The organism is Brachybacterium sp. AG952, from assembly GCF_004362645.1.
Taxonomy (GTDB): domain Bacteria; phylum Actinomycetota; class Actinomycetes; order Actinomycetales; family Dermabacteraceae; genus Brachybacterium; species Brachybacterium conglomeratum.
Window position 1 is genome coordinate 626,544 of record NZ_SNXV01000001.1, and the last position, 56,620, is coordinate 683,163.

The 56,620-nt window shown below is 72.5% G+C and carries 51 protein-coding genes and 2 tRNA genes (2 of these 53 only partly in view); 27 read left to right on the plus strand and 26 right to left on the minus strand.

All coding sequences use genetic code 11. The features are described 5' to 3' along the window. Positions 1–967, plus strand: the 3' portion of a protein-coding gene (locus DEU31_RS02715; RefSeq protein WP_133675615.1) for an amino acid ABC transporter permease. 14 nt of this gene lie to the left of the window's left edge; the window shows 967 of its 981 coding nt (coding positions 15–981); its start codon lies beyond the left edge, outside the window; its stop codon occupies positions 965–967. Further along, positions 967–1,755: an amino acid ABC transporter ATP-binding protein gene (locus DEU31_RS02720; RefSeq protein ID WP_133675617.1), complete on the plus strand. Its 789-nt coding sequence runs from the start codon at positions 967–969 to the stop codon at positions 1,753–1,755. The genes DEU31_RS02715 and DEU31_RS02720 overlap by 1 nt, the downstream gene beginning before the upstream one ends. A 235-nt stretch (positions 1,756–1,990) precedes the next feature. Here DEU31_RS02720 and DEU31_RS02725 read toward each other — a convergent pair whose 3' ends face one another. After that, a complete protein-coding gene (locus DEU31_RS02725; RefSeq protein ID WP_243733693.1) occupies positions 1,991–2,638 on the minus strand; it encodes an endonuclease domain-containing protein in 648 nt (215 codons plus the stop codon). 677 nt (positions 2,639–3,315) lie between these two features. After that, entirely contained in the window at positions 3,316–5,607 is a 2,292-nt protein-coding gene (locus DEU31_RS02730; protein WP_133675619.1) for an HAD-IB family hydrolase, read from the minus strand. 153 nt (positions 5,608–5,760) lie between these two features. Here DEU31_RS02730 and DEU31_RS02735 point away from each other — a divergent pair, with 153 nt between their 5' ends. From DEU31_RS02735 to DEU31_RS02765, 7 genes are all read left to right on the plus strand, one after another. Continuing rightward, positions 5,761–6,537 carry an SDR family NAD(P)-dependent oxidoreductase gene (locus tag DEU31_RS02735; protein WP_133675621.1) on the plus strand — a complete coding sequence of 259 codons (777 nt, stop codon included), beginning with the start codon at positions 5,761–5,763 and terminating at the stop codon, positions 6,535–6,537. A gap of 4 nt (positions 6,538–6,541) precedes the next feature. Further along, positions 6,542–7,444, plus strand: a complete 903-nt coding sequence (locus DEU31_RS02740; protein WP_126987026.1) for a lysophospholipid acyltransferase family protein — start codon at positions 6,542–6,544, stop codon at positions 7,442–7,444. After that, entirely contained in the window at positions 7,441–9,147 is a 1,707-nt protein-coding gene (locus DEU31_RS02745) for an FAD-binding oxidoreductase (protein ID WP_133675623.1), read from the plus strand. Before DEU31_RS02740 ends, DEU31_RS02745 begins: the two co-directional genes overlap by 4 nt. Before the next feature lie 14 nt (positions 9,148–9,161). Beyond that, complete coding sequence (locus DEU31_RS02750; protein ID WP_133675625.1) at positions 9,162–9,770, plus strand: histidine phosphatase family protein; 609 nt, start codon at positions 9,162–9,164, stop codon at positions 9,768–9,770. Then, positions 9,764–10,159 carry a hypothetical protein gene (locus DEU31_RS02755; protein ID WP_133675627.1) on the plus strand — a complete coding sequence of 132 codons (396 nt, stop codon included), beginning with the start codon at positions 9,764–9,766 and terminating at the stop codon, positions 10,157–10,159. The genes DEU31_RS02750 and DEU31_RS02755 overlap by 7 nt, the downstream gene beginning before the upstream one ends. Positions 10,160–10,429: 270 nt before the next feature. Then, positions 10,430–11,203 carry a ThuA domain-containing protein gene (locus tag DEU31_RS02760; RefSeq protein ID WP_053916943.1) on the plus strand — a complete coding sequence of 258 codons (774 nt, stop codon included), beginning with the start codon at positions 10,430–10,432 and terminating at the stop codon, positions 11,201–11,203. Next, complete coding sequence (locus tag DEU31_RS02765) at positions 11,193–12,404, plus strand: Gfo/Idh/MocA family oxidoreductase (RefSeq protein ID WP_166649358.1); 1,212 nt, start codon at positions 11,193–11,195, stop codon at positions 12,402–12,404. Before DEU31_RS02760 ends, DEU31_RS02765 begins: the two co-directional genes overlap by 11 nt. Before the next feature lie 24 nt (positions 12,405–12,428). On the opposite strand, the gene DEU31_RS02770 is transcribed toward DEU31_RS02765, so the two are convergent. Further along, a complete protein-coding gene (locus DEU31_RS02770) occupies positions 12,429–13,478 on the minus strand; it encodes a cation diffusion facilitator family transporter (protein WP_133675629.1) in 1,050 nt (349 codons plus the stop codon). Positions 13,479–13,534: 56 nt separating this feature from the next. Between DEU31_RS02770 and DEU31_RS02775 the strand changes: the two genes are divergently transcribed. Next, the gene (locus DEU31_RS02775; protein ID WP_010549441.1) at positions 13,535–13,897 is read left to right on the plus strand and encodes a metalloregulator ArsR/SmtB family transcription factor; all 363 of its coding nucleotides are present in this window, start codon (positions 13,535–13,537) and stop codon (positions 13,895–13,897) included. A 116-nt stretch (positions 13,898–14,013) separates the two neighbouring features. Here DEU31_RS02775 and DEU31_RS02780 read toward each other — a convergent pair. The 3 genes from DEU31_RS02780 to DEU31_RS02790 all read right to left on the minus strand — a co-directional run bounded on the left by DEU31_RS02780 (position 14,014) and on the right by DEU31_RS02790 (position 16,025). Then, positions 14,014–14,086, minus strand: a tRNA-Arg gene (locus DEU31_RS02780). A 104-nt stretch (positions 14,087–14,190) separates the two neighbouring features. Further along, complete coding sequence (locus DEU31_RS02785) at positions 14,191–15,243, minus strand: hypothetical protein (protein WP_133675631.1); 1,053 nt, start codon at positions 15,241–15,243, stop codon at positions 14,191–14,193. 179 nt (positions 15,244–15,422) lie between these two features. Then, positions 15,423–16,025 (minus strand): cell division protein CrgA, encoded by a 603-nt coding sequence (locus DEU31_RS02790; RefSeq protein ID WP_243733695.1) that lies wholly within the window; start codon positions 16,023–16,025, stop codon positions 15,423–15,425. Positions 16,026–16,139: 114 nt separating this feature from the next. Between DEU31_RS02790 and DEU31_RS02795 the strand changes: the two genes are divergently transcribed. Genes DEU31_RS02795 through DEU31_RS02805 form a run of 3 tightly spaced genes read left to right on the plus strand, consistent with a single transcriptional unit; the run spans position 16,140 to position 17,817 of the window. Beyond that, entirely contained in the window at positions 16,140–16,877 is a 738-nt protein-coding gene (locus DEU31_RS02795; RefSeq protein WP_010549444.1) for a DUF881 domain-containing protein, read from the plus strand. After that, positions 16,874–17,644 (plus strand): class E sortase, encoded by a 771-nt coding sequence (locus DEU31_RS02800; protein WP_133675633.1) that lies wholly within the window; start codon positions 16,874–16,876, stop codon positions 17,642–17,644. The genes DEU31_RS02795 and DEU31_RS02800 overlap by 4 nt, the downstream gene beginning before the upstream one ends. Next, entirely contained in the window at positions 17,644–17,817 is a 174-nt protein-coding gene (locus DEU31_RS02805; RefSeq protein WP_126987050.1) for a hypothetical protein, read from the plus strand. Before DEU31_RS02800 ends, DEU31_RS02805 begins: the two co-directional genes overlap by 1 nt. Positions 17,818–17,839: 22 nt before the next feature. On the opposite strand, the gene DEU31_RS02810 is transcribed toward DEU31_RS02805, so the two are convergent. From DEU31_RS02810 to DEU31_RS02850, 9 genes are all read right to left on the minus strand, one after another. Continuing rightward, entirely contained in the window at positions 17,840–18,496 is a 657-nt protein-coding gene (locus DEU31_RS02810) for a gamma-glutamyl-gamma-aminobutyrate hydrolase family protein (protein ID WP_133675635.1), read from the minus strand. Further along, a complete protein-coding gene (pknB, locus tag DEU31_RS02815; RefSeq protein WP_133675637.1) occupies positions 18,489–20,717 on the minus strand; it encodes a Stk1 family PASTA domain-containing Ser/Thr kinase in 2,229 nt (742 codons plus the stop codon). The genes DEU31_RS02810 and pknB overlap by 8 nt, the downstream gene beginning before the upstream one ends. Beyond that, on the minus strand, positions 20,714–22,228 hold the full coding sequence (locus DEU31_RS02820; protein ID WP_133675638.1) for a serine/threonine-protein kinase: 1,515 nt from the start codon (positions 22,226–22,228) through the stop codon (positions 20,714–20,716). Before DEU31_RS02820 ends, pknB begins: the two co-directional genes overlap by 4 nt. After that, entirely contained in the window at positions 22,225–23,670 is a 1,446-nt protein-coding gene (locus DEU31_RS02825; RefSeq protein ID WP_010549450.1) for a penicillin-binding transpeptidase domain-containing protein, read from the minus strand. The genes DEU31_RS02820 and DEU31_RS02825 overlap by 4 nt, the downstream gene beginning before the upstream one ends. Next, entirely contained in the window at positions 23,667–25,058 is a 1,392-nt protein-coding gene (locus DEU31_RS02830) for an FtsW/RodA/SpoVE family cell cycle protein (protein ID WP_133675640.1), read from the minus strand. Before DEU31_RS02830 ends, DEU31_RS02825 begins: the two co-directional genes overlap by 4 nt. Then, entirely contained in the window at positions 25,058–26,407 is a 1,350-nt protein-coding gene (locus DEU31_RS02835; RefSeq protein WP_126987067.1) for a PP2C family serine/threonine-protein phosphatase, read from the minus strand. Before DEU31_RS02835 ends, DEU31_RS02830 begins: the two co-directional genes overlap by 1 nt. Next, complete coding sequence (locus tag DEU31_RS02840) at positions 26,404–26,931, minus strand: FHA domain-containing protein (RefSeq protein ID WP_053916043.1); 528 nt, start codon at positions 26,929–26,931, stop codon at positions 26,404–26,406. Before DEU31_RS02840 ends, DEU31_RS02835 begins: the two co-directional genes overlap by 4 nt. Before the next feature lie 7 nt (positions 26,932–26,938). Then, a complete protein-coding gene (locus DEU31_RS02845; RefSeq protein WP_053916044.1) occupies positions 26,939–27,652 on the minus strand; it encodes a DUF3662 and FHA domain-containing protein in 714 nt (237 codons plus the stop codon). A gap of 232 nt (positions 27,653–27,884) precedes the next feature. Further along, the gene (locus tag DEU31_RS02850; RefSeq protein ID WP_133675642.1) at positions 27,885–28,643 is read right to left on the minus strand and encodes a L,D-transpeptidase family protein; all 759 of its coding nucleotides are present in this window, start codon (positions 28,641–28,643) and stop codon (positions 27,885–27,887) included. Between the two features lie 316 nt (positions 28,644–28,959). On the opposite strand from DEU31_RS02850, the gene DEU31_RS02855 reads away from it, so the two are divergent. The 3 genes from DEU31_RS02855 to DEU31_RS02865 all read left to right on the plus strand — a co-directional run bounded on the left by DEU31_RS02855 (position 28,960) and on the right by DEU31_RS02865 (position 33,827). Beyond that, positions 28,960–29,793, plus strand: a complete 834-nt coding sequence (locus DEU31_RS02855) for a serine hydrolase domain-containing protein (RefSeq protein ID WP_166649359.1) — start codon at positions 28,960–28,962, stop codon at positions 29,791–29,793. Next, positions 29,790–30,596 (plus strand): serine hydrolase domain-containing protein, encoded by an 807-nt coding sequence (locus DEU31_RS02860; RefSeq protein WP_133675644.1) that lies wholly within the window; start codon positions 29,790–29,792, stop codon positions 30,594–30,596. Before DEU31_RS02855 ends, DEU31_RS02860 begins: the two co-directional genes overlap by 4 nt. An 84-nt stretch (positions 30,597–30,680) precedes the next feature. Continuing rightward, positions 30,681–33,827 carry an alpha-mannosidase gene (locus tag DEU31_RS02865; RefSeq protein WP_133675646.1) on the plus strand — a complete coding sequence of 1,049 codons (3,147 nt, stop codon included), beginning with the start codon at positions 30,681–30,683 and terminating at the stop codon, positions 33,825–33,827. 105 nt (positions 33,828–33,932) lie between these two features. Here DEU31_RS02865 and folP read toward each other — a convergent pair whose 3' ends face one another. Next, the gene (gene folP, locus DEU31_RS02870) at positions 33,933–34,880 is read right to left on the minus strand and encodes a dihydropteroate synthase (protein WP_133675648.1); all 948 of its coding nucleotides are present in this window, start codon (positions 34,878–34,880) and stop codon (positions 33,933–33,935) included. Between the two features lie 147 nt (positions 34,881–35,027). Here folP and DEU31_RS02875 point away from each other — a divergent pair, with 147 nt between their 5' ends. Genes DEU31_RS02875 through DEU31_RS02885 form a run of 3 tightly spaced genes read left to right on the plus strand, consistent with a single transcriptional unit; the run spans position 35,028 to position 37,981 of the window. Further along, positions 35,028–36,176, plus strand: a complete 1,149-nt coding sequence (locus tag DEU31_RS02875) for an NAD-dependent epimerase/dehydratase family protein (RefSeq protein WP_133675650.1) — start codon at positions 35,028–35,030, stop codon at positions 36,174–36,176. Positions 36,177–36,186: 10 nt separating this feature from the next. Then, a complete protein-coding gene (locus DEU31_RS02880; RefSeq protein ID WP_133675652.1) occupies positions 36,187–37,317 on the plus strand; it encodes a glycosyltransferase family 1 protein in 1,131 nt (376 codons plus the stop codon). Then, positions 37,310–37,981 (plus strand): GNAT family protein, encoded by a 672-nt coding sequence (locus DEU31_RS02885; protein ID WP_083305912.1) that lies wholly within the window; start codon positions 37,310–37,312, stop codon positions 37,979–37,981. The genes DEU31_RS02880 and DEU31_RS02885 overlap by 8 nt, the downstream gene beginning before the upstream one ends. A 30-nt stretch (positions 37,982–38,011) precedes the next feature. On the opposite strand, the gene DEU31_RS02890 is transcribed toward DEU31_RS02885, so the two are convergent. The 3 genes from DEU31_RS02890 to DEU31_RS02900 form a co-directional block, all read right to left on the minus strand. Then, positions 38,012–38,512, minus strand: a complete 501-nt coding sequence (locus tag DEU31_RS02890; protein WP_070500985.1) for a hypothetical protein — start codon at positions 38,510–38,512, stop codon at positions 38,012–38,014. Between the two features lie 30 nt (positions 38,513–38,542). Beyond that, a complete protein-coding gene (locus DEU31_RS02895; RefSeq protein ID WP_166649360.1) occupies positions 38,543–39,613 on the minus strand; it encodes a PD40 domain-containing protein in 1,071 nt (356 codons plus the stop codon). A gap of 131 nt (positions 39,614–39,744) precedes the next feature. Then, the gene (locus DEU31_RS02900) at positions 39,745–40,677 is read right to left on the minus strand and encodes a hypothetical protein (protein ID WP_133675656.1); all 933 of its coding nucleotides are present in this window, start codon (positions 40,675–40,677) and stop codon (positions 39,745–39,747) included. A gap of 206 nt (positions 40,678–40,883) precedes the next feature. Here DEU31_RS02900 and DEU31_RS02905 point away from each other — a divergent pair, with 206 nt between their 5' ends. The 7 genes from DEU31_RS02905 to DEU31_RS02935 are packed head-to-tail and all read left to right on the plus strand — an operon-like array spanning position 40,884 to position 48,989. Then, positions 40,884–41,786: an ABC transporter ATP-binding protein gene (locus DEU31_RS02905; RefSeq protein ID WP_208109951.1), complete on the plus strand. Its 903-nt coding sequence runs from the start codon at positions 40,884–40,886 to the stop codon at positions 41,784–41,786. Further along, entirely contained in the window at positions 41,786–42,841 is a 1,056-nt protein-coding gene (locus tag DEU31_RS02910; protein WP_133675658.1) for an aliphatic sulfonate ABC transporter substrate-binding protein, read from the plus strand. Before DEU31_RS02905 ends, DEU31_RS02910 begins: the two co-directional genes overlap by 1 nt. Beyond that, complete coding sequence (locus DEU31_RS02915) at positions 42,838–43,722, plus strand: ABC transporter permease (RefSeq protein ID WP_133675660.1); 885 nt, start codon at positions 42,838–42,840, stop codon at positions 43,720–43,722. The genes DEU31_RS02910 and DEU31_RS02915 overlap by 4 nt, the downstream gene beginning before the upstream one ends. Beyond that, a complete protein-coding gene (acs, locus tag DEU31_RS02920) occupies positions 43,719–45,791 on the plus strand; it encodes an acetate--CoA ligase (protein WP_133675662.1) in 2,073 nt (690 codons plus the stop codon). Before DEU31_RS02915 ends, acs begins: the two co-directional genes overlap by 4 nt. A gap of 53 nt (positions 45,792–45,844) precedes the next feature. Continuing rightward, positions 45,845–47,083, plus strand: a complete 1,239-nt coding sequence (gene sfnG / locus DEU31_RS02925; RefSeq protein ID WP_133675664.1) for a dimethylsulfone monooxygenase SfnG — start codon at positions 45,845–45,847, stop codon at positions 47,081–47,083. 8 nt (positions 47,084–47,091) lie between these two features. After that, on the plus strand, positions 47,092–48,480 hold the full coding sequence (locus DEU31_RS02930; protein ID WP_133676310.1) for an O-acetylhomoserine aminocarboxypropyltransferase/cysteine synthase family protein: 1,389 nt from the start codon (positions 47,092–47,094) through the stop codon (positions 48,478–48,480). Then, entirely contained in the window at positions 48,477–48,989 is a 513-nt protein-coding gene (locus DEU31_RS02935) for a CoA-binding protein (RefSeq protein WP_133675666.1), read from the plus strand. Before DEU31_RS02930 ends, DEU31_RS02935 begins: the two co-directional genes overlap by 4 nt. Before the next feature lie 136 nt (positions 48,990–49,125). Here DEU31_RS02935 and DEU31_RS02940 read toward each other — a convergent pair whose 3' ends face one another. Beyond that, entirely contained in the window at positions 49,126–49,788 is a 663-nt protein-coding gene (locus DEU31_RS02940) for a pentapeptide repeat-containing protein (RefSeq protein WP_133675668.1), read from the minus strand. A gap of 54 nt (positions 49,789–49,842) precedes the next feature. Beyond that, positions 49,843–49,916 (minus strand) — tRNA-Met (locus DEU31_RS02945). Between the two features lie 336 nt (positions 49,917–50,252). Between DEU31_RS02945 and DEU31_RS02950 the strand changes: the two genes are divergently transcribed. Beyond that, the gene (locus tag DEU31_RS02950; protein WP_133675670.1) at positions 50,253–51,881 is read left to right on the plus strand and encodes an HNH endonuclease; all 1,629 of its coding nucleotides are present in this window, start codon (positions 50,253–50,255) and stop codon (positions 51,879–51,881) included. Between the two features lie 45 nt (positions 51,882–51,926). On the opposite strand, the gene DEU31_RS02955 is transcribed toward DEU31_RS02950, so the two are convergent. From DEU31_RS02955 to hemB, 5 genes are all read right to left on the minus strand, one after another. Continuing rightward, positions 51,927–53,063 carry a WD40 repeat domain-containing protein gene (locus tag DEU31_RS02955; protein ID WP_133675672.1) on the minus strand — a complete coding sequence of 379 codons (1,137 nt, stop codon included), beginning with the start codon at positions 53,061–53,063 and terminating at the stop codon, positions 51,927–51,929. Positions 53,064–53,076: 13 nt separating this feature from the next. Then, on the minus strand, positions 53,077–53,592 hold the full coding sequence (locus tag DEU31_RS02960; RefSeq protein WP_010549477.1) for a hypothetical protein: 516 nt from the start codon (positions 53,590–53,592) through the stop codon (positions 53,077–53,079). Positions 53,593–53,777: 185 nt separating this feature from the next. After that, complete coding sequence (locus tag DEU31_RS02965) at positions 53,778–54,755, minus strand: hypothetical protein (RefSeq protein WP_133675674.1); 978 nt, start codon at positions 54,753–54,755, stop codon at positions 53,778–53,780. A gap of 155 nt (positions 54,756–54,910) precedes the next feature. After that, on the minus strand, positions 54,911–56,239 hold the full coding sequence (gene hemL / locus DEU31_RS02970; protein WP_133675676.1) for a glutamate-1-semialdehyde 2,1-aminomutase: 1,329 nt from the start codon (positions 56,237–56,239) through the stop codon (positions 54,911–54,913). An 88-nt stretch (positions 56,240–56,327) separates the two neighbouring features. Next, positions 56,328–56,620 carry the final stretch of a porphobilinogen synthase gene (hemB, locus tag DEU31_RS02975; protein WP_133675679.1) on the minus strand. It continues 730 nt past the right edge of the window, so only the last 293 of its 1,023 coding nucleotides appear in the window; its start codon lies off the right edge, out of view; it ends in the stop codon at positions 56,328–56,330.

Genomic DNA, 56,620 nt, shown 5'->3' on the forward strand with positions numbered 1-56,620 from the left:
GACCCCCAGCCCCGCCGGTCCCGCGACCGAGGGCGGCTTCACCCCGATCCGCGCGAAGGCCGCGCCGCGCCCCGGCACCTGGATCTCCGCCGTGATCGTGGCCCTGCTCGCCGCGGGCCTCGTCGGCTTCCTCGTGACCAACCCCGTGCTCGAATGGGGCACCGTCGCGACCTATCTCCTCGACGTGAAGGTGGTCCAGGGCGTCGGCTGGACGCTGCTGCTGACCCTGCTGTCGATGATCCTCGGCACCGTCGTCGCGCTCACCGCCGCGATCATGCGCCGCTCCGAGAACCCCGTGCTGCGCGGCGTGAGCTGGGCGTACATCTTCGTCTTCCGCGGCATCCCGGTGTACACGCAGCTCGTGTTCTGGGGCCTGTTCACCGTGATCGTCCCCAAGATCGTGGTCGGGGTGCCGTTCGGGCCCGAGCTGTGGAGCTTCTCCACCCGCGACCTGCTCACCGCCTTCTGGGCGGCCGTGATCGGGCTGGGCCTGAACGAGGGCGCCTATCTCGCCGAGATCATCCGCTCCGGCCTGAACTCCGTGGACAAGGGCCAGACCGAGGCGTCCAAGGCGCTCGGCATGGGGAACGGGACGATTCTGCGCCGCATCATCGTGCCGCAGGCCATGCGCGTGATCGTGCCGCCGCTCGGGAACGAGACCATCGGCATGCTGAAGACCACCTCGCTGGTGCTCGCGGTGCCCTTCACCCTCGACCTCACCTTCGCCACCAACGGCATCGCCAACAAGCTGTTCACCCCGATCCCGCTGCTGATCGTCGCGGCGCTGTGGTACCTCGCGATCACCTCGGTGCTGATGGTGGGCCAGCACTACCTCGAGCGGTACTTCGGCCGCGGCTTCGACGCCCGCACCCCCGCCCGCCCCGGCCGCGGCGGACGCTCCCGCCAGGCCGCCGTGAACAGCGCCGGCACGACCCCGCAGGACCCGCTCCCGGAGGTGGAGCTGTGATGAGCCAGAACGACGAGAACCCTGTCGTGATCCAGGTCGAGGGCGTCCACAAGACCTTCGGCGACCTCCACGTCCTCAAGGGCTGCGACCTCACCGTCCGCTCCGGCGAGGTGGCCGTGCTGGTGGGCCCCTCCGGCTCCGGCAAGTCCACCCTGCTGCGCTGCATCAACCAGCTCGAGGAGCCCACCGCGGGCCGCGTCCTGATCGACGGGGTGGTGCAGGGCTACCGCGCCGAGCCCCTGCCCGACGGGCGCTGGCAGAAGCTCCGTCCCGCCGAGATCGCCGCGCAGCGCTCCCGCATCGGCATGGTCTTCCAGCGCTTCCACCTCTTCCCGCATCTCACCGCGCTCGCCAACGTGATGGAGGCGCCCGTGCAGGTGCGCGGACTGCCGAAGGCCGCCGCGGAGAAGAAGGCCCGCCAGCTGCTGGAGCGGGTGGGGCTCGGCGACCGCGCCGACCACTACCCCTCCGAGCTCTCCGGCGGGCAGCAGCAGCGCGTCGCGATCGCCCGGGCGCTGGCCATGGACCCCGAGCTGATGCTCTTCGACGAGCCGACCAGTGCCCTGGACCCCGAGCTGGTCTCCGAGGTGCTCACCGTGCTCAAGGACCTCGCCGCCGAGGGCATGACCATGGTCGTGGTCACCCACGAGATGGGCTTCGCCCGTGAGGTCGCCGACCAGGTCGTGTTCATGGACGAGGGCCGGATCCTCGAGTCCGGCACGGCCGAGCAGGTCATCGACCACCCCGAGTCCGAGCGCCTGAAGGGCTTCCTCGCCTCGGTGCTGTGAGCAGCTCTGCCCCTCCCCGGCCTGTCCGACCCCGTCGACGCCCGCTGCCTGCCCGCCATCCCCGCGCATAATTCTGCGTCGCGTGCGTGACCTGAGGTGCATATGGCTCCTGAGGTCATGCACAGGGCGCAGTTGTGTGCGGGCAGGGGGGGGCGAGAACGGCGGTGACGGTCAGGGCTGTGACGTGGCAACCTCCGACGTGGCAGAGGGCAGGCCACGCAGGGGAGCCGACGGTTCAGCTCGCCAGCAGCCGCTCCATCTTCCGCCGGCCGAAGGCGCCGACCTCGGCGATGGTCTCGAGTACCGCGTCCTGGGTGTCCTCCCAGGTCAGCCAGACCTGCTCATAGCTCAGCCGCAGGATCTGCAGTCCGTGCCGGCCCGTGCGCAGGTCCCGCCGGCGGTCCTTCGCGAAGGCGTCGGGGCCGGAGTGCCCGTCGCGCCCGTCGATCTCCATCAGGACCCCGCCGACGTAGAGGTCCACGTAGCCCGCACCGTCGACGAACACCTGCTGCTCGACCTGGAAGCCCCGTCGGCGCAGCCACCGGACCACACGCGTCTCCGATCCCGAATCGCTCGCCGTGGACAGCGAGCCGATGCGTGAGCGCACTGCCGCGGGAGCGTCATCGAGCAGCCTCTGCACCTCTGCCGGCACCATCAGTCGACGCGCCATCGCCGACTCGAGCAGGATCGCTGCCCGCTCCCCGCTCAGGCAACGCATCGCATGCTCGAGAGCGAGCGGCAGGGAGGCGACGGCATCCGGCTCGGTCCACGACCGGCCGCGTGAGGAATGGGTCAGCATCCTCCCCGGCGCGGCCGTGGAACCGTTCGGACGGTAGACGTGCAGCGTGTGGCGCTCCTCCTCGTCGCGGTACGGGGTCCACACGCCATGCAGCTCAGCGGCATCGATGCACGTGAGGCGGTATCCGTGGCGCAGGGCGCGTCGGGCCCGCGGGACTGCGACCGCGTTCCCGTACCAGCCGCGTGCCACGCGTCGGAGCCGACCCGAGCGCACGGATCGGATCAGCCGGGAGTCCGGTGTATCCCATCGCCAGCAGCTCCCGGCGCGAGGCGAGGCCGAGCTCCTCCTGGGTGAGGTGCCGGGTGCCCTGCGGCGGGCCGACGGGGCGGGGCCAGGGCCAGGCTGACGCGGGAAGCACGAGATCGCTGGCGTGGTGCATGGCCCCGAGCGTGCCGTGCCCGGCGACCGGCTGCAGCAAGCTGGGCTCGGGTGTGGACAGGGCCGGCCTGGGGAGGAGAGGCGCGGCCGCGGAGAGCGCCCTGCCGGGTTGCCACGAGACGGGGTAGCGGACCTGGTGGGCGTGCGCGGGGCGGTCGGCAGAGGGGGCGCACACAAATGCGTCCTGTGCGTGACCTCACGTGCCATAGGTGGCTGAGGTCACGCACAGGACGCAGAATTATGTGGGCGTGGGCGTGGGCGTGGGCGTGGGCGTGGGCGTGGGCGTGGGCGTGGGCGTGGGCGTGGGCGTGGTGCGAACCTGTCCGATGCCGGGCAGGGCTGAACTGGCCGGGCCGGGACGCCGTCGCCGGCTCAGCCCCGGCTCACCACTCCAGGATCTGCCAGCGCTTCTTCTTCGCCACGGCGTACAGCCCCAGGTCCGGCGCGACCGCGGCGGGGGTGCCGACGAGCGCGAGCCAGGCGGCGTCCGCATGGGAGTCGCCGTAGCCGTAGGAGGTCGACAGGTCCGCGCCGTGCAGGTCCGCGTACTTGCGCAGCCAGTTCGCCCGGGCCTCGTCGACCAGCGGGGGAGTGGCGAGATAGCCGGTCATGACCCCGCTGCTGTCCTCGTCCATGTGGGTGGCGACGACCTCGTCGAAGAGGTCCGCAAGCGGCTCGACCAGCACGTCCAGCGCGCCGGAGACGAGCACGGTGCGGTGCCCGGCGGCGCGGTGGCGCTCGATGGTCTCCAGCGCCTCCGGACGGATCGAGGCGCGGATGCGGCGCCCGGCCTCGCCCTTCATGAGGGCGCGCAGCTCCTCGGCGCGGTATCCCTTGTAGCGGCGGTTGACCAGGCGGATCAGCTCGGAGCGGTCGCGCTGGTCGGCGCGCAGGTAGCCCGGCACCGCGGCGAGCAGGCCGCCGATCTCGGCCGGCCAGGTGCGGCGGGGGCGGGTCGCGCGGACCACGGCGAAGTACTGCTGGACGATGTTCGTGGCCAGCACGGTGCCGTCGAGGTCGAAGATCGCGAGCGAGTCCGTGGACTGGTTCAGCTCGGGCGTCGGGCGGGAGGCGCGGCGCTTCTGGGCGGACTTCGCCCGGGAGTACGCCTTGGTGAGCTCCGTCACGGCGGGCAGGTGCTGCTGCTGGAAGTAGTCCTTCCACACGATCCCGGTGACGTCGAAGTCGTGGGTGGCCAGGAACTCCTCCGGCAGCTCGGCCCGCAGCGCCCGCGTGTTCGCGTCGTCGAAGACCATCTCGGTCTTCGTGTAGTGGCGGTACAGCTCGATGTACTTGCGCAGCATCGTCAGTCCCGAGGTGGCCTTCTGCAGGTTCGAGGTCCACTCGCGGGTGCGCTTGGTGGCCGGGAGATAGGCGACCGCGGTCGAGCCGATCTTCGCGGTGAGCTCCTTGGCGCGGAAGCGCTGCTCGACCATCTCCACCGCCGGGAAGGACCACTCGGGCACCTCGATCGGACGGCCCTTCTCATCCTCGAGCGGGTGCTTCGTGAAGTACTCGCGCACCGCGGTGACCATCTCGTGGAAGGGCATCGGGTTCGAGGCGCCGGAGACGACCTGGTAGTAGGCGTCGTCGCCGCGACGGGAGACGTCCTGGGTCGCGAGCGCCACGATGACGTTCACGACGTGGTCGACGGGGATCACGTCGAGGATGGAGTCCGCGAGGCCCGGGAACTCCGGCAGCATGCCGCGGCCGTAGGCCATGATCAGCGGGTCGGCGACCTTGTATCCGTCGATCCAGCCGGGGTAGGGCTTCTTCATGGCGGACTCGATGATGGAGGGGCGCACGAAGGAGACGCGATGGCCGTTCCCTGCCCACAGCTCCTCGGCGACCTGCTCGGCCATCGCCTTGGTGAACGTGTAGATGTCGGTCCAGCCGACGGACTGGGCGCGGGTGCGGCCGAAGTCGACCAGGCGCTGCTGGACCCAGTCGCGCCGCGCCTCCTCGGAGACGTTCGCGACGGACTTCGGGCCCATGCGGCCCACCTGCAGCTTCGCAGTGCGGATCTGGGAGCGGAGAGTCTCGGGCTTCCGGGATTCCGCCTCGACGCGCTCGCGGGCGGCGAGGGCGGCGTCGTACTCGGCGCGCCAGTCGACGTCGGAGCGCAGCGAGCCCTCCTGGCGCAGCCCCTTGGAGATGCCGCCGACGTAGGCGGTGGAGACGTGGATCACGTGCGGGTCCTGGCCGGAGGCCAGCAGCGCCTCGTAGAGGTTGCGGGCGCCGCCGACGTTGGTGCGGAAGGCGTCGTCGATCGGCGGGTCGAAGGAGACGGAGGAGGCCGAGTGGATCACCGTGTCGACGGGCTCGGTGATCGCGGGCATGTCGGTGAGGTCGCCCTCGAGCACGCCGACGCGCGCGTCGAAGATCTCCTTCAGGCGCGCCTTCCCGTCGGCCGCGCCGCCGAGCGCGCCCTCCTTCTCCAGCAGCTCGCCCCAGGAGGCGAAGACGGGCTTGCGCAGCAGCTGCTCGAGGCGCTTGCGGCCCGTCACGGAGCCCTTGGGGCGCACCACGGCGGTGACGTGGACGTCCTCGGTGGTCTCCAGCAGCGAGCGCAGGACGGCCTGGCCGAGGAATCCGGTGACGCCCGTGAGCAGGATCCGTCGACCCCCGGTGCCCCCGGGGGTGGACGGGGCGGCGGCGGGGGAGGTGTGCGACATGGGATCCTCTGGGGACGGGGGCGGAGGTGCCGGACTGACCCGGGAGGCCAGCGGCAGGGCCCGGGCGGGCCTGCGCGCGCGACGCGCCCGCGGTGTCTCTGCCCGGCGGCTTCTCCGCGCTGGTCAGGGCGGCGCTAGTGTATCGTAGCCGCCATGCATAGGGCCCTGATCACCGGCGGCACCGCAGGCATCGGGGCGGCCTTCGCCAGAGCGTTCGCCGGCCGGGGGAGCGCCCTCGTGCTGGTCGCGCGGGATCCCGATCGCCTCGAGGAGTCGGCCGCGCAGCTCCGTCGCGAGCACGGCGTCGTCGTCGAGACGATCGTCGCGGATCTCGCCGACCGCGACGCCCAGCAGCGGGTCGCCGATCGCCTCGAGTCCGACACCGACCCCGTCGACGTCCTCGTGAACAATGCCGGCTTCTCCGTGCGCGCAGGCCTGCTCGACGAGGACCTCACCCCCCATGACCTCGGCTTCGAGGTGATGATCCGCGCCGTCCTCAAGCTCGGCGGCGCGGCGGGCCGAGGGATGAGCCGTCGCGGCCGCGGCTGGATCATCAACGTCGGCTCCGTCTCCGCGCTGGTCACCCAGAACAACTACTCCGCGATCAAGGCGTGGGTGGGCAACTACTCCGAGTCCCTCGGCGTGCAGCTCGCAGGCACCGGCGTGCAGGTCACCGCCCTGATGCCGGGCTGGGTCCGCACCGAGTTCCACTCCCGCGCCGGGATCAAGGGCTCCTCGATCCCGGGCGTGCTGTGGCTGGACGCGGACCGCCTGGTCGAGGACTGCCTGCGCGACGTCGCCCGCGGCAGGCCAGTCTCGGTCCCCTCGAAGCGCTGGAAGCTGATCTCCGCCGTCCTGCGCACCACCCCGCGCGGACTCGTCGCGCGGCTCAGCGCGCTGCTCAGCCATCGCCGCAACCGGGAGAAGTGATCGCGTGACCGACGAGGACAGCGAGAAGGAGCCCGAGGAGCAGGAGAGCTCGCGACGGGCCGAGGCCGCGGCACGGTTCTCCGAGGCCTCGAGCCGCGCCGCGGACGCCACCGCGAAGGCTGCCGACGACCTCAAGGACCGCTCCCGTCGGCTGCTGGCCTCGCTCTCCGCGCGCTCGCGCGGGGAGGGATGGGAGAAGCCGACGGGCGAGCTGGCCAAGTACCGCTCCGGCTGGCGCGCCGGGATGCGCTTCGTGCTGCAGCGGGTGCTGTTCCGGGCCGTGGTGAACTCCGCCGTGAGCCCGCAGGTGCAGGTGCACCGCCGTGTGAAGAGCATCCGCGGTCCGTTCGTGCTGGTCGCCAACCACACCAGCCACGTCGACGCACCGCTGCTCGCGATGAGCCTGCCCTGGACGCAGGGCAGGTTCCTCTCCACGGGCGTGGCCGCCGACTACTGGTTCGATCACTGGCACCGCCGCATCTTCGTGCGCCTGATGATGAACGCCTTCCCGATCGACCGCGGCGGCTCCCGCAAGCACGCCGGCACCTCGAAGAGGCTGCTGCGCAGCGGCGTGCCGATCCTCGTGTTCCCCGAGGGCGGCCGCCAGCAGACCGGGACCATGGCGGAGTTCAAGGCCGGCGCGGCCGCGCTCGCCCTCGGCGTCGGCGTCCCCGTCGTGCCCGCCGCGATCATCGGCGGCTACGAGGCGATGCCCAAGGGGCGCAGCTGGCCCGTGCCGGGCCGCCCGCCCGTGCGGGTCGTCTTCGGCGAGCCGCTGCTGGGCGGGGTGGACGAGCCCGCGAGCGACTTCATCACGCGCATCCGTGACAGCGTGAAGGACCTGTACGACGAGCACCACGACGAGGTCCTGGGCAGCGCTGTCCGGGACGAGGAGGAGGACGCATGAGCGATCGGCTGAGCGCACGCGAGGTCAAGCGGCACAAGTGGTGGGGCTGGGGCCTGGACGACATCACCTTCCGCTACGACAACAAGCCCGCCTTCGCCCCGCTCGCGCGGAACAAGATCGGCGTCGACCTCGACTCGAAGCAGCCGGTCGAGCCGCAGCTGTCGGACTTCGAGGTGCCGGAGAGCCGACTGCCCGCCCCGGCGCGCGAGGCGCTGGTCGCCGTCGTCGGCGCCGACAACCTGCTGGACGACGACGAGTACCGGGTCGTCCACTCCTTCGGCCGCTCCCTGCCGGACCTGTTCCGCGTTCGCAATGGCCGCTTCGAGCGCCTGGTCGACGCGATCGTGTACCCCGCCTCCGAGGACGAGGTCGCCGCGGTGCTGCGCCTCGTGCTCGAGCACGACATGGTGCTGATCCCCTACGGCGGCGGCTCCTCCATCTCCGGCTCCGTCACCCCCGACGTCGACGAGCAGCGCCCGATCCTCACCATGAACCTCGGCCGCATGCGCGAGGTGCTCGAGATCGACGACACCGCGGGCCTCGCCCGCGTGGAGGCGGGCGCGTACGGCCCGGACCTCGAGGAGCAGCTGAACGCGCTGGGCTGGACCGTCGGCCACTTCCCCGACTCCTTCACCTACTCGACCGTCGGCGGCTGGGCCGCGACGCGCTCCTCCGGCATGCAGTCGGACAAGTACGGCGACATCGAGGACATCGTCCGCGGCCTGCGGATGGTCCATCCCGCAGGCACGGCCGTCACCAAGCCGATCCCGGGCCGCGACTCCGGGCCGAGCGTGCACGAGATGATCCTGGGCAGCGAGGGACGTCTCGGCGTGATCACCGAGGTCACGGTGCAGGTGCACCGCGTCGCCCCGGTCCGTCAGGTCATCGCCTACATGTACCCCGACTGGGAGCACGGCATCCGCGGCATGCACGCGATCGCCCGCTCCACCGACGTCTCCCCGACCTTCACCCGCCTCTCCGACGGGCCGGAGACCGAGTTCAGCCTCGCCATGGTCAAGGCACCCACCTCCACCAAGGGGAAGGTCGCCGCGAAGGTGCAGGACGGGCTGTTCTCCTACCTGCGCTCCAAGGGCTGGGACACGACGAACGAGATGTCGATCTCCTACGTCTGCTTCGAGGGCTCGAAGGAATCCGTCGAGCAGCAGAAGTCGATCGTGAAGAAGATCGTGAAGAACGCCGGGGGCATCACGCTCGGCGCGGGCCCCGGCGCGATCTACGACCAGAAGAAGTTCGACACCCCCTACCTGCGCGACTTCCTGATGAACTACCAGGTCTTCGGCGACGTCTGCGACACCGGTGCGACCTGGTCGAAGATCAACGAGGTCCACGCCAAGGCGTTCGAGGCCTTCTACGCGGTGCAGGAGGAGCAGGGCCTGCCCGGCTTCATGTTCTGCCACATGTCGCACAGCTACCACGCCGGGGCGTGCCTCTACTTCACCTTCGCCTTCCCCTACTCGACCGACGAGCAGGCGCTCGAGCAGTACTACGCCGCCAAGAGCGCCGTGCAGCAGACCTTCGTGGACCTCGGCTCGACGGTCTCCCACCATCACGCGGTGGGCACCGAGCACCAGCCCTGGATCACCGAGGACATCGGCGAGGTCGGCACCCGCATGGTGCAGGGGCTCTTCGCCGACACCGATCCGGGCCGGAACCTCAACCCCGGCAAGATCGTCCCCTCCTGAGCGGGGGAGCGACGATGCAGGCCGCACACCCCGTCCTCGTGCTGCGGCACGGGGAGTCGACCGCGAACGTCGAGGGGCGGATCGTCTCCGTCCCCGGCCCGCGGGCGCTCGAGACGGTGGGGCTGACCGGTCGCGGCCGGGAGCAGGCGCGCGCCGCGGCGACGGATGCGACCGCGCAGGGCCTCGGTCCGGGCACGGTCGTCGTCACGAGCGACTTCGCCCGCGCACGCCAGACCGCCGAGGAGCTCGCCGCCGGTCTCGGCGCCGGGGCGCCGCGGGTCGACGAGCGCCTGCGCGAGCGTTGCTTCGGCGCGCACGACGAGGGCCCCGCGACCGCCTACGAGGGCATCTGGGCGCGGGACCGCGCCCGGGAGTCGCACGAGGACGGGGTCGAGCCCGTCGCCGAGGTCGCCTCGCGCGTGCTCGGGGCGCTCCGGGCGGCCGACGCGCTCGCCGCCGACGCGCCCGTGGTGCTCGTCGCCCACGGGGACGTGCTGCAGATCGCGCTCGCGCTGGCCGCGGGCCGCGACCCGCACGACCATCGCGAGGTGCCGCACCTGGGCAACGCCGAGCTGCGCGCGCTCGGCCCGCACCGCACCGCCGCGGCGGTCGCGCCGTGCTGAGCGCGGACCGCGGCGGCGGGGTGCGCCTGATCGTGCGCGGGGACCTCGAGGAGACCCGGGCCCTGCTCGCCGAGTTCTTCACCGCCCGGGGCTGGCGCGTCCACGAGACCACGCCCGCGCGCCTGGACGTGGAGACCGGGAGCCTGCGCCGCACGGTGCTGCTCGGCGCCCTCGCCGGGAGCCGCTTCCACCTCCGGGCCCGGCTCGAGCTGGCCGAGGTCCCCGGCGGGACGCGCGTCCGCTACCGGTGGGGAGCGACCGTCGGACGCACCCTGGGCGGCGCCGTCGGCTGGGCGCGCGCGGGACGCCGCCATGCGGAGACCGCCGAGGTGCTCGTCGAGCGCCTGCGGGCCGACGGACTCCTGCGCGAGGCCGCGCCCGACCGCTGAGACGGCGGCGGAGGCCGGCCTCCGCCGCAGCCGCCGCTCCGGAGAGAGCAGGCTCCCTCGCCGTTGAAGGAGCCTGCGGACGACCATATTCAGTTACTCGTGAGGAATGGGTCACAGGCGGGTCACGGTTCGTTCACGGAACGTTCCCGGTCGCACACGTCCGTCCGGCGGCGGGTCGGCCGAGGAGACGGCGCCATACGCCCCTACGATGGACCGGGTCGCCCGAGGAGGGGCGGCCCGCGAACCACCAGCGACAGGACGAGGGAAGTCATGACACTGCGCATCGCCGTCTTCGGCGAGAACCGGCACGAGAAGGTCGACCCGAAGGTCCAGGAGATCTATCCCGAGGGCATGCACGCCGTGATCGCGGAGGCCCTGCGGACCCTCCTCGCGGCCGACGGCGTCGAGGCCGAGGTGCGCATCGCCCTGCTCGACGACATCGAGGAGTCCCTCTCCGAGGAGGCTCTCGCCGAGACCGACGTGCTCACCTGGTGGGGCCACATGGCGCACGAGGACGTTCCCGACGAGATCGCCGAGCGCGTGGTGCGCCGCGTCCACGAGGGCATGGGGCTGATCCCGCTGCACTCGGCCCACTACTCCAAGCCCTTCAAGAAGCTGATGGGCACCACCTGCAACCTGCTGTGGCGCAACGAGGGCGAGGAGGAGCGGGTCTGGACCGTCAACGGCTCCCACCCGATCGCCCGCGGCGTGCCGCACCCGATCGTCGTCCCCGAGCAGGAGATGTACGGGGAGATGTTCGACATCCCCGCCCCCGACGAGCTCGTCTTCGTCTCCTCCTTCGCCGGCGGCGAGGTGTTCCGCTCCGGCGCCGTGTTCCGCCGCGGCAAGGGGAAGGTCTTCTACTTCAGCCCCGGCGACCAGGAGTACCCCGTCTACCGCCAGGCGGAGATCCAGCGCGTCCTCGCCAACGCCGTGGTCTGGGCCCGGCCCGAGGAGCGCGAGGCCGCGCCGGTGAAGATCGCCAACGCCCCGCGCGACTGGTTCCGCGGGGACGACTCGGACGGAGCCACGCGTGTCATCTGAGACCAGGACGCTCACCGACACCTCCGCCGCCCCGACGCCGTCGGCCTCCCTGACCGGCTTCCCCCGCCTGTCCGCGGAGCGTCCCGCGCGCGTGGTCGTCGTCGGCGCCGGCTCGATGGGCAGCTGGTGGGCCCGGGAGGTCGTCGCGAGCGGGGTCGCGGAGCTCGTCGGCGTCGCCGACCTGGTCGAGGGCGCGCCGCAGCGCGTGATCGACCAGTCCGGCGCGGAGGACCCGGCCGCGGTCGCCGTCGGCACCGACGGGGTCGATCTCGCTCTCGAGCTCGGCGCGGACCTGATCGTGAACCCGACCGTGCCGGTCGCCCATCATCCCATCACCGTGAAGGCGCTGCACGCGGGGATCCCGGTGCTCGGCGAGAAGCCCGTCACCGAGACGCTGTCCGAGGCGATCAGCCTGCTCGCGCACGCCGAGCTCACCGGCGTGCCGTTCATGGTCTCCCAGTCCCGGCGCTTCTTCCGCCAGGTGCGCCAGCTGCGCAGCTTCGTCGCCGCCCACGGGCCGACGGTGATGACCAGCGCCTTCTTCTCCCTGTTCACGGAGATGGAGGGATTCCGCCGCACCCAGGACCACCCGCTGCTGCGGGACATGGGCATCCACGCCTTCGACACCGCGCGCTACATCCTGGACGCGGACCCGGTCGCGGTCACCGCGCGCGGGACGCGCCCCGAGTGGAGCGTGTACCACCACGACGCGACCGTCAGCGCGACCTTCGAGATGTCCGACGGGTCCCTGTTCGCCTACCACGGCACCTGGAACGCCCGCGGCCTGCCGACCTGGTGGAACAGCGAATGGCGGATCGGTGCCCAGCACGGCTCCGCCACCTGGGACGGCACCGGCGCCCCGGTCGTCGGCACCGAGGACGAGGAGGAGACCGCGCGCCTGCAGGCCGCGATCGACGCCGAGACCGCGCCCGAGCCCGACCAGATCGCCGCCTCGCTGGTCGAGTGCGTCTCCGCGCTGCGCGAGGGCCGCACCCCGATGTGCGAGATCCACGAGAACGTGCTCAGCTTCGCCATGGTCGAGGCGGCCGTCGCCGCCGTCGAGCGCGGGGAGCGGGTCGAGATCGACGAGCTGCTCGAGCAGGCGCGCGTCGAGGCGATCGCCGCGGAGGCCGACGAGCAGGCCCGCGAGATCATGCGCTCCTGGGGCAGCGTGCGCGAGGCGCTCGTCGCCGGCTCCTGAGCCGAGCCGCCGCGCCCCGAGGGATCACCGGGGCGCGGCGGGCTCCAGCTGCACCAGCGCTCGCTCGAGGTGGGGGACCGCCTCGTGCAGACGCCCCCGGACAGCTGCCGTGAGCGGCTCCGCGTCCGCGACGGTGAGGCCGGGGTCCACCTCGATCGTGAGCTCGGCATCCAGTCGGTGACCGATCCAGCGGGCCCGCACCTCGTGCACGCCGAGCACCCCGGGGCCCTCCGCGGCCGTCCGGAGCAGCTGGACGGTCTCCGGCTCGACACCGTCCATCAGCCGACGGACCACCGTCCGCATCGAGCTGATCAGCACCAGGACCACCATCACGGCGATCAGCAGGCCGATCAGCGGGTCGATCCAGGGCAGTCCCGCCCAGGCGCCGAGGACGCCCACGACCACGGCGAGCGAGGTCATCGCGTCGGTGCGGGCGTGCTGGCCCTCGGCGATCAGCGCGGCCGAGCCAATGCGCCGGCCCGCCCGGATCCGGTAGCGGGCCACGAGCTCGTTGCCGGCGGCACCGATCAGCGCGGCGGCCAGCACCCAGCCCAGATGGGTGAGGTCGCGGGCCTCGGTCAGCGCGCGCACGGACTCCCAGACGATGAGCGCGGCCGACAGTGCGATCACGGCGCCGATCAGCAGGCCGACGAGGTCCTCGGCGCGCCGGAAACCGTGGCTGAAGGTGCGGGTGGGGGCGCGGCGGCCCAGGCGGAACGCGATGATCAGCGGGATCGTGGTGGCGAGATGGCCGAGGTTGTGCAGGGTGTCCGCGAGCAGCGCGACCGAGCCGGAGAGCGCCACGATCACGATCTGCAGCAGCGCGGTGGCCCCCATCCCCGCCAGGCTCACCCAGGCGGCGCGCAGGCCGATGGCGCTGGACTCCTCGGCCGTACGGATCGCCTCGCCGTTGTCGTGGCTGTGCGGGGTGAGGGCGTGGCGCAGTCGGGCGAGGACTCCGGAGCCGTGGACGTGGTGGCCGTGGTCGTGGTGACTGTGGTTACGGCCGTCGTGAGGGCCGTCGTGGTCGTGCTGGCGGGCGTGGTCGTGGTGGGTGCGGGGCTGCGTGGTCACAAGAGTAAACTATCTGCGCAAGCATGCAGATAGCAAGGTCTGCGTAGAGTGTCCGCATGCATCCCGCGCCCGTGCACCCCGTTCCCGACGACGAGCACGCGCAGATCGCGGCGACCACCTTCCGGATGCTCGCCGATCCCACGCGCGTGAAGATCCTCTGGGCGCTGTTCCAGGCGGAGTCGAGCGTCAACGCGCTGGCCGAGGCGGTCGGCGCGACGCCCGCGGCGGTCAGCCAGCATCTGGCGAAGCTGCGCCTGGCGGGCTTCGTCCAGAGCCGCAAGGAGGGCACCTTCGCCTATTACCGCGCCTCGGACGCCCATGTGCGCAGCCTGCTGCAGGAGACCCTCTCCCACGCCGAGCACGTCACCGGGGTCGCGGGGCCCGGCCCCCATGAGCACGGGGCGGGGCGGGGCGACTAGACCTCCGCGGGGCGCCCGCCCCGGCGCGAGTGGGCGACGCGGGCGGAGGATGTGCGCCGGGCATGCGAAAGGCCCCTCATCGCGATGTTCTCGCTGATGAGGGGCCTTTCCTTCTGCGCGCCCGGAGGGATTCGAACCCCCAACCTTCTGATCCGTAGTCAGATGCTCTATCCGTTAAGCTACGGGCGCTCGCCAGCTGCGCTGACCTGGACTACTCTAGCGGTCCCTCGCGGCCGGCGCCAATCGGCGGCCCATGACCCTGCTCACAGGAGCGGGGCCATGGGCCGCGGCGGTCACCAGCCCGACTGCTGAGGAGGCTGCGGGGAGCCGGGCCCCTGCGGCCCGCCGGGGTTCTGGCCGCTGTCGGGATGGGCCCACGGAGGCTGCTGCTGGCCCTGCGCAGAGCCCTGACCGCCCTGCTGCGGGGCGCCCCACTGCTGATCGCTCTGCGGGGCCGCGGGCGGGGAGCTCTGCCCCCACTGCTGACCGGGCTGAGGAGCGGGCGGGGGAGAGGCCTGGCCCCACTGCTGGTCGCTCTGACCGCCCTGACCGCCCTGAGGTGCGGGCGGCGGCGAGTTCTGCCCCCACTGCGCGCTCGGCGGAGCGGCCGGGGACGCTCCGGACGCGGCGCCGACGGACGCACCGGCGCCGTAGCCGCCGGGCACGCCCGAGGAGGCGCCGGCCTTGTTCTTCCGCGAGCGGACCACGAGGAAGACCGCCACGGCGGCCGCGAGCAGGAGGAGGAAGCCGATCACGACGACGGCGATGATCACGATGACCCAGGGGAAGCTGTTCGCCTCGGCGCGGATGTCGATCCCGTTCGCGATCTCGGCCGCATCCGTGAAGACGACGGTGCTGCCGTCGATCTGGCCGCCGGAGGACTCGATGATCTCACCGGGGAAGATGAAGGTCATCGAGAACTCGAAGCCGTAGTCCGCCAGGGTCGGGTCGGCGAGGTCGCCCAGCCCGGCCTGCGCCGGGTCGAGGGTGAAGTGGTACTCGCCGTCCTCCTCGACGAGGTCCAGCCCGTTGCCGAACTCCTCGTTGTCGACCACGCCGGTGATCTTGCAGCCGTACATGCCGTCGGCCTCGTACGGCTCGACGGTCGGGGCGATCTCGCCGGCCACGCCCGACTCCTCGCCCTCCATCTCGGCGCACATCTCCTCGGCGGAGGAGTACTCGGACCCGATGAGGGAGGTGTCCAGGCCGATGTCCATCGTCACGTCGATGGTCTCGGCATCCTTGATGTCGAAGGTCGCGTCGAACTTGCCGCAGCCCGCGAGGACCATCATGAAGGGAACGAGGAGGAGCGCGAGGAGTCTGCGCCGTCTGGAGATGCTGGTCATGGGTCCCCCGTCGGGTCGCGCACCGAGGTGCGTGGCGCCACCGGGTGTGACGCGCTTCCCGGTCAGCGTACCTGCGCAGGAGGGAGCGCGCGGTGGGGAGAACTCCCCATCGCGCGCGGTCCGGTCGCACGGCTCCTATCGATCGGAGCGGGGCGACCGGCTACTTCCAGAACAACCGGCTACTTCCAGAACATCAGCATGCCGCCGCCGACCATCAGCACGCCGAAGCCGACGGCGAGGTTCCAGTCGCCGATCGGCAGGGGCAGCTGCCCGGCGGTGATGTAGTAGGTCACCAGGTAGGCGAGGCCCAGGATCAGGAAGACCACGGCGGCGGGGGCGAGCCACTGCGGGTTCTGCCCTGCGGCCGCGACGCGGCGTCCGGTGGTGCGGGAGGTCTCGGCCGCGGCGGCCCGGCGCACCGATGTGGCGCGCGTGGAGTCCTTCGCCTTCTCGGGCACCTCGCCGCCGGCGGTCCTGCCGGTCTCGCCCTTGCTCTTCTTCTTCCCGGACGCGCCCTTCGTCGCGCCGCGACCGACGGGGTCCTTGCCGGCGGCGCCCCTGCGGCGCACGGGGTCCTTCGCGGAGCCCCCGGCGGGCTTCGAGTCCTCGGCCTCCGCGGTCGCGTCCTCCGCGTCCGCCATCGTGTCCTCGAGGTCCGTCGCGGCGTCCTCGGCCTCCGCAGTCGGGTCCTCGGCGTCCGGCGTCACGTCCTGCGGGTCCGTGCTCGCGGCCTTCGCGCTCGACGTCGCCCGGGCGGACGACTTCTTCCTGCTCCTGGCCATGGAACGATGCTCCCTCGACGCGGCCGTCGCGCGACCGTGCCGCGCGGATCCGCGGGTGCGGACCGTGGCCTAGGGTAATGGGCGTCCGGGACGCGCGCGAAGCGAGGAGTGACGATGGAAGCACAGGACGCCCCGTCCGGGCGCCGTCGCGGCCGTGCCCGGGGGCGCGTCGGCGTGGCCCTGGTGATGGTGCTGTGCGGCGTGCTCTTCGCGACCACCTCCCGCCTCGCCGCCGGCGGCTCGATCCGCGACGAGAGCAGCGACGTCGCCGGGGTCCTTGCCGATCGAGGCCGCACCATCGAGGAGCTCACCGAGGACAACGCCGACAAGCGCGCCGAGATCGAGGAGCTGCGCGGCCAGGGCGCGGGCGCGGCGACCGCAGAGCGCACCGCCGAGGTCGAGGACGCCGTCGGCCTCAGCGAGGTCTCCGGACCGGGGCTGCGGATCACGCTGACCGATGCGCCCTCGAGCGCGCTCGGCGCGATCCCGGGCACCGAGCCCGACGACCTCGTCGTCCACCAGCAGGACCTCGAGTCCTTCATCAACGCCCTGTGGGCCGGCGGCGCGGAGGCGATGATGCTGCAGGACCAGCGCGTGGTCAACGGCAGCGCCTTCCGCTGCGCCGGCAACACCCTGCTGCTCGAGGGCCGCGTCTACTCCCCGCCCTTCGTGATCACCGTGATCGGCCCCGTCGAGGAGATGACCGAGGCGCTCGACTCCTCCCAGAACGTGCAGCTCTACCGCGAATGGGTCGATCACGTCGGCCTCGGCGAGAAGGTCGAGACGCTCCAGGACACCACCCTGCCCGCCTATGTCGGCCCCCTCGCCGTCGACGCCGCGGTGAGCCGGTGAGCACGGGCCGCACGGACCCGGGACGACGGGTCGCACGATCGCACCGCGGCCGGCCCCGGGGCCCGGGTGTGCTCGGGGTCCTCGGCGAGCTGCTGCTGACCGCCGGGGTGCTGCTGGGCCTGTTCCTGGTGTGGCAGCTGTGGTGGACCGATGTGATGGCCGACCGCGAGCAGGCCGGGATCCTCGACGGGCTCGAGCAGGAATGGGGCGCGGTGGACGAGGAGCGGATCGCCCCGCGGCAGGACGGTCCGCCGCCCGTCCCCGCGACGCCCGAGGACACCATGGTCTTCGGCACGATGCACGTGCCCGCCTTCGACCGCGACCGCTTCCCGCTCGCCGAGGGCGTGGACCTCGAGCAGGTCCTCAACGTCAAGGGAGCCGGCCACTACCCGGAGACCGCGCTGCCCGGCCAGGTCGGGAACTTCTCCGTCGCCGGGCACCGCAACACCTACGGCCGCGTCCTCGAGGACATCGCCGGCCTCAAGAAGGGCGATCCGATCGTGGTGGAGACCGACGAGGCGTTCTACGTCTACGAGGTCACCGAGTCGCTCGTGGTGATGCCGGACGACGCCTGGGTGATCGCCCCGACGCCCGATGAGAGCGGGGCGGAGCCCACCGAGCGGATGCTCACCCTGACCGCCTGCCATCCGATGTACTCCGCGCGGGAACGCTACATCGTCCACGCCGAGTTCTCGTACTGGACGGACCGGGCCGACGGGATCCCCGAGGCTCTCGCGACCGCCCCCGACGCCGCCGAGGAGGGCTGATGTACGCCTGGCTGTTCCGACTCCTGCCCGGACCGCTCTGGGTGCGGATCCTGCTGACCGTGCTGGTGCTCGCCGCGATCATCGTGGCCCTGTTCGGGTGGGTGTTCCCCGCGATCGCGCCCTTCATGCCCTTCAACGACGGACTCGTGGGGGCGGTGGCCGCCACGGGCTGACCGGAGGAGCCGGCCGACGGGCTCAGCCCGCGGTCATCAGGGGCTTCAGCCCCTCCGAGCGCTCGAGGGCGTCACGGCCGTCGCACAGCTCGAGGAAGCGCGCCAGCATCAGGTGCCCGTTCTCGGTGAGCACCGACTCGGGATGGAACTGCACGCCGTGCAGGGGCAGCTCCCGATGGACCAGGCCCATCACCATCCCGTCGGCGGTGCGGGCGGTGACCTCGAGCTCCGCCGGGATCGTCTCCGGCACCACGGTGAGGGAGTGGTAGCGGGTCGCGGTCATGGGGGAGGGGGCGCCGGCGAAGACGCTCCTGCCCTCGTGCGTGAGCTCGCTGGTGCGGCCGTGCATCAGCTGCGGAGCGTGGTCCACGCGCGCCCCGAAGTGCTGGCCCAGCGCCTGGTGCCCGAGGCACACCCCGAGCATCGGCACCCGCTGCTCGGCGCAGCGGCCGATCACGTCCAGGGAGCGACCGGCGGTGGACGGGTTGCCGGGGCCGGGGGAGATCAGCACCCCGTCGAACCCGGTGAGGTCGACGGCGCCCGTGTCGTCGGCGGGCACCTCGTCGTTGCGGACCACCGTCGTCTCCGCGCCCATCTGCTGGAGGTAGCCGACGATCGTGTAGACGAAGCTGTCGTAGTTGTCGATCACGAGGATCCGTGCCGCGGACTGCTCAGCCATCGCCGTTCCCGTTCCCGTTCCCGTTCCCGTTCCCGTTCCCGGCGCCCGCGCCGCGTCCGTTGTTCCCGCCGCCCTGCGCGGCGTCGTCGCCCTCGTCCTCCGGCGGGTCCGTGGTCGGAGAGGGGCTGTCGCTCGGCTCCTCGGTCGGGCTCGGCTCCTCGGTCGGGGTGGGGGTCGGCGTCGGCGTGGGCGTCGGCGTCGGGGTGGGCGTCGGCTCCGGGCCCTTGGAGACCACGATCGTGATCGTGGTGCCGCGGTCGACCTGCTCGTTCGCCGCGGGCTCGGTGCGGATGACCTGTCCCTCGGGCACCGAGTCCGAGAACTCCGAGGTCGGGGTGGTACCCGTGAAGCCGGCGTCGGACAGGGTCTTCTGCGCGTTCTCGAGGGTCTGCCCGGCGACGTTCGGGACCGCCACGGGACCCGGTGCGGCCGCGATCACGAGGTCGACGGTGGAGCCGTAGCGGGCGGGGCTGCCGCCGGCCGAGGGCGTCTGCGAGAGCACGGTGCCGGGGTCCTCGCCCGCCTCCTCGCGCTCCGCGGGATCCGGGACCTCGAAACCGCGGGCCTCGAGGGTCTCCTTGGCCTTGTCGAACTGGACGCCCTCGACGTTCGGGACCTCGACGTTGCCCGAGGCGAAGCGCACCTCGACCTCGGTGCCCCGGTCCACGGACTGCCCGCCCTGGGGAGACGTGCTCGCCACCGTCCCCGCCTCCTGCGGGACGTCCTCCGCCTCGCCCTCGGTCATGGTGAGTCCGACGGCCTCGAGGGCCGCCCGGGCGTCCTCGCGGCTCTTGCCCTGCAGGTCCTCGGGCACCGTCACCGCGTCGGGGCCGCCGGAGACCATGACAGTGATGGGGCTGCCCACCTCGACCTCCTGGCCGGCGGGCGGGTCCGTCTCCATGACCTCGCCCTTGTCGACGTCCTGGGAGGGGGTCGGCTCGAAGGTCGGGTCGAGCCCGGCCTCGGTGAGCGCGCTGCGCGCCTGGTCCTCCGTCTGCCCCACCACGTTCGGGACCGCGACCGTCTCCGGCCCCCGGTCCCACGGCCGGAAGTAGGCCAGCGCCGCGGCGATCAGTCCCAGGGCCACGAGGGTCACCAGGATGATCAGCCACCACGGCCGCTTGCGCTTCTCCTCCGGCTCCACCTCGTCCCCCGAGCGCAGGGCGAGGGGCCCGGTCGCGGGGGAGGGCGCGGAGCCGGTGCGCCAGTCCTGGGGCCGCATCGCGGCGGCGCCCGCCGCGCCCGCGCCCAGGGCACCGGCCGTCGCCGGCAGCGCCTCGGTCGCGTCGTCGAGCGGGCTGAGCACGGTCGTGGCCTCGGGGTCGTCGTGTCCCGGCAGCGCGCCGGCGACCAGCGCCGGGGCGCGCCCGGCGACGACCGCCGCGATGTCCCGAGAGAAGGCGACGGCGCTGTGATAGCGCTGCTCGCGGTCCTTGGCCAGGCCCGTGAGGATCACCGCGTCCATCGCGGGGGTGACGGCCGGGTTGAAGGCCGAGGGCGGCTGCGGATCCTCGCGCACGTGCTGGTAGGCGATCGAGACCGGGGTGTCGCCGGTGAACGGCGGGCGCCCGGTCAGCATCTCGAACATGACGCAGGCGGCGGAGTAGATGTCCGAGCGCGCATCGACCAGCTGGCCGCGCGCCTGCTCGGGGGAGAGGTACTGGGCGGTGCCCATCACGGCCTGGGTCGCGGTCATGGCGCTGGTCGCGTCGGCGACCGCGCGGGCGATCCCGAAGTCCATCACCTTCACGGCGCCCGCGGAGTTGATCATGATGTTGCCGGGCTTGATGTCGCGGTGCACGATCCCGGCGCGGTGGGAGTACTCCAGCGCGCTGAGCAGCGCGGCCATGATCTCCCCGGCCTGGATGACGTCCATCGGGTGCTCGGGGTCGATGTACTCGCGCAGGGTGCGTCCCTCGACGTACTCCATCACGATGTACGGGATCGTCACCTCGGAGCCGGTGATCGTGGTCTGCTGCTCCTCGCCGGTGTCGTACACGGCGACGATCGAGGGGTGGTTCAGGGACGCGGCGCTGTGCGCCTCACGCCGGAAGCGCTCCTGGAAGTTCGCGTCCCGGGCCAGGTCGGAGCGCAGCACCTTCACCGCGACCGTGCGGTGCAGGCGCGTGTCCTCCGCGAGGAACACCTCCGCCATGCCCCCGGTCCCGAGGATCCTTCCCAGGTGGTACCGACCACCCAGGATCACCGTCTCTCCGCTCACTCCACACCCGTCCTCGTGCCGTGGCCGACACCGATCGATCCGACCATCGTAGTTGCTGACATCGCCTCGCCCGACGTCGTGCCCAGGCCCGCCGGCGCCGAGGCGTCGATCGCGCCGAGGGGAAGCAGTCCCAGGCCGCCCGCGACGGCGACCGCGATCGCGACGACCACCAGGATCAGCAGCACCAGGCCCGGCACCGACATCCCGCCGACCCGCCGCCCCGTGCTCGTCCCGCGCACCGTGCGCGAGGAGGCCGCGGTGTCCACGTCGTCGTAGGCGCCGCCCGAGAAGGCGCGCTCGGCGCCGTCGGCGGTGCTCGCCGCCGAGGCCGCATGCAGCGGGGAGGGGGCGCGGTCGCCGCGCGGGGCCGGGGCGGGCGAGGCCGCGGAGCGGGCCGAGCTCGCCGACGGGGCCGAGCGGGCCGAACCGCGCCGCGGGGCCGAGCCCGCCGAGGCCGCCGACAGCGCCGAGGGGCCCGAGGCCCCCGAGCGATGGCGGATGCCGCGGCTGCGGCCCGACAGCGGCAGCGGCATCGCCGCGGTGCGCGTTCCCGTGGGGGAGGCGCCGGGGCGCTGAGCCTGCTCCCCGGTCCCGGAGCCGGCGGGTCGCACCCGGTTCTCGCCCGTCCAGTCGTGGTCCTCGACCCGCGTCACCGGGATCGCCCCGGTCGTGAAGCGCGGCTCGACCCCGCGCTGGATCGCCTCGAGGATCCGCGCGACCGCCGCCGCGGAGCGGGGACGGTTCGCGGGCGCCTTGGCCAGCATCATCATCACCAGTCGCCGCAGGTCCGCGCCGATCGCCTCCGGGAGCTCCGGCGGCTGCTGCTTGACCTGCGCCATCGCGATCTCCACCTGGCTGGAGCCGGTGAAGGGACGGCTGCCCACGAGCATCTCGTAGGCGACGATGCCCAGGGCGTAGATGTCCGAGAGGGAGGTGGCCTGCTTGCCCATCGCCTGCTCGGGGGAGAGGTACTGGGCGGTGCCCATGACCAGGCCCGTCTTCGTCAGCCGCGCCTGGTCCTTGCTGCGCGCGATCCCGAAGTCGGTGATCTTCATGGACCATCCGTCCTTCTCGTCGACCAGCACGTTCTCGGGCTTCACGTCGCGGTGCACGACGCCCTTGGAATGGGCGGCGTCCAGCGCCCGGGCGAGCTCGATCATCAGCTGGACCACGCGCTTCTCGGGCAGTCCGCCGGGGTTCTCCTCGATGATGTCCGAGAGGGGACGGCCGGGGCACAGCTCCATCACGATGTAGGCGCGGCCGTCGAGCTCGCCGTAGTCGTACAGCGCGGCGATGCCCTCGTGGGAGAGGGCGGCCGTGTGTCTCGCCTCGGCCCGGAAGCGCTTGAGGAAGCCCTCATCGCCGGCGTACTCCTCGCGCAGCACCTTGATCGCGACATCGCGCTCGAGCTCCTGGTCGCGGCCCTTCCAGACCTGCCCCATTCCGCCCGTGGCGATGAGCGAGGCGAGCTCGTACCGTCCTTCGAGCACGAGCCCCGGTTCGGTCCTCATCGCTGGATCACCGCCTCCATCACGTCACGGGCGATCGGCGCCGCGGTGCGCGACCCGTATCCACCCTCCTCGACCACGACCGCGACCGCGATCTTCTGCTCGTCCGTCTGTCCGTACCCGACGTACCAGGAGTGGGGGGAGCGGTCCTCGCCCCACTCGGCGGTGCCGGTCTTGCCGCCCACCTCGACGCCGTCGATCGCCGCCGCCGAGCCGGTGCCGTCCTCGACCACGCCCACCATCATCTGCCGCATCTGCGCGGCGTTCGCGGCGGACAGCGGCTGGCCGACCTCCTTCGGGGTCAGCTCGGAGACGGTGGAGAGGTCGCCCGTGCGCACGGACTGGACGAGCTGCGGCTGCATGACCACGCCGTCGTTCGCGAACGCCCCGCCGACCATCGCCATCTGCAGCGGGGTCACCCGGGTCTCGTACTGCCCGATCGAGGTGGTCGCCAGCTGTGCGTCGTCGAGGTCCTCGCCGATCCGGGAGGGCGTCACGCCCATCGGGATCGAGAGGTCCTGGCCGAAGCCGAACTCCTCGGCGGTGCTGCGCAGCTGGTCCTGTCCGATCTCGACCCCGAGCATGCCGAAGGAGGTGTTGCACGACTGGCGCAGCGCCTCGGCGAGCGTGGACTCGTCGTCCGGGCCGCACGGCTCCTGGCGCCCCTCGGAGAAGTTGTTCATCGTCGACGAGGAGTTCGGCAGCTCGTACTTCCCGGGGCCGGGGATCACCGACTCGGCGGTGTAGTCGCCGGTCTCGAGCGCCGCGGAGGCCGTGACGAGCTTGAAGGCCGAGCCGGGCGGGTAGAGGTCCCCGCCGATCGCACGGTTGGTCAGCGGCCGCTCGGGGTCCTCGTTCAGCGAGGACCAGGCGGCCGAGACCGCGCCGGTGTCGTGGGAGGCGAGCTCGTTGGGGTCGAAGCTCGGTGCGGAGACCATCGCGAGGATCGCGCCGGTCTCCGGGTCCAGCGCCACCACGGCGCCGCGCCGGCCGTCCAGCGCGTCCCAGGCCGCCTGCTGGGCGGCGGAGTCGAGGGTGAGCTCGACGCTCGCGCCCTGGTTCTCGCGGCCCGAGACGACATCGGCAAGGCGGTGGTAGAACAGCGAGTCCGCCTCGCCCGAGAGGGTGTCGTTCAGCGAGCGTTCGATGCCGGTGAAGCCGTAGACCACCGAGTAGTAGCCGGTGATCGGGGCGTACATCGCGCCGGGGTCGTAGGTGCGCAGGTAGCCGTAGGTGTCCCCGGACTCCTGCGAGGTCGCGATCGCGTGCCCGTCCACCACGATCGGCCCGCGATGGCGGCCGTACTCGCTCTGGAGGGTCCGCTGGTTCTGCCCGTGGGCGGCGAGCCGGCCCTGGGCGACGACCTGGAAGTAGGTGGTGGAGGTGAACAGCAGCACGAAGAGCACGCCGACCACCAGCCACACGTGGCGAAGGGGCTTGTTCACGCGATCGCCTCCTGGCCGGAGCGGGCGGGGGAGCCGGGCAGGGTCCCCTCGACCTGGCGGGCGGCGGGGCGCCGGGCCGCGTCGGACAGGCGCACCAGGATCCCCGCGATGATCCAGTTGCACACCAGCGAGCTGCCGCCCGCGGCGAGGAAGGGGAGGGTCAGGCCCGTCAGCGGGATCACCCTGGTCACGCCGCCGACGACGACGAACACCTGCAGCGCCATCACGAAGCCGAGGCCCCCGGCGAGCAGGGTGCCGAAGCCGTCGGAGATGCCGACGGCCGCGCGGATGGCGCGCTGGACCAGCAGCAGGTAGAGCAGCAGCAGCGCGAAGGCGCCGACCATGCCCATCTCCTCCGCGAAGGAGGAGAAGATGAAGTCGGACTCGGCGTGCGGCACCATGTCGGGCCGCCCCTCCCCGAGGCCGGTGCCGACCAGACCGCCGTCGGCGAGCCCGAACAGGCCCTGGCTGATCTGCTCGCAGGAGGAGTAGTTCTCGCCCGAGAGCGGGTCCAGCCAGCAGGTGATGCGGGTGCGGACATGGCTCATCTGGGTCGCGGCGAAGACCGCCGGCGGCAGGAACATCACCGCCCCGATCACGAGCCAGCTCAGCCGGTCGGTGGCGACGTAGAGCATCACCACGAACAGGCCGAAGAACATCAGCGAGGTCCCCAGGTCCGTCTCGAAGACGAGCACCGCCATCGCGAAGCCCCAGGCCACCAGGATCGGGCCGAAGTCCGACCAGCGCGGCAGATGGATGCCCAGCACCTTCGGGCCCGCGAGCGCAAGGGTGTCGCGCCGGGCGACGAGATAGCCGGCGAAGAAGACCGCGAAGGCGATCTTCGCGAGCTCCGCGGGCTGGAAGCTGAAGCCCGCGACGGAGATCCAGATCTTCGAGCCGTTGCGGGCCGAGCCGATCACGGGCACCAGCGGGAGGAGCAGCAGCACGCCGCCCGCCACGGCGCTGATCCAGGTGTAGCGGCGCAGCCAGCGGTGGTCGCGCAGCAGCACCAGCAGCGCCACGCACAGCACCACCCCGATCACGGCCCACAGCATCTGGCGGTCCGCGCTCGCGGAGCTGCGCAGCCCGTAGATCTCGTTGGCGGCGTGGACGGACTCGATCATGGTGACGCCCAGGAGGTTCAGCAGCACCACGATCGGCAGGATCACGGGATCGGCGTAGGGGGCGCGCCACATCACGGCGATCTGGAGCACGGCGACGAGCACCAGCGCGCCGATGCCGACCTGGAGCAGGTTCGCGGGCAGCTCGTCGAAGCGGCCCAGCCCCACCAGGGCGTAGGCCCCCACGCCCACCGCCACCGCGAGGAGCAGCAGCAGGGCCTGGATCAGGCGGCGCGGCCGTGCGGTGTAGGAGACGATGGTGGCCACTACGTCGCCTCGCCCTCGTCGGGGGAGCCGGCCGTCGGCAGGGGCGCCATGCCGTCCGCGGCCCCCTCCTCGGCGCCGCCGACGTCGGAGGCGCCGCCCCCGTCGGAGGGGGAGACGGCCGTGGGCGGCCGGTTCGCGGCCGCCGCCTGCTCGAGACGGTCGATGATCTGGTCGGCGCCCTCGCGGTCCGAGGCGCTGATCGTGCTCTCGACCTGCTGACGCGTGATCTCGGGGAGGTCCTCGATCTCGATGTCGGTGACCTCGAGCGGCTCGGACAGGGAGACGGGGCCGAGATCCTGGGCGAGTCCCTGGTAGAGCACCACCCGGGTGCCGTCGGTGCCGACGTAGTACTGCCGCTGGGACCAGGCGTAGCCGCCCCACAGCAGCCCGCCGAGCAGCGCGACCAGCAGCGCCAGCACGACGACGGCGGGCCAGGGGCTGCGCCGCGGCGGCTCCTCCTCGGAGAAGTCCTCGTCCTCGTAGGGGATCTCCGGCTCCTCGCGGGTGAGCGCGGCGGCCTTCGCGGCGGGGCCGGAGGCGGTGGTGGGCCGGTGTCGGTTCCGCGCCGCGGAGCCGACGATCTGCGGGGTCGTGGACGGCGCCTCGACCCCGCGGGGGAGGGCGTCGAGGTCCACGACGTCGGCGACGATGCAGGTGATGTTGTCGGGGCCGCCGCCCTTCAGGGCGAGCTGCACGAGCGCGTCGGCGCACTCGCCGGGGTCCTCGATGTCCTTCAGGGTCGCGTCGATCGTGTCGAGGGAGACGAGCCCGGAGAGGCCGTCGGAGCACAGCAGCCAGCGGTCGCCCACATGGGCTGCGCGCAGCGAGAGGTCCAGCTCGGGATCCGCGTCGACGTCGCCGAGCACGCGCATGAGCACCGAGCGCTGCGGATGCCGCTCGGCCTCGTCCTCCGTGAGTCGGCCCTCGTCCAGCAGGCGCTGGACGAAGGTGTGGTCCTTCGTGATCTGGACGGTCTCCTCGTCGCGCAGGAGATAGGCGCGGGAGTCGCCGATGTGGGCGAGGGCGAACTTGCCCTCGGCGCGCAGCAGCGCGGTGATCGTGGTGCCCAGGCCCCGCAGCTGCGGCTCGTCCCGTGCGCGGCGCAGGATCTCCTGGTTCGCCTCGAGCACGCTCTCCTCGAGGGTCGCGACGATGTCGGAGGCCGGGGTCTCGGAGTCCAGGGCGGCCAGGCGCCCGATCGCGACCGAGGAGGCGACGTCGCCGCCGGCGTGGCCGCCCATGCCGTCGGCGACCACCAGCAGGTGGCTGCCCGCGTAGGCGGAGTCCTGGTTGTTCGAGCGGACCAGGCCCACGTCGGAGCGGGCGGCATAGCGCAGGGCGATGCTCATCGCGGACCTCGTCTCAGCTCGATCTCGGTGCGGCCGATCCGCACCTGCGCCCCGGGCCGGAAGGGCACCGCGCCCTCGATGCGCCGCCCGGAGACCAGGGTTCCGTTGGTCGAGCCGAGATCCTCCACCATCCACTCGTCCTCGCGCTGGAAGACGCGGGCGTGTCGGTTGGAGGCGTAGTCGTCGTCGAGCACGAGCGTGCACTCGGGGGCCCGGCCGATGAGGATCGGGGTCGAGCCGAGCGTCAGCGAGGTGCCGCGCAGCGGCCCGGCGGTGACGACCATCGCGGCCTGGGTGACCTCCGGATCGGTGCGCAGCGAGGCCGGATCGGCGCCCGCCTCGGAGGCGGCGCCGCCGATCGGGCCGGAGGCCGGTCGCTGCTCGCGGCGCGGGTCGCGGCTGGAGCGGGTGACGACGGTGGTGCCGAAGAGGTCGTTGCGCAGCACGAGCACCACGACCACCACGAAGATCCACAGCGCCAGGACGAGGCCCAGACGCAGGGCGACGAGGGTCAGTTCGCTCATGGGGCGCTCACCAGGCCGCCGGGGTCGAGCCCGGCAGCAGGACGGTCAGGCGCGTCCGCCCGATCTTGATCAGGGAGCGGTCGTGCAGCGGGACGGGCGTGCGGATGCGCTCGCCGTCGACGAAGGTGCCGTTGGTCGAGCCGAGGTCGGTGGCGACCAGGGACGAGTCCGGCTCGGCGCGCAGCTCGAGGTGGTGCCGGGAGACGCCCGTGTCCTCCAGGATGATGTCCGCGTCGCCGCCGCGGCCGATCACCGTGACGGGGCCGGTGAGCAGGTACTGCTGCCCGTCGATCTCGACGATGGGGCTGCCGCCGGGGCTGTCCTGGGCGGCGCCGGTCGCCGGGGCGACGCTGCCGCGCTCGGTGCGGGACTCGGTCTCGAAGCGGCCCTGACGGACCTCCTCGTCCTGCTCGAGGGCGACGGAGACGGCGCCGACGAACATGTAGCGCTGCTTGTCCGCATGCTCCATGAGCACGCGCTGGAGCTCGTCGAGAAGGGTGTCCTGCCAGGAGGAGAAGCGCTCGAAGTCCTGCGGGTGCAGGTAGACGGTGTACACGTTCGGGGCCAGGGTCCGGGTGCGGTCGAGCACCTGGATCTGGTCGTCGCACTCGCGCTTGAGGCCCTGCGCCAGGTCGAGGGGCTTCAGCTGCCCGCGACCGGGCGAGAACACGCTCGTCACGCCGCGGTCGAGGCTGCGCTCGATCCGATCCAAGATCCCCACGGTGGTCCTTCGCTCTCGCTGGGCTGCCAGGTGCGGGCAGCGACCCGTCGACGGTGCTGCGCGCCCCCCGATCGTAGCGCGTGGCAGGGCGCCGACCGGGCGCGCAGGGCGCGGAGGCGGCGAGGGAATCGTGCAGGAGAGGTGAAGGCGGCGGTCCCGGGATGTCGCTGCGCCCCGGCAGCACGCCGGGGCGCAGCGGGCGGGTCGGACGACCCGTGGTCCGGTCCGTGCCTCAGCGGATCAGCACCCGCTGGCCGGTGCGGAACCAGCCGCGCGCCCACAGGTAGTCCGACGCGCCCACGGAGATGCGGCTGCAGCCGTGCGAGGCGGGATAGGTGGGGATCGAGGTGGAGCCGTGGATCGCCCAGCCGCGGTCGTAGTAGCCGGGCCGGTACAGGTTCCCCAGCGGCCCGTTCTGCCAGCCCCCGGAGTGCAGGCGGTACATCCGGAAGTCGCCCTTCGGCGTGGTCGCCGTCTTCCAGCGGCCGCCGGAGTAGTAGCGCTCCCCGCTGCCGGTGGAGGTGTTCAGGATGCAGGCGATGCGGCCGCCCCCGGTGAGGATCAGCAGCTGCCGGGAGAGGTCGACCTCGAATCCGCTGCCGCTGGTGATCCGGCGGCTCGGCTGCTTCCCCGCATCGAGCGCGCCCCAGGTCCTCGCCCCGACCACGCCGTCCCGGCCGAGGCCGGCGGCCTTCTGCACGGCGAAGACGGCCTGCTGGGTGAGGTGCCCGAAGCTGCCGTCGGGAGTGCCGCACCAGTAGCGCAGGGCGTTCAGCCGCTTCTGCAGGGTGGTCACCGCGCTGCCGCGGTCCCCCTTGCGGAGCGTCGGTCCGGCGGCGTCGGCGGCCCCGGTGCCGAGCGCGAGCCCGGCGCCGAGCGTGCCCACGCCCAGCAGCAGGAGTCGTCGGCTCGGGAGCGCGAGGGGCGGGAGCGCCCCGGCCTCCCCGGCCTCCGGCGGTCGGTCGGCTCTCGGTCTGATCGTCAGGTCCATCGGTGGTCTCCCCTTCGAGTCCTCTCGCCCGGTGCTCTGTGGAGCGGGCGATCGTGCGGCACCCGGGTTCGGGCCCGTCGACGGACAGACTGCTGGGTCAAGAGATGGTAAACAAGAGGAAAAGTGTCCAGGTCGCGCCGGGTGATGTGAAGGAAATGTGACGCCGCAGGCAGTCGGGCGAAACGGGCAAGTCACGATTCTGTTACGAACCGCCCGAAGCGGGCATCCAGGACTCCTGGACGGATCTCGGACGCGGCCCGGCGGACCGTCGGGAGCGGCCCGCCCGCGCCCTCCCGCCCGTGCCATAGTGGAGCGCGTGCAGCCCTCCACCGCGCCCGTGATCCCCGTCGACCTCGACGCCGCCCACGCCCTCGGCGTCACGGACGCGGGCGGGACCGTCCACCTCCAGGGCGAGACCGGGCGGGTCCTCGACCTCGCGAGCGTCTCAAAGCCCCTGGCCGCCCTCGGCGTGCTCGTCGCCGTCGAGCGGGGCCTGGTCGACCTCGACGAGCCCGCCGGGCCCGAGGGCGCGACCGTGCGCCACCTGATCGCGCACACCGCCGGCTACCCCTTCGAGGGGGAGGAGACGGTCGGCGCGGTCGGCGCCCGCCGCATCTACTCCAACACCGGCTTCGAGGTGCTCGCCGCCCACGTCGAGGAGTCCACCGGCTACGACTTCCCCGAGTGGATGGAGCAGACCGTGATCCAGGGCCTGGACCTCGTGGACCTCGAGGTGGACGGCTCCCCGGCCGCCGGCTACCGCGGCACCGTGGCCGACCTGCTGGTCGTCGGCCGCGAGCTGCTCGCGCCCACCCTGATCTCCGACGCCCTCCACGAGGAGATGCGCACGGTGCAGTTCCCGGGGCTCGCTGGGATCCTCCCCGGCTACGGTCGCCAGACGCCGAACGACTGGGGCCTCGGCATGGAGATCCGCGGGCACAAGGACCCGCACTGGACCGGCGCGCACTCCTCCCCGCGGACCTTCGGCCACTTCGGCCAGTCCGGCTCCTTCCTCTGGGTCGACCCCGAGGCGGGCCTCGCCGCCGCCTTCCTCGGCGAGCGGCGCTTCGGCCCCGACCACGTGCGGATCTGGCCCGGGATCACCGACGCGATCCTCGAGCGCTTCGCCGGGGGCGGGACCGGCCGATGAGCGCCCTCGCACTGCTGGACGAGTTCGGCTTCGAGGCCGCTGCGATCGTGCTCGGCCCCGAGGGGGAGCGGGAGCGGCGCGGCGACGTCGAGCGGATCCGCCCCTGGCGCTCGGTCACCAAGGCCCTCACCGGCCTCGGCGCCGCGCTCGCCCTCCAGGAGGGGCGCGTGGCCCTCGACGACGGGGCCGGCCCGCCCGGCGCCACGCTCCGCCACCTCCTCGCCCACGCCTCCGGCTACTTCTACGAGTCCGACGCGACCCTCCAGGCGCCGGGCCTGCGCCGCCACTACTCGAACTACGGCATCGACGAGGCCGCCCGCCACGTCGAGCGCGCCGTCGGCCGGGACTTCGGCGACTGGGTCCAGGAGCGGATCGCGGACCCGCTGGGGATGACGGGCCTGGAGTGGGAGGGCTCCGCCTCCGTCGGCGCCTCCGGCGCCCTCGTCGACCTCGCCCTGCTCGCCGCCGAGCTGCAGCACCCCACGCTCCTGGACCAGGAGGTCCACGCCCAGCTCGTCGGCGTCCACTTCCCGGAGCTGGTGGGCATCATGCCGGGATTCGGCAAGCAGGACCCCAATCCCTTCGGGCTCGGCATCGAGGTGCGCGGCACCAAGTCGCCGCACTGGACCGCGACCACCGGCAGCGAGCGGACCTACGGCCACTTCGGCATGCGCGGCACCGCCTTCTGGATCGACCCGGAGGCGGACCTCGCCCTCGTCGTCGGCACCTCCCATGACTTCTGCGACGCGCACCGCGAGATCATGCCGCGCCTCGGCGACGCCGTGCTCGCCGCGCACCGCTGACGCGATAGCGTCCAGGACGACCCCGGTACACCGGAGGGCCGACGAGCCCCCGCGACCCGCCCCACGCGCCGAAGGAGCCGCCACATGTTCGATGACCGGGAGCTGACCGAGGCCCGCATCCGCCGGTTCACGCAGGACCACCTGGTCCCGCGGATCCACCAGGAGCGGGCCGAGGTCACGATCACCGCGCACCGGCTCGAGGGCGAGCCGATCCCGCCGCGCGAGGCGATCGCCCGGGAGTACGGCCCCGTCGAGGTCGGGGCGCCGCTGGGGCGCGCCTGGTCCACCACCTGGCTGCACGTGACCGGCACCGTCCCCGCCGACTGGGCCGCCGACGAGCACTCCGCCCCCGAGCTGATCGTCGACCTCGCCTTCACCGGACAGCCCGGCTTCCAGGCCGAGGCGCTCGTGTTCACGCCCGACGGCGTGCCCGTCAAGGCGATCAACCCCTGCAACCGGCACCTCCCCGTCCGGCCGGGCGAGGAGCTCGACTACTACCTCGAGTGCGCCGCGAACCCGATGGTCGCCGGCGGCTGGACCTTCGCGCCGACCCCGCTCGGCGACCTCGCGACCGTGCCCGAGGAGGAGCTCTACTCGATCGAGGAGCTCCACCTCGCCCGCCGTGACGTGCGGATCTGGGAGCTGCACGAGGACGTCCGGGCCCTCGCCGGCCTCATGCACGAGCTGCCCGGGACCAGCCCACGCCGCCACGAGATCCTCCGCGCGCTCGAGGCCGCCTGCGACGTCGCCGACCCCGACGACATGCCCGGCACCGCCCGGGCCGCCCGCGAGGCGCTCGCCCCGGCGCTGGCCGCGACGGCCGGCTCCTCCGCCCTGACCGTGCTCGCCACCGGCCACGCCCATATCGACTCGGCCTGGCTGTGGCCCGTGCGGGAGACGGTGCGCAAGGTCGCCCGCACCTTCTCCAACGCCTGCACCCTGATCGAGGACGACCCCGACATCACCTTCTCCGCCTCCTCCGCCCAGCAGTACCGCTGGATTCGGGACCGCTACCCGGAGCTGTTCGCGCGGATCCGCGAGCACGTCGCCGGCGGCCGCTTCGTGCCCGTGGGCGGGATGTGGGTCGAGTCCGACACCAACATGCCCGGCTCCGAGGCGATGGCGCGGCAGTTCGTCGCCGGCAAGCGGTTCTTCCTCGAGGAGCTCGGGGTCGAGACGCGCGAGACCTGGCTGCCGGACTCCTTCGGCTACTCCGCCGCGCTGCCGCAGATCGCCGCGCTCGCCGGCCAGGAGTTCTTCCTGACCCAGAAGGTCTCCTGGAACCAGATCAACACCTTCCCCCACCACACCTTCCGCTGGGAGGGCCTCGACGGCACCAGCGTGTTCACCCACTTCCCGCCCGCCGACACCTACAACGGCTCCCTCACCGGATCCGAGCTCGCCTACTTCGAGCGGAACTTCAAGGAGAAGGGCCGCTCCTCGATCGGCATCGACCTGTTCGGCTGGGGCGACGGCGGCGGCGGACCCACCCGCGAGATGATGGCCGCCGGGCGCCGCGCCGCCGACCTCGAGGGCTCCCCGAAGGTCGAGTTCGGCACCGCCGAGGACTTCTTCGAGCGGGCCCGCGCCGAGTACCCCGACGCGCCCGTGTGGAACGGGGAGCTCTACCTCGAGCTGCACCGCGGCACCTACTCCGCGCAGCTCGGCACCAAGCAGGGCAACCGCCGCAGCGAACACCTCCTGCACGAGGCCGAGCTGCTCGCGACCCTCGCCGCGCTCCGCGCCGAGCACCCCTACCCCCACGACGAGCTCGCCGCGCTGTGGGAGGACACGCTGCTGAACCAGTTCCACGACATCCTCCCCGGCTCCTCGATCGCGTGGGTGCATCGCGAGGCCGAGGCCCAGCACGCCGCGCTCGCCGAACGGGCCGAGCGGATCATCGGCAGCTCCCTCGCCGCGCTCGCCGCGGCCGGCGGGCAGGGCGAGGGCGATGCGGCGGGTGCGGCCGACGGGCACGACACGGTGCTGCTGAACACCGCCCCGGTGCCGCGCCGCGGCGTGCCCGCCTACGGCGCGGGCCGCCCCGAGCCGGTCCAGGAGGCCGTGGTCGTGACCCGCGCGGGCGGCGAGGTCCGCCTCGAGAACCAGGCCGTGCGCGCGGTGCTCGACGCCTCCGGCGCGCTGGTCTCCCTCGTCGGCCGGGCCGACGGACGCGAGACCATCGCCCCCGGCGCCCGCGGCGGGCTGCTGCAGCTGCACCGCGACACCCCGAACGCCTGGGACGCCTGGGACATCGACGAGTTCTACCGCCGCGTGGTCCGCGACCTCGAGACCCCGACCGCCGCCGAGGTCGAGGAGGAGGACGGCGGGGTCCGCGTCTCCTTCACCTACACGACCGCGCTCGCCGACGGCGAGGAGACCTCCGGCGTCACCGGCGCGGGCTCCACGATCGTGAAGACCTTCGTGCTGCGCCCCGACGACACCTCCCTCGGGATCGAGGTGGACCTCGACTGGCGCGAGCGCAAGAAGACGCTCAAGCTCGCCTTCCCGCTGGACCTGCGTGCCTCCCACCTCTCCAGCGAGATCCAGTTCGGGCACGTGGACCGGCCGGTCCCGGTGAACACCTCCTGGGACTTCGCCCGCTTCGAGACCTGCGCGCACCGCTGGGTCCACGCGGCCGAGGGCGAGCACGGGGTGGCGATCGCGAACGACTCCACCTACGGCCACGACGTGCTGCGCACCGTGCGCGAGGACGACGGCGGCACCACCACCACGACCCGCCTGACCCTGGTGCGCTCCCCGGAGTACCCCGACCCCACCGCCGACCACGGCCGGTACACGCTGCGCGTCACGGTGCGCCCGGGCGCGGGGATCGCCGAGGCGATCGAGGAGGGCTACCGGCTGAACCTGCCCGAGCGCACCGCGCCCGCAGCGGCCGCGTCCCTGCTCGCCGCGCCGCCGGTCACGGTCGCGCCGGCCGACGGGGAGGGCGCCTCGAGCGTGATCGTCGAGTCCGTGAAGCTCGCCGAGGACCGCTCCGGGGACCTGGTGCTGCGGCTGTACGAGTCCTCCGGCGCCCGCGCCGCGGCGACCCTCTCCCTCGACCCGGTCCTCGCGGGCGGCGAGGTGACGGCCACGGACCTGCTCGAGCGACCCTTCGGGGGGGACGCCCCGGCGTTCCGCTCCGCCCTCGCGCGCGGCGAGGACGGCACCGTCGAGCTCTCCTTCCGTCCCTTCGAGATCAAGACGCTGCGCATCGCCCGCGGCTGAGGTGGGCGATCGGCCGACGGGGGAGTCGCCCGATGACCCCCGCCCCCGCCGACGTCTTCGCCGTGACCGCCGTGCGCGAGGGGCGAACGTCCGGGGCCCGGCCCCTCAGACGTTGTGGACCAGCGGTCCCGCCGGCTCGCGCCAGCCGGCGAGCACCTCGAGCATCCGGACCATCTGCACCGTCTCCCGCACGTCGTGGACCCGCAGGATCCGGGCGCCCAGACGGATCGTCCAGGCCGCCGCGGCGAGGGAGCCGGCGAGCCGCTCCTCCTTCGGCAGGCCCAGCGACTCGCCCACGAAGTCCTTCCGCGAGAGCGCCGCGAGCAGCGGCAGGCCGAGCGCGGCGTACTCGCCCCAGTCGCGCAGCACCTCGAGGGTCTGCTGCGTGCTCTTGTTGAGGTCCGGGCCCGGGTCCAGCACGATCCGCTCCCGCGCGATGCCCGCCTCGAGCGCCCGCTCCAGGCGTGCGGCGAGGAAGTCCCGGACCTCCTCGACCACGTCCTCGTAGCGGGGCCGGGGGAAGGGGCGGCGCGGCTCCGCGACCGAGTGCGTGAGCACGAGCGAGGCGCCGGCGCGGGCGACCTCCTCGGCCATCCGCGGATCGGACAGGCCCGTGGTGTCGTTGATCAGGTCCGCCCCGACCTCGAGCGCGGCGCGGGCGACCGAGGCGTGGAAGGTGTCCACCGAGAGCAGCACCTCGCCCGGCAGCTCGCGGCGCAGCTGCTCGATCACGGGGACCACCCGTGCGGCCTCCTCCGCGGGGTCCAGCGGGTCGCCGGGTGCGAACTTCACCCCGCCCACGTCGACGATGTCGGCGCCCTCCTCCGCGGCGCGGAGCCCTGCGGACACCGCCTGCTCGAGCTCCCAGGTGCGTCCCTCGTCGAAGAAGGAGTCCTGGGTGCGGTTGACGATCCCCATCACCAGCACGCGCCGGGAGGTGTCGGGCAGGGGGCGCGGCGTCGGAGCGCCCAGCCCGGTCCCGGGCTCGGGGGATACAGTGGCGAGACGGCTCGGAGGACGGTCCGTCGGACGCTCGTCATGCACGGTGTTCATGGTCCGTTCCTCTGCTGTTCGGGCGGTCGTCCCACATCTTTGAGCGTCGCCTGACCTGCACTACGTTAAGACTGCACACGGTATTGCACCACCCGGTGCCCGTGCCTCACGGGATCCCGGGACCTGGACTATTGGAGGACTTGCCCCATGAAGATCGTCGTCGCCGGTGGAGATGGGTTCTGCGGCTGGCCCACCGCCCTGTACCTCTCGCAGAAGGGCCACGACGTGACGATCGTGGACAACCTGGTGCGACGCGAGATCGACGTGGAGCTCGGCTCGAACTCCGTCACCCCCATCCTGCCGCTCGAGGAGCGGGTCGCGGCGTGGAAGGAGGTCTCCGGCAAGGACATCGAGGTGCGCATCGCGGACCTCACCGACTACGACGCCGTCGCGTCGGTCTTCCAGGACCTCGAGCCCGAGGCGTTCGTGCACTTCGCCGAACACCGCTCGGCCCCGTACTCGATGATCGACCGCGAGCACGCGATCGAGAACCACCGCAACAACGTCGAGGGCACCCTGAACGTGCTGTGGGCGATCAAGGACTTCGCCCCCGACTGCCACCTCGTCAAGCTCGGCACCATGGGCGAGTACGGCCAGCCGAACATCGACATCGAGGAGGGCTGGATCGAGATCGAGCACAAGGGCCGCAAGGACCGCCTGCCGTTTCCGAAGGCCCCCGGTTCCTTCTACCACCTCACCAAGGTGCACGACAGCGACAACATCATGTTCGCCTGCCGCATCTGGGGCATCCGCGCCACCGACCTCAACCAGGGCGTCGTCTACGGCCTCGAGACCGACGAGACCCGCCTGGACCCGCGCCTGGTCAACCGCTTCGACTACGACGCGGTGTTCGGCACGGCCCTGAACCGCTTCATCATCCAGGCCGCGATCGGCCACGACCTCACCGTCTACGGCAACGGCTCCCAGACCCGCGGCTACCTGGACATCCAGGACACCGTGCGCTGCATCGAGATCGCCTGCGAGAACCCCGCCGATCGCGGCGAGTTCCGCGTCTACAACCAGTTCACCGAGCAGTTTTCCGTCAAGGAGCTCGCCGAGAAGGTGCAGAAGGTCGGAGTCGACCTGGGCCTGGACGTGAACATCGCCACGACCGAGAACCCGCGCGTGGAGAAGTACGACCACTACTACAACGCGGTCAACACCAACCTCCTGGACCTCGGGCTGCAGCCGCACCTGCTGACCGACGAGCATCTCGCCGAGGTGCTGAAGGTCGCGATGAACAACACCGACCGGGTCCAGCGCGAGCTCGTCATGCCCACCGTCACCTGGAAGTGAGCCCCGTTCCGTGAAGATCGCGATCGTCACGGAGACCTTCCTGCCCTCCGTCGACGGCGTGGTGACCCGCCTGCGCCACGCCGTCGAACGGTTCACCGACCTTGGCCACGAGGTCATGGTGATCGCCCCCGACCTCGGGGTCACCGAGCACCACGGGGCACGGGTGGTGGGCATCCGCCCGGTGACGCTGCCGTTCTACAAGCATCGGCGCTTCACCCTCCCCAGCCCCAACGTCGACGGCATCATCCGCGGCTTCCACCCGGACGTCGTCCACGCCGCGCAGCCCCTGCTACTCGCGTCCTCGGGAGCCTTCGCCGCACGCCGGCAGCGGATCCCGCTGGTCGCCAGCTATCACACCCACATCCCCCGCTATCTGGACCTCTACCGGGCCTGGACCTGGGGCAAGCCCGCGGTGTGGTGGCAGATCAAGCGCAACCACGCGATGGCCGACATCAACATCGCCACCTCCGAGACCATGAAGCAGGAGCTCGCCCAGCACGGGATCGAGGACCTCCACGTGGTGCGCCGCGGCGTGGACACCGAGACCTTCCACCCCCGCTTCGCGAGCGAGGAGATGCGCTCGCGGCTCACCGGCGGGCACCCGGAGAAGAAGCTCCTGGTGTTCGTGGGCCGGCTCGCCGCGGAGAAGGAGATCCACACGCTGCGGCCGATGATGGAGCGGCGCGCCGACGTGGCCCTCGCGATCGTGGGTGACGGCCCCTACCGGGGCGAGCTCGAGGAGCTCTTCGCCGGCACGCAGACCACGTTCCCCGGCTTCATGGAGGGGGAGGAGCTCGCGAGCGCCTTCGCGAGCTCCGACGCCTTCGTCTTCCCCTCGGTCACCGAGACCCTGGGACTGGTGATCCTCGAGGGCATGGCCTCCGGGCTGCCCGTGGTCGCCGCCCGCTCGGGGCCGACGATGGAGCAGGTCACCGACGGGGTCGACGGCCTGCTCTACGACTCCGGCAACCAGGCGAGCCTGGACGCGGCCCTGACCCGGCTCGGCGACGCGGAGCTGCGCGGGAGGATCCGGAAGGCCGCCCGCGCCGAGGCGGAGAGGTTCTCCTGGGAGAACGCCTCCGACGATCTGCTGCGCTACTACGAGATGGCGATCGAGAAGCACGGCCGGAGCCATGACTGAGGCGGCGGCGGGCGGGCGCGAGGAGCGCACCCGCGCCGTCCCCACCGCACCGCTGCCTCGCCTGGAGCCGGTGACCCTCGCCGGCCACGGGATCCGCCTCGAGCCCCTCTCCGAGGCGCACGTCCCGGGCCTGCAGGGCGCGGTCGCCGACGGGGGGATCCACCGCCTGCCCTTCGCCCCGCACGTGCCCGCGCCGGAGGCGGTCGAGGGCTCCGTCCGCGGTCTCCTGGCCGACGTCGAGGCGGGCACCCGTCTCGCCTGGGCCGTCGTGCGCGCGGCGGACGAGCAGGTGGTGGGGCTGACCACCTTCATGAACCTCGCCCTCGCCGACCGCGGCCTCGAGATCGGCAACACCTATCTCGCCGGCTCCGTGCACCGCACCGGGGTGAACACGGCGATGAAGCACCTGCTGCTCTCCCACGCCTTCGACGAGCTCGAGATGCTGCGCGTCGAGTTCCGCGTGCACCACCTGAACCTCGCCTCGCGCCGCGCCGTCGAGGCCCTCGGCGCGCAGCAGGACGGGATCCTGCGCGCCCACCGCATCCTGCCCGACGGCTCGGTGCGCCACACGGTCGTGTACTCGATCCTCGCCCACGAGTGGCCGGGGATCCGGGCGATGCTGGAGGGGCGAATCGGTCGCACGCCGCACTCGGCGCGCGGCTGATCGAGGGGCGGCGCCGAGGAGTCCGCCCGCTCAGCCTCCTGCTGGGACCCTCCACAGCAGGCGGAACCACAGCTCGGTCCCGTCCTCGAGGGTGTGCACGTCGACCTCGCCCTGGTCGGTGCGGTGGAGCCTCTGCGCGGTGGAGCGTCGGCGTGTGGCCTGCAGGTGGTCGTACTCGTCCTGGACCCGGAGCACCTCAAGGGGGGAGTCCACGGTGCCGGTGCCCGAGTCCTCGATCTCGTGCAGAGCGAGGAGGCTGAGCTTCCGCTCACGCTCGGCGTCGGACTCCTGTCCGAGCGCCTGGTGGGCGCGGGCGAGCAGGCCGTGCGCCTGCGGGGAGAGGAAGAGCCCCGGCATGCGTGCACCGATCGTCCCCAGGACGGCCTGCGGGGACGGAGCCTCCCCGAGCTGCTCGCGCAGCGCGATGCGGGGGTCGAAGGTCCGATCGCCCAGGATCGCGGCGCGCAGCGGACGGCGCGTCTCGGGGGTCGGGTCCAGGAGGAACGCCTCCATGATGTCGGGGAACTCCACGATGCCTCGTCTCGGGCGGATCGGTGCGGGTCAGGGCAGGTCGAAGGTGGTCCACGCGGTGCCGTCGAAGGAGACGACGCCGTGCAGGGCGGAGATGCCGTGGAGGGTCGTGCAGTCCGGGGCCCAGGCCAGGCGGTCGAGGCCGCCCGGGGCGTCGGGCAGGTCCTCGCGGTCGCCCGTCCCACGATCCCAGATCATCACCCGTCGCTCGTTGCGGCCGGTGACCGCGATGCGCGTGCCCTCGGAGTCCACGGCGATGCTGCTGACGTCCAGGCCCTCCGGAACCGGTCCCTCCTCCAGCGTCCCGTCGGCCCCCAGGGCGTACAGCCGCGCGTGCTCCGGGGAGCTGGTGGTGCTGGTCTCGGGGATGCCGCTGCCGATCAGCAGCGTGCTGTCGGCCGCGTACGCCACGGCTCGCGGCGCGAACTCCACGCCCTCGACCTCGGAGGAGAGTGTCGACGTCTCGACGTCCCACAGCTGGGGAGCGCCCGCGGTGCCGCAGACGGCGAGGGTCCTGCCGTCCGGGGAGAGCGCGATCGACAGGGGGCGCACGGCGGTGGTGTCCAGCACCTGACCGGGCGTGCAGCCCGCCTCGCCGATCCCGGTCCACAGCCGCACCGTCCCGTCGGCTCCGAGGGAGACGAGGAGCTCGCCGTCCGCGGAGAAGACGAGGTCCTGGATGAGGTGCCGGCCGCTGTCCTGGAGCGGCTCGCCGTGCCCGGTGAGGGTCCAGCGCACCTCGCCCTCCGGGGTGGTCAGCTCGATGTGCTCCGCGCCGCCGACGGCGAGGAGCGTGCCGTCCGGATGCCAGGCCAGGGCCCCGGTGAGCGCGTTGTCGAAGCGTGCGGAGACGGTCCCGTCGGCCGTGGACCAGAGCGCGGTGCCGGCGGTGCTCGTCGTCCCGGAGCGTGCCGCGCCGAGGCCCGCGGCCGCGGCCAGCTGCGTCCCGTCGGGAGAGAGGGCGAGGGCCCCGTGAGCCACGACCGAGGGGTCGATCGCCGTCTTCGCGGCGCCGCCGCCGTCGCTCGCGCCGGAGCTCCGCTGCCGGGCGGTGGCGCCCTCCTGACAGGCGCCGGCCTCGGGCGTCGTCGTCCCGTCCATCCCCGGTCCTTCCTCCTCCCGGCCGCAGGCGCCGAGCAGCGCGAGTGCGGAGCCGAGCCCTGCGAGCCCCAGGACGCGCCGCCGATCCGGTCCTGCCCCGCGCTCTCCCGGGCTCTCGGTCCCTCGGTGTGTCATGGTCCCTCGCTGACCGGGATGCCGGCATCCCGCTGGTACTGCTGGAGGTCCTCGAGGGTCAGGTCTCCGGCGAACTCGTCCTCCCGCTCGCGCGCGTCGACCTCGACCGGCTGAGCACTGTATCCCTCGTAGTCGTCGTCGGGATCGATGTAGTTGCCGGGCTCGCTGTTCTCGCGCCAGGCCTCGATCTCCTCCCGGGTGATGCCGTGCTCCTCCTCGATGCGCTCGTAGTCCGCCTCCGGCCCGTCCACCCAGGGCAGCCAGTCCCACATGCCGCCCTCGGTCTGCTCGACGAACTCGTGCTGGGCGGCGTGACGCACCTCGTGCACCGTGGTGAGCGCCAGGTCGGGGGAGTAGAGCATGTACTCGTTCATCCTCAGCTCGCCGCTGTCATCGCTCCAGCTCCCGTAGGTGACCATGCCGTCCTCGTCTGGCTCCTCGTAGAAGAAGGTGATGTCCACCGGTTCCATGCCGTAGCGCTCGAACTCCTGGTCCACCATCTCCTGGAGGACCGCCTGCTTCTGCTCCGGGGTCATCACCCGCCAGGCGTCCTGCACCTCGGGATCCAGCGGCACGTCTCCAGCGTCGTCGTCGAGCATGCGGACGGAGGCGCTGCCGTCCCCCGTGCCGTCGTCCGCGCCGCCGCCCGCACCGCCCTCGCCCTCGGAGGCGGCGTCCTGCTCCTCGGCGTCCTGCTCGGCGGTCTCCGCCAGCTGCTGGAGGCGCTCGAGCGCACGGCTCCACTGCGGTCCGACGGCGGAGGACCACGTCTCGCGGAAGCGCTCCGCGTCCTCGCCGCGCCAGATCTCCGCGCTGCCGAGGATCCGTCCCTGGAGTGCGGCGTGCTGCTCGGCGAGGAGCCGGCCGGAGGAGCGCATCCGCTCCGCGGTCGCCCGCACCTGCTCGGGATCCATCCCCTGGAAGGCCATCCTCGTCCCCTGTCCCCGTCCCCTGCACGTCGATGTCGCCGCCGCCGCGCCCCCGCGCGTCGACCCCGTCAGGGTAGCAACGGCTCCGCCCCGGCTGTGGCACAGGTCGCACCACGATGCCCCACGTGTCCTCTTCGCACCCCGACTATGACGGCTTATGACGCGATTCTGGCGCGCTCCCGACCCGCGCCGTCATAGTCGGAGTCATGACCAGCACCGCCACCGAGCCCGGCACGCGCACGGGCAGCACCGTCCCGGAGCCCGCGGCAGCCGCCGCCCGGCGCAGCGCGCCCGACGGCGTGCGGCTGGACGGCGTGGCCCGCTCCTTCGACACCCCGCAGGGCCGTCACGACGTGCTGCGCGGCCTCGACCTCGAGCTCCGCTCCGGCGAGATCCTCGCCGTCGTCGGCCCCTCCGGCTGCGGGAAGTCGACCCTCCTGCGGCTCATCGCGGGCCTGGACCGGCCCAGCGCCGGTGCGCTGAGCCTCGGCGGCACGGCCCTCGTCGGCACCGACGAGCGCACCGCGGTCGCCTTCCAGGAGCCGCGCCTGCTGCCCTGGCGCACCCTCGAGAAGAACGTCGCCCTCGGCCTGCCCCGCACCACCCCCGCGAAGGCGGGCCGCGAGCGGGTCCGCCATCTGCTGCAGCTGGTCGGCCTCGAGCACGCCGCGGACCTGCGCCCCCGCGAGGTCTCCGGCGGCATGGCCCAGCGCGCCTCCCTCGCCCGCGCTCTCGCCCGCAGCCCCCAGGTGCTGCTGCTCGACGAGCCCTTCGGCGCGCTCGACGCCCTGACCCGCCTGCGCATGCAGGACCTGCTGCTGGAGATCCACGCCGCCGAGCCCACCACCGTCCTCGTCGTCACCCATGACGTCGAGGAGGCGCTGTACCTCTCCGACCGGGTGCTGCTGCTGCGCTCCCTGCGCACCGCCGACCAGGTCGAGCCGGGCCTGCCCTCCCTCGCCCGCATCGTCGAGGTGCCCGGCGCCCGCCCCCGCGACCGTGCCGACGCCGCCCTGGCCGGGCTCCGCATGGAGCTCCTCGAGGGGCTCGGCGTCCACGCGCACACCACCCCGTCCCCCGCCCCCACGACGTCTTCCGAGGACCGCTGATGAGCCACCGCACCGCCCGCACCCTGACCCGCCGCTCCGTCGCCGCCCTCGGCCTGACCGCGGCCGTCGCGCTCGGCGCCGCCGGCTGCGTCGCCGGCGAGGGCTCGAACGACACCGCCGCCGGCGGCTCCGGCGGGGCAGGGGAGTGGAGCACCGACTCGCTCACCATCGACTTCGCGACCTACAACCCGCTCAGCCTCGTCGTCCGCGACCAGCACCTGATCGAGAAGGCCCTCGGCGAGTCCGTCACCGTCGAGTGGGTGCAGTCGGCCGGCTCCAACAAGGCCAACGAGCTGCTGCGCTCGGGCTCGGCGGACGTCGCCTCGACCGCCGGTTCCGCCGCACTGCTCGCCCGCGCCAACGGCTCCCCGATCAAGGTGATCGACATCTACTCCCAGCCCGAGTGGTCCGCGCTCGTCGTGCCGGAGGGCAGCGACGTGACCGGTCCCGCCGACCTCGCCGGCCGCCCCGTCGCCGCGACCCCCGGCACCGACCCGTACTTCTTCCTGGTCCAGGCGCTCGCCGAGGCGGGGCTGTCCATCGGGGACGTCGACCTGCAGCCCCTGCAGCACGCCGACGGCCGCTCCGCCCTCGAGGGCGGCAGCGTCGACGCCTGGTCGGGGCTCGACCCGATCATGGCCGCGGCCGAGGTCGAGTCCGGGGCGCAGCTCGTCTTCCGCAACGTCGACTTCAACACCTACGGCTTCCTCAACGCCACCGAGGAGTTCATCGATCAGCACGCCGATGTCGCCCAGGTGGTCGTCGACGCCTACGAGGAGGCGCGCACCTGGGCGCTCGAGCACCTCGAGGAGACCGCGGCGCTGCTCGCCGAGGTCGCCGGCATCGGCTCCGAGGTCGCGAGCACCGTGATCACCGAGCGCTCCAACCTCGACGTCTCCGGGGTGCCGGGCGAGGACCAGCTCGCGGTGCTCGAGGCGATCTCGCCGGTCCTCGCCGACTCGGGCGACGTCGCCGGCGGCGCCGAGGACGTCGAGAAGGCTCGCAACGAGATCATCCACGACGCCTTCGCGCTCGCCGCGGTGGAGGAGAAGTGAGCCTCGCCGAGAGCCCCCTGCCCACCTCGACCGGCCCGGCGGCCCCGGCCGGCGCGGGCGCATCCGGCGCCGATCCGTCGGCCGGCGGCCCCTCGGTCGGGGCGTCGGGTGCTCGGCCCTCCGCCTGGGACCGTCCCGGGGTGCGCCTCGCGGCCGGGGCGCTGGTGCCGGTGGTGATCCTCGCGGCCTGGCAGCTCGTCACCGCGACCGGGCTCGTCCCGGCCTACCGCCTGCCGGCGCCGCTGACCGTGCTCCAGGCGGGCGGCGACCTCGTCTCCCGCGGCGAGCTCGGGCTGCACATCGCGATCTCCGTGCAGCGCGTGCTGCTCGGCTTCGCGATCGGGTCCGTGATCGGCCTCGCCGTCGCCGCGATCGTCGGCCTCTCCCGCGCCGGCGACGCGCTCCTGAGCCCCACCCTCGCCGCGCTGCGGGCCGTGCCCTCGCTCGCCTGGGTGCCGCTGCTGATCCTGTGGCTGCAGATCGGCGAGGAGTCCAAGGTGACCCTGATCGCGATCGGCGCCTTCTTCCCCGTCTTCACCACCGTCGCCGCCGCGCTGCGGCACATCGACCCGCACCTCGTCGAGGCGGGGCGCTGCTTCGGCCTGCACGGCTGGTCCCTGTTCCGCACCGTCCAGCTGCCGGCCGTGGTGCCCTCGGTCGTCTCCGGACTGCGCCTCGCGCTCGCCCAGGCCTGGCTGTTCCTCGTCGCCGCGGAGCTGATCGCCTCCTCGATGGGCCTGGGCTTCCTGCTCAACGACTCCCAGCAGAACGGCCGCGTGGACCGGATCCTGCTGACCATCGTGCTGCTCGCCCTGCTGGGCAGCCTCACCAACGCCCTGCTGGGCCTCGTCGAGAAGAAGCTCCTGAGGAAGTGGGCATGACCGCCACCGACACGAACACCACCGACACGAACACCACCGAGTCCCGACTGGTCGAGACCCGCACCTTCGCCCCGGACCCAGCGCTCGCGGGCACCTGGAACGTCGGCCCCGGGATCCACGCGCAGGCCGAGGCGGATCCGACCGCCTTCTGGGAGGACGCCGCCCGGCGCCTGGACTGGGCCGAGCCCTGGAACACGACGCTCGAGTGGGAGCCGCCGACGACCGACCCCGCGACCGGGGAGCTCACCGTCCCCGCCGCGCGCTGGTTCGTCGGCGGGCGGCTGAACGTCGCCGAGAACTGCGTGGACCGCCACGTCGCCGCCGGCCGCGGCGAGAAGGTCGCCCTCCACTTCGAGGGCGAGCCGGGCGACCGCCTCTCCGTCACCTACGCCGATCTCCGCTCCCGCGTCTCCCAAGCCGCGAACGCCCTGACGGACCTCGGCATCGGCCCCGGCGACCGCGTCGTCGTCTACCTGCCGGTGCTCATCGAGACCGTCGTCATCGCGCTCGCCTGCGCCCGGATCGGCGCCGTGCACTCCCTCGTCTTCGGCGGCTTCAGCGCCGAGGCGGTCCGCTTCCGCCTCCAGGACACCCGGGCGAAGCTGCTGGTCACCTCCGACGGCCAGTTCCGCCGCGGGAAGGCCGTCGAGGTCAAGTCCGCCGCCGACGAGGCCGCCCGCGACCTGCCCGACCTCGAGCACGTCCTCGTCGTGCGCCGCACCGGCCAGGACGTCGCCTGGACCGAGGGCCGCGACGTGTGGTGGCACGAGAGCGTGGACCGCGCGAGCGAGGAGCACACGCCCGAGCCCTTCGATGCCGAGCACCCGCTGTTCATCATCTACACCTCCGGCACCACCGGGAAGCCGAAGGGCCTGGTCCACACCTCGGGCGGCTATCTCGCCCATGCCTCCTGGTCGCACTGGGCGCACTTCGACGCGAAGGAGAGCGACGTCCACTGGTGCACCGCGGACCTCGCCTGGGTCACCGCGCACACCTACGAGATCTACGGCCCGCTCAGCAACGGTCTCACCCAGGTCATCTACGAGGGCACCCCCGGGGAGCCGCACCGCGAACGACACCTCGAGATCATCGAGCGCTACGGCGTGACCGTCTACTACACGGCGCCCACCCTGATCCGCACCCTCATGTCCTGGTTCGGCGAGGAGCTCCCGTCCGGCCACGACCTGTCCACGCTGCGCCTGCTCGGCACCGTCGGCGAGGCGATCAACCCCGAGGCCTGGATCTGGTTCCACCGCACCTTCGGCCGCGGCGAGCTGCCGATCATCGACACCTGGTGGCAGTCCGAGACGGGCGCGTCGATGCTCGTGCCCCTGCCGGGGGTGACCACGCTGAAGCCCGGATCCGCGACCGGCCCGCTGCCCGGCATCGACATGGCCGTGGTCGACGAGGCCGGCCGGGAGGTCCCCGCCGGGGTCGCCGGCACGCTGGTGGCCCGTCGGCCCTGGCCGGGGATGGCCCGCACCGTGTGGGGCGATCCGGAGCGCTACCGCGACTCCTACTGGCGGGACTACGCCGGATGTGGCGAGCACGGCGGCTACTACGTCGCCGGGGACTCCGCCACGGTCGACGCCGACGGATGCTTCTGGATCCTCGGCCGCCTCGATGACGTCGTGAACGTCTCCGGGCACCGCCTGTCCACGATCGAGATCGAGTCGGCGCTGGTCGCCGAGGGCAGCGTGCAGGAGGCGGGCGCCGCCGGCATCGACGACGCGCTGACCGGCCAGGCCGTCGCCGTGTTCGTCATCCCTCGCGGGGACCGCAGCCCCGACGCCGCGGCCCTGCGCGACCGGGTGGCCCGCGAGATCGGCCCGATCGCGAAGCCCCGCCACGTGATCGAGGTGCCGGACCTGCCCCGCACCCGCTCGGGGAAGATCATGCGCCGCCTGCTCGCCCAGCTCGTCCACACCGAGCGGGCACGCCGCGCCGGCCGCACCCCGGGCCCGCTCGGGGACGTCACCTCCCTGCAGAACCCGGAGGCCGTCGCCTCGGTCGCGGACGTGCTCGCGGCCCTCCCCGCGGACGACCCGACCGTCTCACCGCAGGACTGACACACTTCCCACCGCCCGCACCGACCGTCGGCCCCGCCGACCAAGGAGGACCCATGACCACCACCGTTCCCGCCTCGAGCTTCGAGACGCCGCTGAAGTTCGCGTACTGGGTGCCGAACGTGTCCGGCGGCCTCGTCGTCTCCACGATCGAGCAGCGCACCGACTGGCAGCTGCCCTACAACTCGCGCCTGGCGAAGATCGCCGAGGACTCCGGCTTCGAGTACGCGCTGACCCAGACCCGCTACGCCGCCAGCTACGGCGCGGACAAGCAGCACGAGGCCTCCGCCTTCTCCCTCGCCCTGCTGGGCGCGACCGAGCGCCTGCGCGTCATCGCCGCCTTCCACCCCGGCATGTGGCACCCGGGCGTGCTCGCCAAGTGGCTGATCACCGCCGACCACCTCTCCGGCGGCCGCGCCGCGGTCAACATCGTCTCCGGCTGGCTGAAGGACGAGTTCGTGAACTTCGGCCTCGAGTGGCTCGAGCACGACGAGCGCTACGTGCGCACCGAGGAGTTCATCCGCGCGCTGCGCGGCCTGCTCACCGAGGACGGGTACACCCAGGACGGGAAGTACTACTCGATCGACGGCTTCACCCTGAACCCGAAGCCCGTCGACGTCCCCGGCCGCCCCCACCCCGAGATCTTCTTCGGCGGCAACTCCACCGCCGCGCAGGCCACCGCCGGCCGCGTCGCCGACTGGTACTTCTCCAACGGCCGCACCCTCGAGGGCTACCAGGAGAACGTCGCCGGCGTCCTCGCCTCCGCCGCCGAGGCCGGCCGCTCCCCGAGATTCGGGCTGAACGGCTTCGTCATCGCCCGCGAGTCCCGCCAGGAGGCCGAGGACACGCTGCGCGAGATCGTCTCCAAGGCGCACCGCCCCGCCGTCGAGGGCTTCAGGCAGTCCGTGCAGGAGGCCGGCGCCTCCACCAAGGACGGCAAGGGCATGTGGGCGGACTCCTCCTTCGAAGACCTCGTCCAGTACAACGACGGCTTCAAGACCCGTCTCATCGGCACGCCCGAGGAGATCGCCGACCGCATCATCGAGTACAAGAAGATCGGCGTGAACCTCCTGCTGACCTGCTACCTCCACTTCCAGGACGAGGTCGCCGCCTTCGGCCGGGACGTGATGCCGATCGTGCGCGAGAAGGAGAAGGACCTCGCCCGCGCCCACGGCACCGAGCTGAACACCGACCTGCTCCCGGTCGCCCCCGGCGTCTCCGCCGAGGAGGCCGCGGCCGCGACCGCCGAGACCCTCCCCGCCGACCACCCGGCGAAGGCTGGGGCCGCCGCGTGAGCCAGGAGATCCTCGAGGACCAGGTCCCGTCGGCCCCGGAGTCCCCGTCGGCCCCGGAGGGCGGCTTCGGGTTCCGCACCCGTGCGCTGCACGCCGGCGGCACCCCCGACGCCCAGCACGGCGCGCGCGCCGTCCCGATCTACCAGACGACCTCGTTCGTCTTCGACGACGCGGACGACGCCGGGACCCTGTTCGCGCTGCAGAAGTACGGCAACATCTACTCCCGCATCGGCAACCCCACCGTCGCCGCCTTCGAGGAGCGCATCGCCTCGCTCGAGGGCGGGATCGGGGCGGTCGCGACCGCCTCGGGGATGAGCGCCGAGTTCATCACCTTCGCGGCGCTCGTCGGCGCGGGCGATCACGTGGTCTCCTCCGCGCAGCTCTACGGCGGCACCGTCACCCAGCTCGACGTCACCCTGCGCCGCTTCGGCGTGGAGACCACCTTCGTCGCCTCCTCGGACCCGGAGGACTACCGCGCCGCGTTCCGGCCGGAGACGAAGGTGCTGTACGTCGAGATGATCGGCAACCCCTCCGGCGAGATCGCCGATCTCGAGGGCCTGGCCGAGCTCGCCCACGAGCACGGCGTCCCGCTGGTGGTCGACGCGACCCTCGCCACCCCGTACCTGGTGCGGCCGCTCGAGCACGGCGCGGACATCGTCATCCACTCGGCCACGAAGTTCCTCGGCGGGCACGGCACCACCCTCGGCGGCGTGGTCGTGGAGTCGGGCCGCTTCGACTGGGGCAACGGGAAGTTCCCCTCGATGACCGAGCCGGTCGAGTCCTACGGCGGGCTGCGCTGGTGGGACAACTTCGGCGAGTACGGCTTCCTCACCAAGCTGCGCTCCGAGCAGCTGCGCGACATCGGCCCCTCCCTCTCCGCGCAGGCGGCGTTCCAGCTGCTGCAGGGCGTGGAGACGCTCCCGCAGCGGATCGATGCGCACCTGGCCGGAGCGCGCGCGGTCGCCGAGTGGCTCGACGCGGACCCGCGGGTCTCGTTCGTGACCTGGGCGGGGCTCGAGTCCCATCCGCACCACGAGCGCGCTTCGAAGTACCTGCCGCTCGGCCCCGGCTCCGTCTTCGCCTTCGGCGTCCGGCCGACGGGGGAGCACGCGAGCGCCGAGGACGAGGCGGCCGCGGCCCGCGCCGCGGGCGAGCGGGTGATCGAGAACCTGCAGCTCGCCTCGCACCTGGCGAACATCGGGGACGCGCGCACCCTCGTCCTGCACCCGGCCTCGACCACGCACCGCCAGCTCACCGCGGAGCAGCTCGTCGCCGGCGGCGTCCGGCCCGACCTCATCCGCATCTCGGTGGGCCTCGAGGACGTGGAGGACATCCTCTGGGACCTCGACCAGGCGATCACCGCGGCGACCGGCCGCAGCAGGGAGGAGCAGGCATGAGCGAGCAGACGCTCACCGCACGGACGTGGCAGGGGCCGTCGGCTCCCGAGCGGCTCGCGATCCTGCGCCGGGCGCGCTCGATCGCGATCGTCGGCGCCTCGACGAACCCCGCCCGCGCCAGCTACTTCGTGAGCACCTATCTGCTCTCGAGCGCGCCGTACGAGGTCTATTTCGTCAACCCCCGCGCGACGACGATCCTCGGACAGCCGGCCTATGCATCGCTCGCGGATCTGCCCGTGGTGCCCGACATCGTCGACGTGTTCCGCCGGGACGCCGACCTGCCGGACGTCGCCCGCGAGGCCGTGGAGGTCGGCGCGAAGGCGCTGTGGCTGCAGCTCGGCTCCTGGAACGAGGAGGCCGCCGCGATCGCCGAGGACGGGGGCCTGGACGTGGTGATGGACCGCTGCGTGAAGATCGAGCACGCCCGCTTCCACGGCGGGCTGCACCTGGCCGGGTTCAACACTGGCGAGATCACCTCCCGCAAGCAGCGGGTCAGCGCGCGGCGCTGAGCGTACGCTCGGAAGTCAGGCGCGGGTCGGGGATCACCCCGGCCCGCGTTCTGCTGTCCGGGGGTATGAGCACTGGGGCCCGGCGCCGCTCGGGCCGGTCCTGCGGGTCCGGTGATCCGGGGCGCACCGGCACCGCTCACCCCTCGACGCGGAGTCCCAGGTGCGCGGCGAGGAGGGGAGCGAGCGCGGTGACCTGTGCGGAATCGAGCGTCGCCCCCGCCAGCCCCTCGAGGTTCGCGATCGACCCCATCTCCAGCCCCCGCAGGTCCACGTCCTCGAGCCGGGCGTGGGGAAGGGCGACGGAGCCGGCGCGGCAGTTCACGAAGGCGACGCGGGAGGCGGTGACGGCGCCGAGGTCGAGCTCGTCGATCGTGCAGTCCTCGAAGAGCACGTCCTCCAGCGTCGAGGAGCGCAGGTTGATCCAGTCGAACTTCGTGCCGGTGATGCGGGTGGAGCGGATCTCGGCGTCGTAGACGTCCAGCGCCCCGATCCGCGAGCCGACCAGCTCGACGTCGCGCCAGGTGGAGCGGGTCGCATCCAGCACCGGGGCGTTCAGGCGCTCGATCCGGGTCTCGAGCAGCCGGGCGTGCTGGAGCACGGTGGTGTGCGCGGTGACGTCGACCAGCTCGCACTCGGTGAAGGTCGCGCCGGTGAGGTCCGCCCCGGTGAGATCGGCGCCGACGAGGCGCAGGCCGTCGTGCCGGTCCTGGGCGTTCAGCTGTGCGGCGTCCGCCTCCTCGAGGTCGGGAAGGACCAGGCGCTCGAGGACGGGCGGGCGGGTGGTGGTGCGACGGCGCATGGGGTCCTCGGGTCGGCGGCGTGAGGTCGTCCTCGAGGGTACGGGGAGGGGGAGACGCTCCGGCAGGATTCGAACCTGCGACCCACTCCTCATGAGGGAGCTGCTCTACCGGGCTGAGCTACGAAGCGGTGGTGTCGAACGGGTGCTGTGGGACCAGCCTGCGGGACCGGTCCGGCGGTGTCGAGCGCGCTGTCATCTGCCGTCGCATTCGAGGTGCGGCACCCGCGACCTTTCCTCCACAGAGGGTGGTTATCCACATTTTCGCGTCGAATTCGGTGGAGTGTCCGAGTGGTGTGTGGATGCATTTCAGGATGTGACGCTCGGGTCCGAGTGGAATGTCTTTGGCCTGCACATATGTTCGGATCGGCGGGCAGGTGTGCGCGCGACAGCTTCTCCCTGATCGGCGTTATCCACATTCTTCTGCGGGCCTTTCCTTTGTCGGTGGGGGGCGGAAGAATAGGGCCATGACTCTCGCAGTGCAGGACCTCGGCGCGGCTGCTGGTGATCCCCACCAGCAGCTGATCGACGCCGTGCGTGCGGGAGGTCCCGGAGCGCTCGCCGAGGAGCTCGGCGACCGCGCTCATGTGCTGAGCGCCCTCACCGGGTTCCCGCAGGAGCTGTTCGCCCCCGCGGATCCGTCGGCCGAGGCGTTCCGCGACGTGATCGGCAGCCTGCATTCCCTGCGCAGCGCGATCGACGCGCTCGAGACCCGCGCCGTCGTCGCGCTCGCCGACTCCCTCACCCTGCGCAGGCAGTCCGAGGCGAGGGCGCACGCCGCGCAGGAGGCGGGGGAGGAGACCCCGCCCGCGCAGTTGCTGCGCGCGGCCTCCCGGGAGGCGGCCCGTGAGGTCTCGATGCTCACCCGCCGCTCCCCGGCATCCGCCTCCCGCTCGCTCGCCGCCCGGCGTCGGCTCGTGGCGGACATGCCCGTGATGCTCTCCGCACTCGCGGGCTCCCAGGTCACCACCGAGGACGCCTATCGCACCGCCCGCTCCTTCGCCCCGCTCACCCCCGCCCAGCGCCGTGAGGCGGACCGGCTGCTCGGGGAGCGCCTGCCCTATCTCGACGGCGCCGGCTCCGAGGAGTGGGCCGACGCCCGCGCCGCCGCGATCTCCCTCGCCGACCCCGACGGCGAGGCGCGGCGCCACCAGCACGCCAAGCGGGAGCGGCACGTGACCGTGCGCCGCGGCGAGCACGGCATGGCGACGGTGACGGCGCACGTCACCGCGCTGGACGCGGCCCTGATCCGCAAGCGTCTCTCCCTCGAGGCCGAGCGGCTGCGCACTGCCGGCGACCGCCGCGGGCATCAGGCCATCCAGGCTGACACCTTCGTGGACACCCTGATCGGCCGCAGCGGGAGCATGGAGCCGGTGACCCTGGACATCGGCGTGATCATCACCGACCACGTGCTCCTGGACCCCGGCGCAGGAGACCTCGCCCAGATCGAGGGCTACGGCGCCGTTCCCGCCGAGGCGGTGCGGGAGAGCCTGCGCGGACCGCTGGACGCCTTGGTCGTCGCCGCCGACCGCGCCGATGGCGCTGATGACGCCGCCGATACCCTCGGACCCGACGGGCCAGCACTGCGCGCCGTGCTGCGCAAGCTGTACGAGCATCCGAGGACCCGCGAGCTCGTCGCCGTCGAGTCCCGCGCCCGGGCCTTCCCACCAGCGCTGGCCCGCTTCATCCGACTGCGCGACCGGACCTGTCGCGGCCCGCACTGCAACGCCCCGATCCGCCACATCGATCACATCCGACCCCACGCGGCCGGCGGCGAGACGTGCCTGGACAACGGACAGGGAGCCTGTGCCTTCTGCAACGACAAGGAGCAGCAGCTCGCGAGCGTGGAGCGGGTCGGGGCCCCGACGCTCGACGGGCATGTGGTCGAGTGGACGACGAGACTCGGCACCACCCGACGCACTCGCGCCGCGGCGCTGACTCATCGGTGCGGTCCGATGGACCCACTGCCCGGTGACAGCCCGGTGCAGCCGCCGACCGACCCGCCGACGCCGACCGAGTCCCCGGGGAGCACCGAACCGCCGGAGACGACCGACCTGCAGGCGCCGACGGAGCCCGAGGGCCGGACGGGGAACTAGATCCTCACCTCGGCAGCTCTGCCCAGAGCTTCACGACTGACGTGCTCACGGCAGATCGAACTGCCTCCAGTCCTTCCCGTCCCACGCCGAGACACCCGTGGCCTCGTCCAGGGTGTACAGCACGCTCTCGTCCGGGGACCAGCAGATCCGCTGCAGCAACAGGTCCTCGAAGCGGGTCTCCTCACCGGTGGCGCTGTCCCAGATCAGCAGATCCCCGGGGCTCTGCAGTGCGATCCGGCTCCGCGCCCCGACGGCCAGGCGAGCCGAGTGGGTGTAGGGGGAGACCTCGGGGCCGGTGCTGGTCGTGCCGTCCGGTGCGCGCACCTCGAGGGTCGCCGGTGCATAGGTGACCAGCACGAGGGTCTCGTCCGCGCTGTACCCGAAGTCGACCAGGATCCGTTCCTGAGCGTCCAACACCTCGCGCCGCTCCCCGGTAGCGGGATCCCAGTGCGAGAGGTGGTTGGGCGGGTCGCTTCGTCCGTGGACGTCGGTGCCGCCGACGACGAGGGTCGTGCCCTCCGCGATGTAGGACAGGGCCGTGGGAGCAGGGGCGTCGGGCTGCAGGGTGTGGCCCGCCCCGCACTGGTCACCGCTCACGTCCCAGAGGCGGACCGTGCCGTCCTTGCTGGTGGAGGCCAGCTGCGTGCCGTCCGGGCTGAAGGCGAGAGCCGTGATCCGCGCCGACGTGTCACGGGGGTCCTCATGGCCGATCAGGTTCCACAGCAGCTCCCCGTCGACGCTGACGATCGCGATGTGCCGCCGGTCGCCGATCGCCAGCCGGGTGCCGTCGGGATGCCAGGCGATCGCCCCCTCGGCAGCACCGGCGATGCGCCGCACGACACTCCCCTCGGCTGTGTCCCACAGGAGCACACCCTGGACATCGGTCAGTCCCAGCATCGAGCGGTCGGGATGCTCCGCGGCGGCGATCAGGGCGCCGTCGGGGGAGACGGCGAGCCCGGCGTCGTTGAACCAGCGGGACGGGGAGGGCTCATAGGGGGTGACGCGAGCCCCCGGAGGGACCCTGCTGCCGCTGTCCTCGAACTCCGGCAGCTCCTCCTCGGGGCCCAGGCAGGAGCTCGGCGCCGGCCCCAGGAACGGGAGCCGGCCACAGCCGGGCAGCAGCAGCGCGGCGGACAGGGCGGAGGCGCCGAGCAGCGCGTGACGACGGGTCGGAGGAGCCATGGTCGAGGGCCGGTCAGGCGCCTGTCGGCTGCGCCGTGCGCCAGAGCAGGCGGAACCACACCTGTGTTCCGTCCTCGAGGGTGTGGACGTCGCACTCACCGTTCTCGGTGGGGACCAGCTCCTGGGCGGTGGAACGCCGACGCTCGGCGGCCAGCACCGTGTACTCGTCCTCCACCCGCAGTACCGGATAGGGCGATTCCTCGGTGCCCTCGCCCGCAGTGCGGATGCTGTCCATCGCCAGCAGCGCGAACTTGCGCTCGCGGGTCGCGTCCGCGTCCTCGCCGAGCGCCGCATAGGCCTGGGATAGGTGCATGTGCGCGGCGGGGCTGAGGAAGATGCCGGGCATCTGCGCCCACAGTGCATCGATCACGCCCTGATGGTCACCGGCCTTCTCGAGCGGGGTCACGATCTGCGTGATCGCGACCATCGGGTTATAGCTCGGTGCCGCGGTGATCTCCCGATGCAGCGCCTCGAGGTGCTCCGGCGTCGGGTCGAGGGCGTACGCCTCCATGGTGTCCGGAAAGTTCACGGTGTCCCGTCCTGTGTCGAGTGCTGTGGGCAGTGAATGGCATCGGCGGTGAGGAGGAGGTGGCTCGCTCTGTCGGCTCCGATCCTACGGGGAGGCGGGAACCCGAGCATCGTCCTCCCGTCACTGGCCGGCGTCGGCACGGGCGAGACCCGCTCGAGGACGCAGGGGCTCGGCGCGCGACGCCGCTACGACGTGACCGGAACCCCGGCGTCGCGCTGGTACTGCTGGAACTCCTCAAGCGTCATGTCCTCGGCGAAGCTGCCGCCGGTGTCGAAAGCGTCCTCCTCCAACGGCTGGTCGAGGTACTCCTGGTACTCCGCTTCCCAGGCGTCGCGCTCCTCCTGCGGAGCCGTATCCGGGGGGCGAGGCCCGTCGGGGCCCCCGTGATAGTCGCGGTCGTTCTCGCGCCAGGCCTCGATCTCCTCCCGGGTGACCCCGTGCTCCCTCTCGATGCGCTCGTACTCCGCCTCGCTGGTGTCCTCGCGCCAGAACTGCCATCCCGGTCCCTCCGTCTGCTCGACCCAGTTCTCCTGCGCGGCGTGGCGGGCTTCGTGGGCGGCGATGTTGATGGAGTACGGATTCCAGGCCCAGTCCTCGTCTATCACGATGTGCTCTCCGCGGAACAGGTCGTGCTCCTTCCAGTAGCCCGCGGGCCCGCCGTCCCTGATGTCGTCGAAGTGCACGGTGATCTCCGCCTCGATGCCCTGCCGCTCGAGCTCCTGCTCGACGATCTCCTCGAGGACGAGCTGCTTCTCCTCGTTCGACATCTGATGCCACGCGATCGCGACCTCCATGGAGACGTTGTCCGGGTCTCCCGGGAGGATCTGGTCGTCGTACGGACCGAACCGGGCTCCCCTGTGATTCTCCTTGCCGGATGCACCGCTCCCGGGAGTCTCCGCTGCAGAGGCCGTGTTCTGCTGCTCGACCTCCTCGGACAGGGTCGCGGAGTGCTGTGCGAGATCCCCGCAGACCTGCTCCAGGAGCCGTCCGGCACCGCTGGACCACGACATGCGGAAGCCCTCGGCGTCCGCTCCCACCCAGAACCCCTCGCTGGCCCGCACCTGCCCGTCGAGGGTCGTGGCGTGGGATGTCAGGCGCTGCTGCGCTGCGTCGATGCGCGCTGCGAACTCACTGACCTGGTGGGGGTTCATGCCGAGGAACATCGATGCATCTCCTGGTGCGGCGAGCGGAAGGGGCCGACACGGCCGGGCAGCGACGGTGCTCGTCTCCCGGACCTCTGGCCTGTCCCGCACGCTAGCCGCGGCGTGGTGGGTCGTGCCATGGGGAGTTCTCTCCATGGCACGACCCACCTGGCGGCTCAGCCCCGCGCCGCCGCCTTCGCCGCCGCCGGCAGCACCGACGCGATACGGTCGAGGACCTCGTCGGTGTGGGCGGTGGAGACGAACCACGCCTCGAAGGCCGAGGGAGGCAGGTACACCCCGCCCTCGAGCATCGCGTGGAAGAAGCGGGTGAACGCCTCGGTGTCCTGCGCCTTCGCGTCCTCGTAGGTCCTGACCGGCTCACCGCGGAAGAACACCGAGAACAGGGTGCCGGCGGTCTGGACCACGTGCGGGACGCCCTCGGCGGTCAGCGCGTCGGCGACCAGCTGCTGCAGCGCGTTCGAGGCGCGGCCGAGCGTCTCGTAGGCCGCGTCGTCGAGCCCGGCGAAGGTCGCCAGCCCCGCCGCGGTCGCGAGCGGGTTCCCCGACAGGGTGCCGGCCTGGTAGACGGGTCCGGCCGGGGCGAGCAGGCCCATCAGGTCCTCGCGTCCGCCGAAGGCGCCGACGGGCAGGCCGCCGCCGATCACCTTGCCGAAGGTCATCAGGTCCGGCGCCCAGTCCTCGCCGGTGCCGCGCGGGCCGTCGACCCCGTAGTGCCCCTCACGGCTCGCGCGGAAGCCGGTGAGCACCTCGTCGCTGATCAGCAGCGCGCCCGCGGCGTGGGCGGTGTCGGCGAGGAAGCGGTTGAAGCCGACGCCGTCCTCCGCCAGCGGCGGGACGACGCCCATGTTCGCGGGCGCCGCTTCGGTGATGATCGCGGCGATCTCGCCGCCGCGCTCGGCGAACAGGGACGTGACGGCCTCGCGGTCGCCGTAGGGCAGCACGACCGTATCCTTCGCGGTCGCGGCGGTGACGCCGGCCGAGCCCGGCATGGCGAAGGTCGCGACCCCGCTGCCCGCCTCGGCCAGCAGCGCGTCCACGTGCCCGTGATAGCAGCCGGCGAACTTCACGACCACGTCGCGGCCGGTCGCGGCGCGGGCCACGCGCAGCGCGCTCATCGTCGCCTCGGTGCCGGAGTTGACCAGGCGCAGCTGCTCGACGGGGCCGATGCGACCTGAGACCTCCTCGGCGAGGGTGACCTCCCCGGCCTGCGGAGCGCCGAAGGAGAGGCCGCGACCGGCCGCCTCCCGCACCGCCTCGACCACGCCGTCATGCGCGTGGCCGAGGATCATCGGACCCCAGGAGCCGACCAGGTCGACGTACTCGTTGCCGTCCGCGTCGGTGAGCAGGGCGCCCTTCGCGCTGGTGAGGAACGGGGGCGTGCCGCCGACGGAGCCGAAGGCGCGCACGGGCGAGTTCACCCCGGAGGGGATGACGCGCCGGGCGCGGTCGAAGAGATCGGCGGAGAGGGTGGTCGAGGGGGTCATGCGGAGCTCCTTCGCGGGAGGGGCGGGGGACGACGGGCGATGGTGCGGTGCCGGGCCGCGGCACGGCGGGCGCGGGCCGGGCCGCGGCTCAGGCGAACTCGCGCAGGTGCGGGGGCAGGCCCTGCTGGAACCAGCCCGCGACCTCGCTCGCGTAGTACGTCAGGACGGTCGAGGCGCCGGCGCGGCGGAAGGCCAGCAGCGACTCGAGGATCGTGCGGTCGCGGTCGATCCAGCCGTTCGCCGCGGCCGCCTCGATCATCGCGTACTCGCCGGAGACCTGGTAGGCGCCGACGGGGACGGGGGAGGCGGCGGCGACGTCCTTCAGCACGTCGAGATAGGGCAGGCCGGGCTTGACCATGACGAGGTCCGCGCCCTCGGCGA

Excerpts from the sequence above, each read along its gene's own strand:
- DEU31_RS02720 (WP_133675617.1), top strand. The coding sequence starts at position 967 with ATGAGCCAGAACGACGAGAACCCTGTCGTGATCCAGGTCGAGGGCGTC.
- DEU31_RS02730 (WP_133675619.1), bottom strand. The coding sequence starts at position 5,607 with ATGTCGCACACCTCCCCCGCCGCCGCCCCGTCCACCCCCGGGGGCACC.
- DEU31_RS02735 (WP_133675621.1), top strand. The coding sequence starts at position 5,761 with ATGCATAGGGCCCTGATCACCGGCGGCACCGCAGGCATCGGGGCGGCC.
- DEU31_RS02745 (WP_133675623.1), top strand. The coding sequence starts at position 7,441 with ATGAGCGATCGGCTGAGCGCACGCGAGGTCAAGCGGCACAAGTGGTGG.
- DEU31_RS02750 (WP_133675625.1), top strand. The coding sequence starts at position 9,162 with ATGCAGGCCGCACACCCCGTCCTCGTGCTGCGGCACGGGGAGTCGACC.
- DEU31_RS02760 (WP_053916943.1), top strand. The coding sequence starts at position 10,430 with ATGACACTGCGCATCGCCGTCTTCGGCGAGAACCGGCACGAGAAGGTC.
- DEU31_RS02775 (WP_010549441.1), top strand. The coding sequence starts at position 13,535 with ATGCATCCCGCGCCCGTGCACCCCGTTCCCGACGACGAGCACGCGCAG.
- DEU31_RS02785 (WP_133675631.1), bottom strand. The coding sequence starts at position 15,243 with ATGACCAGCATCTCCAGACGGCGCAGACTCCTCGCGCTCCTCCTCGTT.
- DEU31_RS02790 (WP_243733695.1), bottom strand. The coding sequence starts at position 16,025 with ATGGCCAGGAGCAGGAAGAAGTCGTCCGCCCGGGCGACGTCGAGCGCG.
- DEU31_RS02795 (WP_010549444.1), top strand. The coding sequence starts at position 16,140 with ATGGAAGCACAGGACGCCCCGTCCGGGCGCCGTCGCGGCCGTGCCCGG.
- DEU31_RS02805 (WP_126987050.1), top strand. The coding sequence starts at position 17,644 with ATGTACGCCTGGCTGTTCCGACTCCTGCCCGGACCGCTCTGGGTGCGG.
- DEU31_RS02810 (WP_133675635.1), bottom strand. The coding sequence starts at position 18,496 with ATGGCTGAGCAGTCCGCGGCACGGATCCTCGTGATCGACAACTACGAC.
- DEU31_RS02820 (WP_133675638.1), bottom strand. The coding sequence starts at position 22,228 with ATGAGGACCGAACCGGGGCTCGTGCTCGAAGGACGGTACGAGCTCGCC.
- DEU31_RS02835 (WP_126987067.1), bottom strand. The coding sequence starts at position 26,407 with ATGAGCATCGCCCTGCGCTATGCCGCCCGCTCCGACGTGGGCCTGGTC.
- DEU31_RS02840 (WP_053916043.1), bottom strand. The coding sequence starts at position 26,931 with ATGAGCGAACTGACCCTCGTCGCCCTGCGTCTGGGCCTCGTCCTGGCG.
- DEU31_RS02850 (WP_133675642.1), bottom strand. The coding sequence starts at position 28,643 with ATGGACCTGACGATCAGACCGAGAGCCGACCGACCGCCGGAGGCCGGG.
- DEU31_RS02860 (WP_133675644.1), top strand. The coding sequence starts at position 29,790 with ATGAGCGCCCTCGCACTGCTGGACGAGTTCGGCTTCGAGGCCGCTGCG.
- DEU31_RS02865 (WP_133675646.1), top strand. The coding sequence starts at position 30,681 with ATGTTCGATGACCGGGAGCTGACCGAGGCCCGCATCCGCCGGTTCACG.
- folP (WP_133675648.1), bottom strand. The coding sequence starts at position 34,880 with ATGAACACCGTGCATGACGAGCGTCCGACGGACCGTCCTCCGAGCCGT.
- DEU31_RS02875 (WP_133675650.1), top strand. The coding sequence starts at position 35,028 with ATGAAGATCGTCGTCGCCGGTGGAGATGGGTTCTGCGGCTGGCCCACC.
- DEU31_RS02885 (WP_083305912.1), top strand. The coding sequence starts at position 37,310 with ATGACTGAGGCGGCGGCGGGCGGGCGCGAGGAGCGCACCCGCGCCGTC.
- DEU31_RS02895 (WP_166649360.1), bottom strand. The coding sequence starts at position 39,613 with ATGGACGGGACGACGACGCCCGAGGCCGGCGCCTGTCAGGAGGGCGCC.
- DEU31_RS02900 (WP_133675656.1), bottom strand. The coding sequence starts at position 40,677 with ATGGCCTTCCAGGGGATGGATCCCGAGCAGGTGCGGGCGACCGCGGAG.
- DEU31_RS02905 (WP_208109951.1), top strand. The coding sequence starts at position 40,884 with ATGACCAGCACCGCCACCGAGCCCGGCACGCGCACGGGCAGCACCGTC.
- DEU31_RS02910 (WP_133675658.1), top strand. The coding sequence starts at position 41,786 with ATGAGCCACCGCACCGCCCGCACCCTGACCCGCCGCTCCGTCGCCGCC.
- acs (WP_133675662.1), top strand. The coding sequence starts at position 43,719 with ATGACCGCCACCGACACGAACACCACCGACACGAACACCACCGAGTCC.
- sfnG (WP_133675664.1), top strand. The coding sequence starts at position 45,845 with ATGACCACCACCGTTCCCGCCTCGAGCTTCGAGACGCCGCTGAAGTTC.
- DEU31_RS02935 (WP_133675666.1), top strand. The coding sequence starts at position 48,477 with ATGAGCGAGCAGACGCTCACCGCACGGACGTGGCAGGGGCCGTCGGCT.
- DEU31_RS02940 (WP_133675668.1), bottom strand. The coding sequence starts at position 49,788 with ATGCGCCGTCGCACCACCACCCGCCCGCCCGTCCTCGAGCGCCTGGTC.
- DEU31_RS02950 (WP_133675670.1), top strand. The coding sequence starts at position 50,253 with ATGACTCTCGCAGTGCAGGACCTCGGCGCGGCTGCTGGTGATCCCCAC.
- DEU31_RS02955 (WP_133675672.1), bottom strand. The coding sequence starts at position 53,063 with ATGGCTCCTCCGACCCGTCGTCACGCGCTGCTCGGCGCCTCCGCCCTG.
- DEU31_RS02965 (WP_133675674.1), bottom strand. The coding sequence starts at position 54,755 with ATGTTCCTCGGCATGAACCCCCACCAGGTCAGTGAGTTCGCAGCGCGC.
- hemL (WP_133675676.1), bottom strand. The coding sequence starts at position 56,239 with ATGACCCCCTCGACCACCCTCTCCGCCGATCTCTTCGACCGCGCCCGG.